We start from the raw sequence: 57,671 nt of genomic DNA, 5'->3' as shown, positions 1-57,671 counted from the left end.
CCTTGAGCCTTTTCGTCGAAAGCTTTTTGCCGGGAATCTTATGAAGCAGCTCCTGCAGCCAACCAAACGGGCACAAAAACCCGCATACAAAGCGTCCCAGCAGCACGCCGAGCAAAATGAGCGTACCGGTGACGTAGTAAGAAAAGTTGAACTTGGATGAACCTACCACCGACTGGAACGACCCGATGGGGCACGCACCCGATGCCGCGGGGCACGAATAGCAATTAAGTCCAGGTACGCAGACTGTTTTTCCCGCGCCCTGATAGATGCCGCCTTTGGCAAAGTTTGGCAGGTGAATGTTGGTGATGAGCGTCGCCGCCGCCTGAATGAATCCGCGAAATCGGGCCAAAACATGCGACGCAGTGTTTTCTCTTTTATCCAATTCCGATACACTCCAAGCACAGCCTAATCGCTTTGGCCAGCACGGCATCCGCCTCGCCACGCATAACGCCAAAGCACACCATGGCAATTCCGACGATCAACAAAGCGACCTGTACCACGGGTTTTACCGCTTTTAACAACACGACCACTCCTTTCGTTACGCGACCATTGGACCATATCGACTATAAAATCCGTGTTAAGCGCGATTTGAAATGTGCAAGGAGACTGTTATGCGTATTTTGATCGTCGAAGACGAGCGAGCACTGTGCGATGCAATCGCACGCAGCTTGCGAAACTTGGCGTACAGCGTCGACTACTGTCACGACGGACAGGAGGCGCTCGACCTACTGGACGTTGAGGCCTTCGACCTCGTAGTACTCGACCTCAACCTTCCCCGTATCGACGGCATGACCGTGCTCAGGGAACTTAGGAAAACCGACTGCGAGACCAAGGTACTGATTCTGTCCGCGCGTGGCGAAGTATCCGATAAAGTCGCCGGACTCGATGCCGGCGCCAACGATTACCTCACCAAGCCGTTTCATCTGGACGAGCTTGCGGCAAGAATTCGCAGCCTTACCCTCAGACGCTTTACACAAAGCGACATAGTTTTAACCTGCGGAAAGCTCCGCTTTGACACCAAGGCGCGCATCGCTTCCGTGAACAGCGAGGCTTTGTCTCTTACGCGCAAGGAAACGGGAATCATGGAATACCTGATGCTTAATCAGGGACGTCCGGTAAGTCAAGAGGAGCTTATCGAGCACGTTTGGGATAGCAGCGTGAACAGCTTTAGCAATGCAACCCGCGTTCATATCTCGTCACTCCGCAAAAAGCTACGCAGCGCTTTGGGATACGACCCGATTCGCAATCGGATTGGAGAGGGCTACGTTATGGAGGATAGCGAATGAAAAGGCTTTCTCTGCAATGGCGCATAACGATTATGACGGCGCTGCTGACGTGTGCGGCGTGCGTGCTGACGAACTGCCTGGTCGGCTATACGGGCATGCGCTACATGGACGCCATCGGCAGTGACATCTCGGCCCTTAACGCAACCGGCGAAGACTCGCCCCAGGCGTTCGACCCAACGAAGGGGAGCCTCGATGACAAGGTCACGATCGTCGTAAACGACGCGCAAGAGTCTTTTGGCACGACAGCCTGGTACATCACGGCTGGAGTCACGCTCCTTGGCGGCGTGCTGACATACTTTGTGAGCGGCCGTGCGCTCAAACCGCTACGGGCTTTTGCAGCCCAGGTTGAACGTGTGCAGCCTGACAACCTAAGCGAAATCAGACTCAGTGAAGATGTGCCCACCGAGCTACAACGATGCAGCGCCTCTTTCAACGACATGATCGCCCGTCTTGGCGAAGGGTTCTCTGCGCAGCGTCAGTTTACCGGCAACGCCGCACACGAGCTGCGCACCCCGCTCGCCCTTATGCAAGCACAGATTGAACTATTCATCTCCGAGCACTCCGGTTTGCAACCCGAAACAGCCGAGCTGCTCGGCCTGCTACAAGAACAAACCGAGCGCATGTCTCGAATGACCAAGGTATTGCTCGAGATGAGTGAGCTCCGCAGCGTTCCTTGCGAGAACGATGTTGAACTTGGTCCCTTGTCCGAAGAGGTCCTCACCGACCTTGCGCCACTTGCCGAGAATAAGGACGTAACCCTCGATTGCACCGGAGACGCTTTGACAATCGGAAGTGATACGCTCCTCTATCGGCTGGTGTTCAATCTGGTCGAAAACGCCATCCGCTATAGCCGCACCGACTCGAGCGTTACCGTCTCCATCAGCGACAGCGACAGCCACGTGCTCCTGCGAGTCAAAGATGAGGGCCCGGGAATACCCAAGCAGTACCGAGAGAGCATCTTCCAGCCGTTCTTTCGTCTAGACAAATCCCGCAGTAGGGCATACGGCGGCGCAGGACTCGGGCTAGCGCTTGTTTGGGAGATTGCAGTGCTTCACGGTGGCACGGTAGAGGTCGAAACAAGTTCCGAGAACGGGACCGTGATGCTCGTGACCCTCTCAAAGGGGGCCACCACGTGATCCGACTGTCCAGGGGTCCCACTCGGCATTGCGAAACGCCTCCCAAAACTTGGACATGAGAAATGGGGGGCAGTTCGCATCTATGCCGAGGACGAAGTCCTGGCGGGGATTCAGGATGCGCAGAGGAAGCTTACGGCAGAAAACCCCGACAGAGTCGTGACCGTCGGCGGCAACCGCATGGTGTCGCTTGCCCTCTTCGATTACCCGCACGGGAAATACGAGAACGTTGGAATCGTCTGGATCTATGCGCATCCGGATGTATCCACGCTGAATGATGGCTACCCCAACGCTCGCGCCATGGTACTTGGCAGCCTTTTGGGACTGGGTGCAACGCAACTCGTTTCGCGGATGCGGCATCCGGTGTTTAAGCCGAACGACGTCCTGCATGTCGGGCTACAGCAGCTCCACGACTATCAGGAGGTTTGCTTAAACAAGCATAGGTGTTGCGGTTTTAGCCGATGTCCTCATGGAGGAAAACGACATGCTGGGTCTGTCTGATTAAAGTCCAACAGTTTCCATGAGGCACCGAGCGCGGTAAAAGCTAAAGACCCGGGAGACCCCAAACTGTCAACCATCTTTACGGGTTTAAGGGGAACGGGCAAGACGGCCCACTCTCGCTCCTATCCGAAACGGCGCTTGAACACGGCTGGATTGCAGCGAATGTCTCCGCCATGCCCGGCATGCTCGAAGATATCATCGAGCACACAAAGGAGGCCGCAGGCCGTTACCTCTCGCAGCCCCATACACGCGTGAGCGGAGTTCAAGTTGGGCAGCGGGGCGGTTTAGCGCGCCAATATAATCAAATCGTGCACTTCCATAGTCTCTCGTCTACGTGGTGTACCGTCGTCTCCCCTTTTATCAGAGTTGGGCGATTTTCAGGCACCCGAGCTGAACTCAAATTGAACTCAACGATGCCTTATCGGTCGAGGGCGTCCTAGCGAGAATATACAGAGGCGCACATTTCGCAGGGAACCTCCCATTCGTTATCATATCGGGATACTGTCAAGGCAGCGTCAATGCGTTCGACCTACACCTTCTCGCTTTTCGAGGCCTCGTCTGCAGGACCATCGGAATCGATACGGAATCGATCGGCATACCATTCATCCGAAGCAATCACCTTATGGAGCATCTGGAGATGCAGGTCGACATAGTGGCAGAACGCCTTGCCGCATTCCACGAGAGGCGCATTGTTTCTCTCGTTGGGCTCGGCTCCAAAATTAAACTCGACCTCATAGCCCTCCCCAGGCACACCCATGCTCGGCAGAATATCAATGGAAAAGTGGACGAATCCAGACGTCACCTTGTATACATCTTTTACCTTTGGATCGAACTTCTCGAGTAAGTCTTGAAGTCTTCCATCGGACATCTTCTCACCCGAGAAATCTTTCAGCTTGTTCACAGGCACACCTTGAAACACCTGCTTGAGAAAGTCATCCTGGTCTTCGGCGGCGAATAATGCGAATGTCCGCAGGCAGACTCCAACCTGTGCGCGGAGAAGCTGGGCGACGCAAACAAGATTCCTCGACTCGAGCATGGAGATGAATCCGTCTATCAGTCTCATCGCATACTCAGAGGAGGATGCCAGATATAGATCCCATTGGGTAAAGTCGCCGTTCATGAAGGGAATCACTGCATTGCGCTCGGCGACTCTCAAGGCACTCAGGCTTTGTTCTATTTTCTCAGCTTCTTGTTTGAACTGTTCGCTATCCAAAATGCCCCCAAATGCCGGCTTCTCAACAAATCAAAAAAGCAAGAGAGACAGAGATTAGGTTCCTGCTCCACTGAACCCGCGCTTCCAGTCGAGACACTCCTCCTCGAAGATCTCCCCAGAGTCCCGTCTCTCGCGCCCCTCACGGAACTGTCCATATCAGTGTAGCCAATCCAAGCACAGCCCCACCGCACGGCCCAGTCGCTTCCGGTCCTGCGTGGCCCCGTGAAGGCGGAAGGGCGTGGTTGTCGTCATCGCGTTCCTTTCTCCTCGTACCTTTTTAGGCATGCGTCACGGGCCCCCGCGCGGCGCTGAGAGCGAATCGGCGCAGGCTTGGGGCCAGTTGCGTAGAGGTTGAGGTTCGGGTTTCGCCGGCTTACGCAGCTTGGCGGGCAGAGCGCCCGGGCTCGCTGCGCCTAGGGCGCGGCGGGATCCGCGACGCCGGAGGTGTCGATCTCGCCCAGATTGGCGAGCTGGCTGATGAACGGGATACTCTCGTGTTCGTCCACCTCGACGCCGCCGAGCACGATGGTGCTGTAGCGCGTGTCGACTTGGGTTGTGAACACGGCCGGGTCGAAACCCGAAGCGATAAAGCCAATGCCCGCGAGGACAACACCCGCGGCAACGAGCCCGCCCGCCACGGCGAGGTAGATCTTCTTCGCACTGGTCATGGTACTCACTCCTTTCTACGCCGCGAGATGCGCGGCAGCGCCGCCCTTCTCGCCCTTACCCTTCCAGAAGGGCGAGGCGGCCTTCCTCGCCCAGAGCGCCGAGAGGCGCGCAATTTGTTTTGAGGCGGCCCAAGCGCCAGCACCAACGAAGAGCGCCACGCCGACGAGGCCGAGCCCCACGCCCGCCGAGGCGAGGGCGTACGGGAAGTGGCCGATGATGACGCCGCTTACGGCAAGCAGGAGCCCAACTACGCCCACGCCCCCGAGTGCCACCGCGACGATCCACACGCAGAGCGCCAGCACCCAGATGCAGATATAGACCGTGACGGCCACGGCGGCGAAGGCGGCGAGCAGCGGCACCCACACCGGGGAGCCCACGATGGCCAGCACCCACAGCAGCGCGGTGCTGCGCCGGCGCGTCCTCGCGATCGCGCGCGGCACGGCGGGCAGGTCGTCGAGCGTGGCCTCCGCCACCTCGCCGGGCGTGCCCATGGCGGCCACGGCCTCCTCCTCGCTCATACCGTCCTCCATGCGGTCGGCGATGGCCTCCGCATAGAACGCCTTGGTCTCCTCCACCTGCTCGGCCGGCAGGCAGGCGAGCAGCTCGCCCAACCGGCCCAGAAACTCATCGCGCGTCATGGTGCGCCTCCTCAACGTATGCGTAAATCTCCCGTACGGACGGCCACTCGGCCAGGAACTCCTCGATGCGCGCTCGCCCGTTGTCCGTGATGCGGTAGTACCGGCGCAGCCGCCCGTTGTGCTCGGCGGAGCGCGCCGTGATGCACCCGGCCTTCTCCAGGCGCTTGAGCAGCGGGTAGAGCGTCGACTCCGTGAGCCCCATGCTCGCCGGTACGTCCTTCACGATCTGGTAGCCGTAGGACTCCTCGCCGGAGACGGCCGCGAGCACGCAGGCCTCCAGGAAGCCGCGCTTCATCTGTGCCTCCATCCGCACACCTCCTCTCGTCATATACTATGCTATACACACTATACGATGCAAGGTATTAGACGTCAACTCTCATCGCGAAGATTCTCCGGCCCCTGTGCGCTGCGAACGTGATATCGCGGGGCGGTTGGCATTATGCATGAAACGTCAAGTAACGCTCTTTTGATCCACTTCCACTCGGCCCCATATGCCTTGTACAACAGCCCCTTCAACCTTGGGTTCAAGGGAGCCGCTTGGCTGGGCGTGCCGGACGGTAAGGTCCTGGACGCGATGGTGGACTTCTCCGATGCCATAGGGGTCATGGGTCTACGCCGATGGAGGCCCACGCACGCGGCAGGGCTCGCCCGTCACCGCTGGTCGCCGGACGGTCCCCACGCCCCGCTCGCCAACGCGCAGGCGACAGCAGCAGTCCAGCGCTAGCTGGAGACGCCGGAATGCCCAGAAGATGCGTTTCCCATCACTGCGACAGAGCTTTTTGCAGGGGTGGCAATTTTTCCTAATATCGAGGTCAGCTTGGCTTCGGTAGCCACCTTGAGAGCATCGCCAATAGACTCTTCCTTTATGCGTTCGGCATAATCGTAGGCAATGCCCAACAATTCCAGTCCCGAGTAACAGGAGTACAATTGCTGCCAGTGTTGCCAGCTGTTGGGAGATGGAAGATGGACTGCGATGGTTACCCACGCGTTCCCATGCCGTTGATGTGCACCGCCTTTGTGCCGGGGCAGATTGACGCTGCGGTTGCAAGCATTTCCGACCCCGATTCGCGCGCCATTGCCACGGCAGAAGCGCTGTACTTTCGCGGACAGGCCGCCCTCGCTGCCAAGACGGCGCGCCCCTATGTTGACGCCACCGATCCCGCACTGCGCTATTCCGCATGCTTTATCTGCGGATACGCCAGTCTATCGCTCAACCGCATCGCCGACGCCCGCCGGTGCCTTGCTGGCATCCTCGATACGCCGGCCGACGAGGAATCGCCCGCCATCCACGCCACGCATATCCTGTTCGCCTCGGCCGCGAGCGTCCTGCTGCACTTGCCTTCCCCGTATTCCGCCGAAGAGTTTTATCCACTTGCGGCGCATCTGCCCGAAGGCCTGCGCCTATTCGCCAGCTACGTGATGGCGCACGCCTTGTATCTGCGCGGCGAATACGGCCGCAGCCTGGGCATGGCGGAAAACGCCCTGATTATGAAACAGGGAAGCTATCCAATCTCGGAACTGTTCCTGCACCTGGCAGCTTCCATGGCATGCATGAGCCTCAAGGACATCGACGCCGCAAAAACGCACTTCGGAGCCGCTTGGAACATTGCGCGCCCCGACGGCCTTATCGAGCTCATTGGCGAGCACCACGGCCTTTTGCAGGGACTCATCGAGGCATGCCTAAAATCGCAATACCCTGACGATTTCGCACGCATCATCGAGATTACGTATCGATTCAGCTACGGCTGGCGGCGCATCCACAACCCCGATTCGGGCGAGGACGTAGCCGACGATTTAACGACCACGGAATTCACCATGGCCATGCTCGCCTGCCGCGGGTGGACCAACGCCGAAATCGCACGCCATATGGGAGTATCGTCGGGCACCGTCAAAAACCGCCTATCCGGCGTATACGCAAAGCTTGGCATCGGCACACGCGCCGAGCTGGTCGCGCATATGTTACGTTAGCGACCGGACTACCAAGCGCATCGAACGCGTTCCGGAACCCGGCGCTTCGCTCGATCAATTTGGACATTTTGACCCTTGAACGGCACTACCGCCACGGGGCGCCTTCTCGCAAAATTGGATTATTTCCACCGATATTTGCGGGATGGGAGCCAAAGATGCTTGATCGCCGTTCGTTACTTGTTGCCGGAGTGTCCTCGCTGGCGAGCATTATGTTGCCGCGCGTGCCGGGAAGCACAAACGCCTTCATATTGCCGTTCGCGCCCACCGAAGCCCATGCCGACGAAAAAGACCCCTTCAGGGTGCTCGTGCTCTCGCGCACCATGTTCGGTGTGGTCGTGGTCGACGTCGCCAACAAGAATACGCCCATCACGGGGGCCCAGGTCACGCTCACATCGCGCTATGCCGCAGGCAAGCACCTCACCGCCACTACCGATGACGAAGGCACGGCCATCTTTGAGGTCGCGCCGCTTTCGGAAGGCTACGTGGACGAGGCGACGCTTCTCGACGCGTACGACTTTAACGGCGGCATCTCCATTAGCATGGCGGGCTACCGCGATGTCGAGATTCCCCTCTCGCGTGTCCAAGGCGGCACCGCCATTACCGCACCCACACGTCCGCTCTCCGATGGCGAACCGTACTTTCGACAGCTCACGTTCGACGAATGGGACATCCAGTACGCCGACGCCACGTTTATGGCAATGCCAGCGGACGAAGCAGCAAACGACCAGCCCAACACGCACGCTTTTACCGTGCAGGCCCATCTGCCGCAGGGCGGGCAGGCAACGCTGCGCATCAACAAAGTGATGCCCGCTGCGGGCAGCTCATCCGAAACCGTCACGCAGATTGGCCAAGTCAAGGCCAGCGCATCGGGCGCGGATAATCTGGCGACGTTCACGCTCGAAGACAAGTTCCTCGACGCGGCATCGAGCCTTCTGGAAGAAGGATGCAAGCTGCGCTTTGTCCTCGACTACCAGGGCAAAACCTACACGCTCTCCTCCCCCATGGCCGTTGTCACCGCGCCGGCGGCAAAGGCGGAATCCGGATCGACCACTATCGTCCCCACCACCATGGACCAAGAGATCACTCCGTTTGATTTCCCCGCGGCGTTTCCCGGCATCGGCGGCAATAAGTTCACGTGTTGGATGCCCACATTTCCGATCCACCTCGATTTCTCGTTTGCCGGATACGTGCTGTTTGGCGGAGGATACAAACCAGCCAGCTATATGAACGATTCGGGCAACCCTGATCCGGAATACTGGAAGAAATCGCCGCGTGAGTCGGGCGCCAAGCAGGCAAACCGCTACCTCGACGAGATGGAGGGGAAGTGGAATCAGTACAAAAGTATGAGTGCCGGTTCGGGCACCGATCCAAGAAACACCAAGCTCCTTCGCCACCATTGCACGCCGCTGTTCACGATGGATATCGCCACACAGCTGTACGGCTCGCTCGCCTACGATTGGGCGGGCAAAACCTGGGGTAACAACAACGACCCCGCATACGGCAATATTAAGGCCCTCTTCCAGGTAAGAACCGACCTCAATTGGACCGAGCGGTTTACCCTAGGACCGGTGCCGTTTTTCCTAAACGTCAACCCCTGGGTGCTGGCGAAGCTGGCGCTCGCCGTGGGTGCCCACACGCACGGCAGCGGCGCGGCGTTTTTTAAAAACATTTCGCTCGACTATTCAAACACCTCAGGCTCATTCACCATCCCAATCGGGCTTGCCGTCACCTTTGGCGCCGGCGTTGCAGGCGTCGCTTCGTCTGCCGTGCGCGGCGCCGCATCCCTCACGCTGTTCATTGGGTACGAGAAGGCAGATGGACACCAGCTTCCGCGACTGCGCGTAGGTGCAGACGTCGATGTCGACGTGATACTCCAATTCATCATGTTCAAGTGGACCACCAAGGCTTGGTCGGGGTCGTGGCCCACACTCCTCGATTCGTGGAATATGTCGGTGAACAACGGCGACCAGTATGTACTCCAGCGCTCTGAGCTCGCATTGGGTGGAGATACGCCCTATACACTAGATGCCTGCTTCGGCTCAGCCGGCAACGCCGAGGCGGGCGGCGTGCCGCAATTTATCGCATCGGCCACCATCGTCACCAACGCCGAGCTGCTCGCACGCGCCGAGGTTAAGGCCACTGCCGTAAACGTCGCTTCTGTCGTACGCGATTGGAATCAAGCGGTCACGCGTATTGAGCTCGAGGCGGATGCAGAGAGCGACGACACGGGACAGGTCGAACATTTCGTCCATGCACTGATGGAAAACGACGAAAACGCCGCGCCGATGTACGAGTACGCCTATATCGGCCAGACGACGAACGCCGTTGCTGACCCGAACGCCAATTCTGCCGGCGTGTCGGAGGACGAGCGTGGCGGCATCAAACCCTCGAGCGACAACGTGCTGTTTGCTGGCGTGCTCAGCGAAGCTCACATGAAGCTGGCAAGGATTGCCGGCGTAGAATGCCTGTTCCGTATCGCCTCGGTGCGCTACGGCGACAATGGTCGCTCGCGCCTGGTGGTGCACACAAAGGCAAACGGCACGTGGTCCGCTCCCACGCCCGTGGACTTTCCCCTTGGGTTTGGCGAGGGCGATGTGGAGCGCAACGGCATATTCGATTACGACTTCGACGTGGTGGAATATACAGACGGAAGAGGAAACCAGGACGCCTACGTGCTGCTGGTCTCGGGCGAGCGCCCCGCCGGCGACAACACCCTTTTCGATACGGCGAGCACATCCGGCATACTGTCCGTTGTGCGCCTGCGCATAAGCAACGACGGAGTTCGCGTGATATCGCACACGTCGTGGCGCAGCATCTCGCGCGGCCGCCTTCAGGAGGATGGCTACCATTGCCTGCAGTGCCCACGCATCACGGTGGGCAAGACACTTGTCGACGGACGTCTGTCGGGCGCCTACCTCCACCGCCACGGAGCCACCGCAGAGAAGGCGCTCGGCAGCGAGGCCGAGGTTGCGCTGGAGTGCTTTGCCCTGTGGTCGGATGATTTGGGCGACAGCCTCACGTTCCGCCAAGTTCTCCGCTTTCCGCAGGCACCGTCGAGCATCGAGCTGGGCGCGCCCGAGAATATCAACGGCAAAATGGTGGTGCCCGTTGCATACGAGACTGCAGGCGGTTGTGGCTGCGCATCGTACGCCGTGATCGGCCAGTCCATTGCGGGCTGGGGCGTTATGTCGCCAGATGCCACAGTACCCCACGCGGTGCCGTGGCCGCAGCACACGGGCTTTTTGGCTACCGTCAACGAGCAACTGCAGCATATTACTTGGACGCGAGGCGCATCGGCATTTGCAACGCAGCCCGTGGGTGCCGCAGGCTGTGGCCCGGCATCGTTTAGCGTAAGCAACAACGGCAGGTGCGCGCTCTATGTAGAGAACACCGATGGCAAGGTGGGGCAAACCTACGACGAAGAAGGCAACCCGGTAGCAGTGATGGGCAAGCACTTCCGCATCTTCGCCAGCACCTTGGCAGGCGATCTGTTTACGGAGCCGTTCGTGATGTGCGAGCTGGACCATCCCGTCGATCAGATAACGACATTTTTGACGTCGGGGAGCATGCTCTCCGCGCTCGCCACGCACATTGTGAGCGCGGAGAAGAGCGAGGCAGAACTACACGGCATCGAAGTGCCCTTGGTGGCGTGTGCCACTCCGACGGGCGCAGTCGCTACCTCGGGCGCGGTGGTGCCCGGAGCAGCAGGCGAATCCTTCATGGTCACGGTGCGAAACGACGGCAACACCTTGCTGACCGCCGGCACAATCGATCTGTACCGAGAGGGCTCCAGCCAGCCGTTCTCCAGCGCATCCATCGGGTTCGGAGCGAACACACGCATGGCATCGATCTACGATCCAGAGCTTGCCGAGGACGCTTCGGTCAACGACATGGCACACGTGAAGTACGCGCTCGAAACGCTGGGCACACCTTTTGCAACGCACCCGCTGGTAGCCGACAGTGGCAACGCCGTGCTGGCACCGGGTTGCACGGCACAGTTCCGCATGAGCTTCGCCATCCCCGAGAGTTGGAGCGATGAAGTGGGCAAACGTGTAACGCTATATGCGAAGGCGCGTAATCTGGTGGCGCTCGATCCCGTAACGCTCGAGGAAATTCGACCGGGCGCAAACTCGGCGCTGGGTGCCGTGCTGCACGAGCTTCATGTGCCCGACGCGGCATGCGAACGCTCGGAAGTTCAGGTCGGCGTATGCGACAGCGCTGATACGACAGGACTTCACGACGCCCCGATGACGGTCGACGGCGATGGCGGCGCGAGTGGCGGCGGCACTGACGAGGGCGGCGGCTCCGGCGGAAGCAGCTCCGGCAGTGGCAAGGACCACGGCACTAACAAGCGCTCCGGAAAAGCGGGCGCGCTTGCGGGCACGGGCGATGTCAACGTTCCCCTTACGGCAGCCGCTGCTGCACTCGCCGCGGCAGGCGCCGGCCTCATCGCCTACAGCGCCCGCCGCACGGCGCTCGAAAAAGACACCGCCGATGAGGTCAATTCTGATAAGCCTCACTAGCTCTCAGTTACCTTTGCGAGAGACGCCGACTCGGCTCATCGACCATCAAAATGGGCTGGTTCTGGATACCCAGAGCCAGCCCATTACGCATTAGATATCGTCAGAGGAGTCGAGTTCTGCCTCGAGCTTGGCACACCGTCTTTTCGCCAACAATCCGCACGACACGTCTTCGACAGCGTATCCAACCGCAAACGCAGCAAGACACATTCGGCCGTCTTCAAACTTACTCGGACAGAGCCGACTCGGTTTTGTCCAAGTAAACGAATCTCCATCGAACTCCGAACGATTGTTCGATGGATTTCGTGTTGGGTGGAATCGTCTGTGGGCTGGGCTATGCTACCTTGACTATCTATATGACTTAAACGCAGCAAAGGAGCACCGAGAGAGCGAGTATGGCAAAAAACACCGCAAACTATGGTAACGACAGTATCCGCCAGCTCAAGGACGAGGAGCGCGTACGCCTGCGCCCCGCCGTCATCTTTGGCTCGGACGGACTCGACGGCTGCGCGCATGCCGCCTTCGAGATCCTGTCCAACGCCGTTGACGAGGCGCGCCAGGGCTACGGCAAGCTCATCACCCTTACCGCCTTTCGCGATGGTTCCATTCAGGTAGAGGACAACGGCCGCGGCTGCCCGCTCGACTGGAACCCCTCCGAGAAGCGCTTTAACTGGGAACTCGTCTTTTGCGAGCTCTACGCCGGCGGCAAATACAACAATAACCAGGGCGGCGACTACGACTTCTCGCTCGGCACCAACGGCCTGGGCTCATGCGCAACCCAGTACGCCTCCGAATACATGGACGTCACGGTTTGGCGCGACGGCAACAAGTACTCCCTGCACTTTAAGAAGGGCAAGGTCGTCGGTGCCAAAAAGAAGGCACTCGAGATTGAGCCCAGCGACGAGGATCGCACCGGCACCACCATTAAGTGGCGTCCCGATCTTGAGGTCTTTACCTCCATCAGCATCCCCCACGATTGGTATCGCGAGACAATGCGCCGCCAGGCCGTGGTCAACGCCAACGTGACCTTCCGCCTGCGTATCGAGGGCGACGATGGCGAGTTTTCCGAAGAGGATTTTTGCTATCCCAAGGGCATCGAGGACTACGTGCTCGAGAAGGTCGGTACCGACTACCTCACCGAGCCCTTCTTTATCGAGGCCGACCGTCGCGGTCGCGATCGCGAGGACCTGCCCGACTACAACGTGAAGATTACCGCGTGCATGTGCTTCTCGCGCACCTTCATGATGCAGGAGTACTACCACAACTCATCGTGGCTCGAGAACGGCGGTTCGCCCGAGAAGGCCGCCCGCAGCGCTCTGACCAGCGCCATCGATGCCTACATCAAGCAACAGGGCAAGTACAACAAAAACGAGAGCGGCATTAAGTGGCAAGACGTCCAGGACTGCCTGGTGCTGGTGACCAACTGCTTCTCCACCCAGACGTCCTATGAAAACCAGACCAAGAAGGCCATCAACAACCGCTTTATCCAGCAGGCTATGACGGCCTTCTTTAAGGAGCGCCTCTCGACTTACCTGATCGAGAACAAAGACGCCGCTAACAAGATCATGGAGCAGGTGCTCATCAACAAGCGCTCGCGCGAGAACGCCGAGAAGACGCGTCAGAGCATCAAGACCAACCTGCAGCAGAAGACCGACATGGCCAACCGCGTGCAGAAGTTCATCGACTGCCGCTCCAAGGACAAGAGCCGCCGCGAGATCTACATCGTAGAGGGCGACTCGGCAGCAGGCGCCATTCGTACCTCGCGCGATGCCGAGTTCCAGGGCGTTATGCCCGTCCGCGGCAAAATCCTCAACTGCCTAAAGGAGGACTATCCACGCATCTTTAAGTCCGACATCATCATGGACCTCATGCGCGTGCTGGGCTGCGGCGTGGAGATCAAGGACAAGCGCATCAAAAACCTCGGTGCCTTTGACCTTGACAACCTCAACTGGAACAAGGTCATCATCTGTACGGACGCCGACGTCGACGGTTATCACATCCGTACGCTCGTGCTCACCATGCTCTACCGCCTGGTGCCCACGCTTATCGACGAGGGCTACGTGTATATCGCCGAATCGCCGCTCTACGAGATCAACTGCAAAGAAAAGACCTACTTTGCCTACACCGAGCTCGAGAAGAACGGCATCCTCAAAGAGATCGGCGACCAGAAGTGTTCCATCAACCGCTCCAAGGGTCTTGGTGAGAACGATCCGGACATGATGTGGCTCACCACCATGAACCCCGAGACGCGTCGTCTGATCAAGGTGGAGCCCGAGGACGTCACCAAGATGGAAACCATGTTCAACCTGTTGCTGGGCAACGACGAGGCGGGCCGCAAGCGCCATATCTCGGAGCACGGCAAGGAATACCTGGACCAGTTGGACCTGCAGTAGCAGCAAATCGATAACGACGGCCCATAAGAAGTTCAAGAGGAAATCGTGGCAAAGAAGAAGACGAAGAACCAGCCAAAGAAAAAGCAGGTTAACGCCGAGAACGTCATCGGCCTGCACTCCGAGGTCACCGACCAGCCGATCACGCAGACGCTCGAGGTCAACTACATGCCCTACGCCATGAGCGTCAACGTCTCGCGTGCATTCCCCGAGATCGACGGCTTTAAGCCCTCGCACCGCAAGCTGCTCTACACCATGTACAAGATGGGTCTGCTCAAGGGCGAGCGCCAGAAGAGCGCCAACATCGTGGGCCAGACCATGAAGCTCAACCCGCACGGCGATGCCGCGATCTACGAGACGATGGTGCGCCTGGCGACGGGCAACGAAGCGCTGCTTGCGCCCTTCGTGGAGTCGAAGGGCAACTTTGGCAAGTACTATTCGGGCGACCTGAGCTACGCCGCCTCGCGTTACACCGAGGCCAAGCTCTCCCCCATCAGCGCCGAGATCTTCAAGGACATCGACAAGGACCCGGTCGACTTCGTCGACAGCTACGACGGCGCCATGAAGGAGCCGCGCCTGCTGCCCACCACGTTCCCCAATATCCTCGTCTCAGCCAACAAGGGCATCGGTGTCGCCATGGCGTCCGACATCTGCGGCTTCAACCTCAACGAGGTCTGCACTGCCACAATGCACTACCTGCAGGACCCCGACTGCGACCTGCTCGAATACATGCCCATGCCCGACTTCTCGACCGGCGGCGAGATCATCTACCGCCGCGAGGAGATGGAAAAGATTATCGAGACCGGCCTTGGCAGCTTCCAGATCCGCTCCCGCTGGCGCTGGATTCCCGAAGAGCGCATCATCGAGGTCTACGAGATTCCCTACACCACCAAGACCGATGTCATCATCGAGCGCATCGTCAAGCTCTCCAAAGAGGGCAAGGTCAAGGAGATCGCTGACATCCGCGACGAAACCGACCTCTCGGGCTTGCGCATCGCCATCGACCTTAAGCGCGGCGTCGACCCCGACAAGCTCATGGCCAAGCTCTATCGCTCGACCACGCTGCAGGATTCGTTCTCGTGCAACTTCAACGTGTTGGTCGATGGTTACCCTCGCGTTATGGGCGTGCGTCAGATCCTGCACGAGTGGGTCAAGTGGCGTATTGAGTCCACGCGTCGCCGCATTAACTTTGACCTGGGAAAAAAGTCCGAGCGCCTGCACCTGCTGCACGGCCTCGAGGCGATCCTGCTCGACATCGACAAGGCGATCGCCATCATCCGTGGCACCAAGCTCGAGGCCGAGGTCGTGCCCAACCTTATGCGCGGTTTCGACATCGACGAGACCCAGGCCGAGTTTGTTGCCGAACTTAAGCTCCGCAACATCAACGAGGAATACATCCTCAACCGCACCAAGGACATCGCTAAGCTTGAGGGTGAGATTGCCGAGCTTGAGGAGATTCTCTCGAGCGAGGACAACATCAAGAAGGTCATCAGCGACGAGCTGGCAGCGGTCAACAAGAAGTATGTGATGCCGCGTCGCACGGGCAGGATCGAACCCCATGAGGTCATCGAGGTAAGCCTGGAGCCCGAGGTCGAGGAGTACCCGGTTACCATCATGCTCTCGCGCGATGGCTATCTTAAGAAGATGACGGACCGCGTGCTCAAGAAGGCGACCACGCTCAAGTACAAGGACGGCGACAAACCCTTTATCGAGTTCCCGTCCTCCAACACCCACGAGCTGCTGGTCTTTACCAACAAGAGCCAGGTGTACAAGTGCAAGGTCGCAGCATTTGAGGACACCAAGTCGGCCCAGCTGGGCTCGTACCTGCCGACCGATCTTGAGATGGAACCCGACGAGAGCGTGATCTGGGTCATCGACCCCGAGGACTACAAGGCCGACGTGCTGTTTGTCTTTGAAAACGGCCGCGCGGTGCGCGTCGCACTTGCCGGATATGTTACCAAGACCAACCGCAAGCGCCTTAAGAACGCCATCTACGGCGGCAGCAAGCTGCTGTATGCCCAGGTGCTCAAGGAAGATCGCGACATCGCACTGGTCTCGAGCGACTACCGCCTGATGAACTTCAACACGTCGCTGCTCAAGACCAAGACGACCACCAACACGCAGGGCGTCCAGGCTTTCACGGCCAAGAAGGGCCGCTCGGTCACCACCGTCGGCACGACCGAGGAAATCCTTGGCGCCGGCGTCTCCGCCGAGAAGTTCACCACGCAGAGCCTCCCCTCCGCCGGCGCCCTCATGAAAGAAAACGACATGCCGAGCCTGTTTGACTAGGTACCACGGCAACGAGACCGTTAGACACTTCGCAAAGCGACGAGGCCCGGAGCGCAACGGCATTGCGCCCGGGACTCGTCGTTTTTCTTCTCAACTATTTCTTAACGCAGATTAATTGATTTCTGCTTATTTTTCTGCGTTAAAAAATGTCAGCGTCACTGCTTCGATGCCCTTTGGTCGGTCGTTAGCAAAACTTGCAAAAATTAGCAAAACTTGCAAAAATTAGCAAAACTTGCAAAGGAGACACCATGGAGTACAGCAAGAACCCCTTTACCCCGACGTTCGGAAGTATCCCTCCCTTTCTAGCGGGTCGCGAGCATATTCTGCGTGACATCAACCGTGGTTTTATCAACGGCCCGGGAGATCCAAACCTGTCGACTATTTTTACGGGCGCAAGGGGAACGGGCAAGACGGCGCTTCTCTCGCTCCTTTCAGAAACGGCGCTTGAACACGGTTGGATCGCAGCAAATGTCTCCGCCATGCCAGGCATGCTCGAAGATATTATCGAGCGAACCAAAGAAGCCGCAGATAGCTACCTCTCACAGCCTCACGCGCGCATAAACGGTGTTCAAATTGGCCCAGTGGGCATCGATTGGACATATGCTCAAGAGGCTCAGGGCAACTGGCGCACGCGCATGAATGGTATCTTTAAGCAACTCGAAAAACATGACATCGGACTTCTCATCACCATCGATGAAGTCACCGTCGATCTCGAAGAAATGCTTCAATTTGCCTCTGTTTACCAGCACTTTGTACGCGAAGGTAAAAAAGTTGCCCTACTCATGGCAGGACTGCCCTACAAAGTATCGGCGTTGTTGCGTAACGATTCCGTCTCGTTCCTCAGGCGTTCCCAATATCATCAGTTGGGACGAATCACTGACGTTGAAATTGCAAACGCATTCCGCAAAACCGTTGAGGCCGGAGGCCGCTCAATCACGCCAGAAGCGCTCGAGGATGCCGTGAAGGCCGTCGACGGATTTCCCTATATGATGCAGCTCGTCGGATATCGCACATGGGATGTTTCGGAGAACTCGCCCAAAATCAGTGCATCTGATGTACAGCAGGGTTCTCTGCTTGCCCGCATGGAGCTGCGCGATCGAATTCTCGAAACGACCTATCGGGAGCTTTCCGATAAAGACATTGAGTTTTTGCTCGCGATGCTGCCCGATTCTGGCCCCAGCAGGGTCTCGGAGATAGCCAAACGCATGGGCGTCGCCAGCAACTACGCAAGCCAATACAAACGCCGCCTCCTGGAGGACGGCGTCATTGGAGAGCGCGGGCGTGGTCTCGTTGGCTTTGACATTCCCGCGTTCAGGGAATTCTTGAACGAGAAGGCGTTTTAGCACGCCGGAATTGTCCGCGGAAGCATCAACGCATGGCAATCAGCATTCCTCTTGATAAGGACAGCAAGCATTTCCACCAACACCGATTGCCATGCGTTCTTCTTGTCCTTAGGCGAGCTTGCGAGCGAGCTCTCGCACCTCTTCCAACTTGGGCGACGATGCCATGCTTTCGCGCTCGGTCATACCGCTGATGGTGATAATGCCCTGGTCCTCCCACTTGCAGTACGCGCAGGTTGACTTGTACATGGCGATCGCCGCGTCATAGACGCCCTCACTGTGACTATCGAGTAAAAGGGCCGTCTTGGTGAACGGGAAGCCCGTAGCACCGAAGGCGTATAGGCGATCGATGGCGGCCTTCTCCTGCGCAGTGATATCAAACCAGTAGATAGGCGAAGCGAAGACAACCATGTCGGCGTCTTTCAGCGACTCGATCACGTTGGCCATGTCATCCTTCTGCACGCAAGTGCCCTCGTGGGCGAAGCAATACTGACACCCCAGACAACCAGCGATTTTCTTACTGGCAACGCGGATGACCTCGACCGTATGGCCACCCTCACGCGCAGTCTCAGCAAACGCCTCGACCATGGTGTCGGTATTGGCGCCCTTGCGCGGGCTACCGCTCAATACAACGATATTCATAAGAATCTCCCTTCTTCATGCCGCAGGCGCGCGGCATACATTTCGTTGTAACCAAAACGGATGGAGCTATTCAGTCGTCTGCAGGCCACATCTCTCGTCAGTGTTCTCTAGACATAATCTCACCGCCTGATAACTCCTCGACTGTCTTGACTCTCTCTCCGAAAATTGAACAGCAAATCGTTGCTCGCAAAGTATCGACTGTGAGAAAATTAGCTTGAGCTTTCTCCCTGCTCGCATAAGCGTTCGCGTGAAAGAGCCTAGCCGCATCGGCCAGGCGCAATATAGATCCGCGGAAACCGGCCTACGAACAAGGAGCGTCTTATGTATGGACAGCATGTTGCACCGCAGACCCATAACAAACGGACTGGCCTGTCTATCCGCGACGTCAAGCGTCATGCAGACGCCAGAATCGCCGCCTTCGGAGTAAGCATTCTTGTGGCAGGACTGCTTTTGCTACCCTGCGCAGCACTGGCGACAGAAATGCCCGAAACCGATGTCGCAGCACCCATTACCTGCGACGAAGCCAACGCAGAAGGCAGCCTCACAGCTACCACCGTTGTCGACCATAACTATGACCTGGAGCTCCCTCCTGCCTTCATGTTGGTCCAGAATGAGGCGTTTGTATACGATTTCCCCGACAAACCCGAGGACTTCATCTACGGGCTTAACGACACCGTCCATCTCTTCAAGATCGACACCGATACCGAAGGCCTTATAAAAACCGAGAACCCCAAAGAGGCCAGCGTCTCTATTGCCCTGACCATGATCGACAATCACGTTAGAGCAACCGCTGTCTTTACAGGCGGCTACGCCGACGACCAAATCCCTTACAGACTGAACCTCACCAGCTCAACCCGCCTTGGCACACACGTTGACCGCGACTTCGACAGCGGGCAGGGGATTATGCACGAGACGCGGCACGATTACTACATCCGCTACGTCTTCGACAGCGACGTGCACTTGATTGCAACCGATACGAGCGGTTCCAAACCCGATCCAAGTGTTAAACCGCGCCCAGAGGTCGAACCCGAACCGGAAACCAAGCCCGAGCCCACACCGCAGCCCAAGGCAGAAAAGCCCGCGGCAAATCCCGTTTCCGCTAAGGCAGTAGCGGCGGTTAAACCAGCCGGGACCACCCTACCCGCGACGGGCGACAACGGTGCGTTGGCTGTCGCCCTGAGTGTTGCCGGTGGCGTAATTGCAGCAGTTGGCATTTCCGCAACAAGGCGTCGCAACCACTAGCCAGCATTTCGTACCCCGCAGACAAAGCTCTATCCCCGCTCCGATGAGCTTTACTCACCGAGAAGTTTCTTCCCCACGGAAATGAGTTTCTTTCCAACGGCCGCCTTCACGCCATCAACGCCCCGCGAAACCGTCGAAACAGACTGTGCCGAACCGCCATCGAGCTCTACCCCATCGCAAACAGTGTCGACGGCGTCTTCTGGCAACATTTTTGGTCGCCATAGCTCCGATTCGGCAGGGCCCAGTCTCCGCTCGATCTCGAGCAAGACTTGTAAGGAGCCCACAGTCAAGATCAACTACGGGAATCGTGACGAGCCGATACCGCCCGCATGCCCCCTTCGGAATAGGCGCTGAGCAGCTCCTGGGCGTAGGCGAACTCGGGCCCTCGCCTCCAACCGAGCAGGCGGTTGACCGCGAGATTTCCCTGGACGTTGTGGACGAAGAGCAGAGAGGCGTCTGCCAGCCCCAGCTCCCGGGTCGCCCGGTGAAGGCGAGGAAAAAGGGCACGAAGGGAGCGAAGAGCGTTCCGTCGGAAAGTCGGAACGCTCTGTTTGCATTTTTGGGATCGTCCCAAATCCTTGCCAGCTCTGTGGCGGATATCGAAAGCTGCAGATCGATTATCTGCGGATAGTATTAATCCATGCCTGAATATCTTTCTCAGAGGTACGGAGCATGGATTCATCGAACTGCACATCGAGGCCCGGCATCACGATTGCGCCTTTGCAGGCTTCCTCAAAGTCCTTCAGCGCGTGTCCCAGCCAGCCGCCATTGGTGGCAAACGGATACACGGTCTTCCCGGTCAGATCAGCCCGCTCCAGGAAACTGCGCATGGCGGGCGCAAAGGTGTACCACCAGACAGGAGAACCCAGGATGATGGCGTCGTAATCTCTCCAGCCAATGTGCAGCGGCTTCAGTTCCGGGCAATAACCCTCGGCAATCTCACGCTGCCCCTGATTGACGACTTCATCATAATCGCCATCGTAAGGAACAACCGTATCCATACGAGCAATATCCCCGCCGATTTCCCTCTGAATCATCTCGGCGATGCGCTTCGTATTGCCTCCGTAGGAGTAGTACAGAATCAAGGTTTTCATTTCACGCATTCTCCTCATGCAAGAGGCTTTCCGCTGAACACGGGAAATGCGCTGAATTCACCATAGTTGGCGATGCGCTCCATGTTCTTGAGAGTTTCCATGTCTTCCTCGGAGATCGCGAAATCCACGTCCGCGTTGCTTTCCATGTGGGCGGGATCTGCCGTCTTGGGAAGCGCGACGGTTCCAAGCTGAAGGACATAGCGGATGCAGAGTTGGGCGGCAGATACGCCGTACTTCACTGCCATCTTAACGATCGCCGGATTCTTCAGCGCCTCGCCGTGGGCGATGGGAGAGTATGCCTCCACCTGAATGCCCTGCGCCTTGCAGAAGTCCACCAATGCCGAATCGGTATTGGTGATATGCAGGAGGATCTGATTGACCATGGGCATCACGCGACAAGAGCCCAGGAGGTTCTCAAGGTCATCTTGCAGGAAGTTGGACACGCCGATTACCTTGACCTTGCCCGCCGCCCGCGCATCCTCCAACGCACGCCAGACCTCTTTGTTCTCCTCGAAATAGCGCTTCTCCACACGGAACTCGCTCCACGGCTGGGGAGAGTGGATGATCATCTGGTCGAGGTAGTCGAGCCCCATCCTCTCCAGCGTCTCATTGATGGACTTCGCCGCATCCTCGTAGGTTTTCATCTCTGCTGCGATCTTGCTGGCAACGAAAAGCTCTTCCCGGCGGACGCCGCAGGTGCGCACACCCTCGCCGACGCCGCGTTCGTTTCCGTAGGCCTGTGCGGTGTCGATCAGGCGATAGCCCCGCTTTACCGCCTCACGAACGGCTTCCGCCGCCTCGGCATCGTCGATGAACCAGGTGCCCAGTCCCAGCTTGGGAACCTGAACTCCGTTTGCCAACGGGTAGGTTTCATTCAAGATCATCGTTCTACTCCTCGCCCCAGATATCCTTTGCCATGCGGAAAACCGCCCACGCCTTGGGCCAGCCGCAGTAGAAGGCTGCATGGGTCACGACCTCCGCGATTTCTTCTTTTGTAATACCGTTCTTCTTTGCCTCCATCAGGTGATAGCGGAAGCTCTCATCGGTAAGCCCCTGAGCCATCAGCGCGACGACGGTCACGAGGGAGCGGTCGCGGAGGCTGAGCTGCCCCTCTCGGCTCCAGACCTCTCCGAAGAGCACGTCATCGTTCAGTTCCGCGAATTTCGGGGCGAATTCGCCCAGGGCATCTCTGCCTGCCGTCTGCTTGACTGCCATGTTTCGTTCCTCCCTACAGCCTTGCGTACTCTTCGTGGGATACCGGCTCGCACCACTCGTTCTCGCAATTCTCGCCGGGAACCTCCACGGCGATATGGCTGAACCAGCTGTCCTTCTTCGCTCCGTGCCAGTGCTTGACGTTGGCGGGGATCATCACGACGCTGCCCTCGTGCAGGCTGACGGCAGCCTTGCCTTCCTCCTGATACCAGCCCTCGCCAGCCGTGCAGAGCAGGAGCTGACCGCCTCCTTTATCCGCGTGGTGGATATGCCAGTTGTTGCGGCATCCCGGCTCGAAGGTCACGTTGGCGGCGAACAGGCCGCCTTCCGGATCGGTCAGCGGATTCAGGAACGAATCGCCGGTGAAATACTGGGCATAGGCGTTGTTCGCCGTTCCCGTGCCGAATGCGTTGACCTTCTCGAACTGCTCTTTTCGTTCATACCTCATAATTGAAACCTCCTGCTAAGTTTGAACTTCATGTGCATCCTAGAACTTAGAGTTAACTTCAAGTCAAGGGTGTTCTGGAATAATTCGGAGGGGTTTCAGATGGTCTATACGGTGGGGGAAATGGCGAAGCTGCTGGGGGTTGCGGCGTCCACCTTGCGCTACTACGACAAGGAGGGGCTGCTACCCTTCGTGGAACGCTCCTCCGGTGGCATTCGCATGTTCCGGGAATCGGATATCGAATGGCTGCAGGTGATCGGCTGCATGAAGAAAGCCGGGATGTCCATCAAGGACATCCGGCAGTACATCGAGATGGCGCTGCAAGGAGGCGACACCATCGATTTGCGCCTTGCCATGTTCCAGCGCCAACAAGAAGTTCTGAAACAGCAGATGGCAGAATTGCAGCACACCATGGAGATGGTGGATTACAAGTGCTGGTATTACGAAACGGCGAAGGAAGCGGGTACGGTCGATGCCCCGCAGAAGATGGAGCTTGCCGAAGTCCCGGAACGCTTTCGGAAGATTAGGCAGGAGCTGCGCACTGCGCCGGGGACTGCGGCAACGATGTGACAAGACCGCTTAGGCAACGGCAGCCAGCCGCCTGATTATCACGGTAACTTTATCGTTCAAAAAGTACTACTAACAAACGACCACCCCGGCTATCCGCTGTTCGCGGAAGAGCAGGGGAGCTCTTGTCGCCGGAGTGGAACCTTTTCAACTCGCAGAATAGCAGAATCGCCTCGCAAGCCAGAATCAGCACGGGACGGCAGCGGGCAGAACCGCCACCCCTAGATTGCCCTCACGCTGCCACTGGCAGCCCTGATTAAATATGCTAGGTATCTCGGGATAATGCTTTCGGTCGCATACGCGCAAGAGTGTCCGCTGATTGCAACTGGCTGTTCCCCTTCCTACGCCAATGGTGTGCAGACATCTTCGATATTCTTGCTCGTTATGGCGAAAATCACGTCTCCAGGGTTTGCCTTTTTCGATTTAGCGTATTGCTCTTCAGATCATCGTGGTGTGCTCGTAGCCGCGCTCCACGAGGAGCCGCTCAGCAACGTCGAGAATCTTCTCGACCGTCTCCTCCAGGTACTTATTGCGTGCCACGGGCACCTCCATCCTTGTTATCGCGTAAACATACCATGAGTGGCGTACGGGTCGAGAAGGGCTGGCGTCAAAAGAGCCCAACGGCCGTTACGGCTTCGTTAGAAACGCGTCCCACCATGGATGGTAAACCCGAAAGGTAAGGCGCGCGGGCACGGCGACTCGGCCCGCGCGCCCGGAAGAGAAAGGACGAACCCATGGGTTACATGCTCGAGACGCGCGGGCTCACCAAGCGCTTCGGCCGCGGCGACCAGGCGCAGGATGCCGTGGCCGACGTGAGCCTTCATATCCGCGAGGGCGAGGTGTACGGGCTGCTCGGCCCCAACGGCGCCGGCAAGTCGACAACGCTCAAGATGATCTGCGGGATGCTGCGGCCGACGGCCGGGGAGATCCTCTTTGCCGGGCACGCCTGGCGCCGCGAGGACCTCTACGCAATCGGCAGTCTCATCGAGGAGGCGCCGCTCTACCCCAACCTCACCGCGCGCGAGAACCTGCGCGTGCGCACCACGCTGCTGGGCCTTCCCGAGAGCCGCATAGATGAGGTGCTCGCCGCCGTGGACCTCGCGGACACCGGGAAGAAGCGCGCCGGGCGCTTCTCGATGGGCATGCGGCAGCGCCTGGGGCTCGCGCTGGCGCTGATCGCCCGGCCACGCCTGCTCGTGCTCGACGAGCCCACCAACGGCCTCGACCCCATCGGCATCGAGGAGCTGCGCGACCGGATCCGCGGCTTCGCGGCGGCGGGCACGACGGTGATCGTCTCGAGCCACATCCTCTCCGAGGTGCAGCAGATGGCGGACACCATCGGCATCATCTACGGGGGGCGCCTCGCCTACGAGGATGCGCTTCGACCCGGGCAGGACCTCGAGGAACTCTTCATGAGCGTCTGCCGGGAGGGGCGACGAGCGCGCGGGGAGGTGGCGGCATGACGGGCGAGAAAGGCGGCCTGCTCGCGGGCCTGCGCGCCGAGGCCCTGAAGTCGCGCCACGCGGCACCGGTTCGCCTGGCCGTGCTCATGGCGCTGCCGATGCCGCTGCTCGGCGCGATGCCCTACCGGGGCGTGCAGATCTTCAGCGCGTGGAACTACTGGTACGCGCTCTTTCTGCCCGTGTCTCTCTCGCTCGTGGTGGCGTGCGTCGCGCGGGCGGACACGCGCACGCGGATGCGGGGGCTTCTAGGCTTGGGCTTCCCGCTCGGGCGCGCCTGGTGGGCCAAGGCGCTCTGGTGCCTCGCGCTCTGCACGCTCTCGAACCTCGTGGTCTTCGGCATCTACCTCGCGGGCTCGGCGTTCTCCTCGCAGGGCCTCACGGCCGCGGGCACGCTCACGATGCTCCTCTGCGCGCTCGCCAACACGGTGACCGCGGCGTGGATGATCCCCGCAGGGCTCTTCCTCACGGCGCGACTCGGCATGCTCGCGGGCATCTTCTGCCCGCTCGCCGCGCAGCTCATGGGTGGGTTCGCCTGGTCGCTGGTGCCGCTGCCGCAGCTCTTTCCGCCGTCGGCGAGCATGGTCATCCCTACGAGCTTCATCCCCGTGCTGCCGAGCGGCGAGCCACTCGCGGCGGACATGGCGCTCGGCGGGGCGCTCACGGCGGACGGCATGCTCACACTGGCGGGCCTTGCGGTCTGCGCGCTCGCGTTCGTCGCGCTCACGGCGGCGGGCGCGGCCTGGTTCGCGCGCTCCGAGGAGAGGTGATGGCCGTGACACGACTCTCCGACCCGACGCCACGCATGACTCTCTCGCGGGCCCTGCTCTCCGAGGCCCTGCGCCTGGCGCGCTCCCCGCTCACGGCGGTGCACCTCGTCTGCGGCCTGGCAGCCGGTCTTGCCTGCGGCGAGTACTTCTCCATAACCCGATGGGACCCGGCACTGGGCGCGGACGCCTACGCCCAGTTCCTCGGCGCCCTCATGCCGCTCATGTCCGCCATCGTCTGCGGGCTCGCCGTGGACGAGGAGCGCGCTGCCGGGCGCCTCGCCAACCTCACGGCGGTCCCCTCGCGCGGGCGCGCCGTCGCGGCGAAGCTACTCGCCCTTGCGGCGCTCGGCGCGGGCGCGCTGGCCGTGGCGCTCGGCGTGTTCGGGGCCGTGCTCGCCCTCGCCGGGCGCCTGCCGCTCGGGCCCGCTCCGCTTGCGGCCGCCTGGGCGGGCATCGTGCTGGGCAGCCTGCCCCTCTACGCGCTGGGGCTCGGCGTGGCCCTGCGCCTCGGCCGCAACGCCGCCATCTGCGCCGGCGCGGCGGGGATGCTCCTCGCGTTCTTCTCAGTGGGCGGACTTGCGCACGGCCTCATGACCGGCGAGCTCACCGGTGCCCTGGCGACGCCCCTGAGCTGGGTGCCGCTCGCCTGGCCCGCGCGCCTGGGGTCGCTCGGGGTGGAGGCCTTCATCGACGCCGCACGCGCGGCGGGCCCTCTCCTCACGACTGCGCTCGCTGGCCTCGTGCTCACCCTGGCAGCCGCCGCCGTCCTTATCGCCTGGTTCTGTCGCTTCGAGGACGGGAGGGCAGATGCGTAGGAAGCCGCTCGCCGCCGTGCTCGTCCTCCTCTCCGCAGCGCTCCTCCTGGGCGGGAATGCCCTGCTCGACGCCGGCTGGGGGTTGGGCAGCGCTCGATCGCCGACCGCGTGCTGCCCAACCCTGAGATCGCCATGTGGGCGCCCGCGCCCGCGGCTGCGCGCGGGGCTCTGGACCGCCGAGCGCGGCGCAAGTACAATGCCGACGGGAGTTTCAGGAGGTCGAACATGGCGAGGATACTGGCAGTGGATGATGAGCGGGCGATCCTCGACGCGCTCGCGCGCGTCCTCGGCCGCGACGGCCATGAGGTCGTCAAGGCAGCGGACCCGACGGCGGTCCCGGGGATGGACCTCTCGCGCTTCGACCTCGTGCTCTGCGACGTCATGATGCCGGGGCTCGACGGCTTCGAGCTCGTGCGGCAGATCCGCCCGGACTTCGACGGGCCCATCATCTTCCTGACCGCGCGCGTGGCCGAGGAGGACGCCGTGGCCGGCTACGGCCTGGGCGCCGACGACTACGTCCGCAAGCCCTTCGGGGCTGCGGAGCTGCGCGCCAAGGTCGCGGCCCATCTACGCCGTGAGCGCCGGCCACGCTCGCACGCCCTCTCCTTCGGGGAGGTGCGGATCGACCTCGGGGCGCGCGACCTCGCCGTGGGCGGCGAGGCCGTGCCGCTCACGCCCACCGAGTACGCCATCTGCGAGTACCTCGCCCGCCACCCCGGGCAGGTCATGAGCCGCGCGCAGATCCGCGAGGCAGTGCTCGGCTGGGAGAGCGACGCCGACGACGCGGCCATATCCATGCAGGTCAGCCGCGCCCGGAGGAAACTCTCCGAGGCCGGCGCCGACCCGATCGCGACCGTCTGGGGGATGGGGTACAAGTGGCAACTCTGAGGACCGGGGCGCGAGGTCACGGGGGCATGCCGCTCTCCTTCGTCATCGCGCGCTACTTCGCCTACGCGTTCGCGGCGGTCGCCACGGCGTGGCTCGCCTCGTTCATGGCGCTCTCCGCGGCGATCAACGCGGGCTTCGTCTACGAGGCAAGCTGGGGGCCGGCCAATGCGCGCGAGGTCGCGGAGGGCCTGGCACGCGACGGCGTCTGCGGGCAGCAGGACGTGCCGACGGCGTACCGCTACCTCATCCTGAACAAGGACGGATACGTGCTGATGACAGACCTCGAGGGCACGCGGCTCGAGGGCGCGGCGGAAATGGCCCGTGCGGCACTCACCGCGGATCCGGGCACAGTGGAGATCGAGGGCGGGGGCTCGGGCCTCACCTACGCCGCGTTCCCGGTCAAGGGCGGCGGGGCCTGCGCACTCGTCAGCGAGTACCTGCCGCAGTGGGTCTCGCGCGACCTCGCCGGCCTGCTTCCCAACCCGCAGAACCTCATGCTCGTCGGCGCCGCGGCGGGAAGCGCGCTCGCGCTCGCGCTCGTGGCGCGCCGCGCGAGCCGCGTGATCTCGCGCAAGATGGCGCCGCTCGCGGAGGCGGCGGGGCGCGTCGGCGCGGGGGAGCTCGACTTCGCGGTCGGCAGCACCAACGTGCGCGAGGTGAACGACGTCCTCGCCGCGATGGACGCCATGCGGGCCTCCCTCGCCGAGTCGCTCGAGGCCCGCTGGGCCGCGGAGCGGGGGCAGCGCGAGCAGGTGGCGTCGCTCGCCCACGACCTCAAGACGCCGCTCACCGTGCTGCGCGCCAACGCCGACTTCGTGGCGGAGGAGCTGGAAGACGAGAAAGACGCCGACCTCGCGGCCGCCGCGCGCGACATAGCCGGTAGTGTCGAAAGGCTCGACGGCTACGTGCGCCTGCTCATCGAGGCCTCGCGCGGGTCCGGCGGGGCGGAGAGGGCCCCCATGCGGCCGGCCGAGCTCTGCGAACAGGTCCTCGCCGAGGCCGCCCAGATCGCCCGGGCGCGAGGCGTGACGCTCGACGCGGCCACGGGCCCCGCTGTCGCGGGCGCGCCCGAGGCCCCACTCGACCGAACCACCCTGGCGCGAGCCGCCGCGAACCTCGTGACCAACGCCGCCGAGCACGCGCGCTCGCGCGTGGCGGTTTCCTGCGACGTCGCGGGCGGACACCTCGTCATCGAGGTGTCCGACGACGGACCGGGCTTCTCTCCCGCCGCCCTCGAACGCGGCTGCGAGCGCCTCTTCACAGACGACTCATCCCGCTCCTCGCGCGACGGAGGCCGCCACTACGGGCTCGGCCTCCACGCCGCCTCCGAGGCCGCGAGCGCCCACGGGGGCTCCGTCTCGCTCGCCAACAGCCCCTCGGGCGGCGCGGTGGCCACCATCGCGGTCCCCCTGTGAGGGCCTGACGACTCAGGCCCTCACACCGGAGTGCCTCGCAATCAAACGCTTCCCGGATAATAATACCCGTTGCAGGGATCGCCCTGGCTAGTCGCCGCCCATGCGCATGAGCATGTCGGCGATGCGAGTCGCCATCTCGTCCGCCGCTGCACGGATGTTGGCGACCCAGGACGCAAGGCCGGCCTGATCGGATGCCTCCGCCTCAAGCACGTCGCAGTTCGCGGTCACCGTCATGAGCGGGATAACGAGGCCGTGCGAGGCGGTGCAAACGAACGCGCGCTCCCGCGCCTCGGCCTCCGCCACCGGTCGCAGGGCGCGTCCCGTTGCCGACCACGCCACGGCGAGCGCCGCGAGGAAAATCGCGATGCAGGAGGCGAGGCACCCCAGCCCAAGGCCACATAATCATCGCCATATCGAACGGCGTAAGTGTTGAGCACTGACTCAATGGCTTCATTTTGATCCTCACGGGTAAAGGCCGAAAGGTCGACCATTGAGGTAAAGTTGACGGAAGGAAAGACAACGTCATAAGCAGCAATATAGCGGGATAGCGGGTATTTGTAATAATCCCCTATCGCCTCAAATTCCGAAGAATCAAACAAGTCAACCGAGCTTAGAAGTGAGCATGATCCAATATGGATTCTTTCGAGCTGTCCGGTGTCGACTGTGTCCGACGCAAGCCAATCCGATAGGTAGATGGCTACAGAGTCCTCATCCGTCGCCTGGAGGAAAGAGAGCAGAACGGATTCTTCACTTCGGAAAAACAATACTTGGGTTATCGTTGAATTTCGAAAAAACTGCATGAATATTGTAGGCGGCCTCGCTACGCAAGGGACCAGCGTCTTTTAGATCAACAGCGTAGATATCAACGTTAGCAGATGGCTCTTCGTAATCGACGCAATAAAAACGGCAAGTTTCGCGCACTTATCAATCAGGCTCAATGCGAGCCTGTCCTCGTCGGTGAGAAGCTTATCCTCGGATAGAAGTGAATACACGAGCCTGTTGGGCGAACAGGTGGTTATATCAGCTTCTATATCCTCGTCTAGATACCCCACTAGCGAAGGCGCGTGCGTCGTGCCGTTCGTCTGTCCCCTCGTCGCGCAACCGACTCTTTCAGTAGGCTGCGTCCCAACGGATGGGTACCATTTACCCGGGTGCACCTGGGGCAACGGGCCGGCAGGCCCGCGCAAGGTCGCTCGCAGAACACGCAACATCAAACACGACAGAAGAGGCGAACGACAGATGCCGGACCCCAGACGACAGCACCGCGGAAGACGAGCATTCCGACCACAACCGGACGAATCTCGTTCCCGGACAGCCCACTCAACAACCCCGAACTATCCCCGCAGGGCACCGTTCAAACAGTAACGAAACAATCTTGTTGACAAACCGACCCCTCGACGGCCACCGCAGACGGCGAGCAAAGCGAGCGATCCCGCTCCCCCACCCAAGGGCGACTTCAACGAGCTCGCGCCGTTGATAGAATGGGCCATGACGAAGCCCGCGTAGGACCATGCGCATACGCGGAAGGTGTTCGAGAGGCGGGATCGCGATGCGCGAATTGGACAACAGCGTGTTCAGCTTTAGCATTGTCGGGCTATTTCGGGGTTACTCCTCCCTTGAGATCCGCAGGGACGGAGACGCCTACTCCTACCATCACGACAAGTCGCTTCACGCGAATTCGAAAGAGCGCCGGGGGGCGCTTGACAAGGCGCAGGTAGACAAGCTCATGGCATTCCTTCGCGACCTTGGCATCCACAATTGGTTTAGCTCCTACTATTCGCCAGCGCTCGACGGCGAACAATGGCGGCTCTTCGATGGGCACCGCTCGCACGATGGGTCTAGCGCATATCCCAAAGGCTTCGAGAAGCTGCCGAAATACCTGGCGGACGAATTCGGCTGCGAGGAGATGCGACCGCAGCCCGGCGACACCTGCGATGGCCCGACCGAATCGGAACGCCTCGCGATGCTGGCCTTTTACGACCTGTCGGGCGGCGAATCCGCCTGTGATTGCCACGAGGATTGGCGGCAGACCACAACGTCCATGTTCTCAATACCGGTCTATTGAACATTAATCCCGAGCTAAAAAGAAACGTTATCAGCGTATTTGACGGAGTAGTAAGAAATGGGCGCAATATCGACGAAGCGTTGGATTGCATTGATGCAGAGATACTCGTTGGTATACTTAGATTCGATGAAGATACCCGTCGCGCATGTAGACGCATATGGAAAGACATTGAAAGCAAGGCGCCTCAGCAGAGGCACAAGATAGGCAGTGACTATAATGACCAGCACAAAATTTACTTGGATTAGCTTTTATAAAGAGTTATCTGACAAGCTGCTGGCCTATCGAGACAGGCGCGACGATCTGATAAACAAGCTAGCAACTGTCTATGAATCGATCGGGATGAGTCTCCCTAAGCTTGAGGCAGATGAGCTCCAAGACATCGATCCGTTCACCGTCTTCGGCCTCTTCAACAAAGGCATCACAGACGCAAACCGGCAAAAGATCATCGCCGGCATCGCCGAGGTGTTCGACATTGGGGCAGATCAGCCCACGGACTTCGAGGGCATCCCCGTGCTCAACAACCTCAACGCGACCTTCTATGCCTTCGCCAACGACGAACGTCGCGGCGAGCACGACATCGATAACCTCTGGCACGTGTTCGAGGCCGAACTTGCACTGGCCGTCGATGACAACGAGGAAACCCGGAAGGCCTTCGTCGAGGCATTCGATACCACCGTCATCCAGTTCACACTTGGCTGGAAGCTCACCATGGGCCTCTACTGGGCGAGGCCCTACAACTTCATCAGCCTGGATTCGCGCAACCGCTGGTTCATGGCCGACGTCGCAAAGGCTGGCACCGCCATCGCCGGCATAGTGCCGAAGGAGAAGGACTCGCCAGTTCATGACGGAGATCGCTACCTCGCCATTTGCGACACCATCAAGTCGGAGCTCGGAAGCGAAGAGTGCTCGTATGCAGACTTTCCCTCGCTGACGGCTGCCGCCTTCGTGGAGTCTGAGCGCGTCAACCGCGAGAGGAAGATCGCCGAGAAGGCTGCAGCCGAGAAGGCGGAAGAAAATTCCCTTGGAGACGAGGGGGTCAAGACCACACATTACTGGACCTACTCCCCGGGAGACGGTGCCGCGAGGTGGGATGACTTCTACGCACGTGGCGTAATGGGTGTCGGCTGGAGCAAGCTCGGCGACGTCGAGAAATACGCCAGCAAGGAAGACATCCGCAAGAACCTGCGCACCCTGTACAGTAGCAAGTACTCGCAGAAGAACTCCGCGCTCGCGCTCTGGCAGTTCTCGCACGAAATCAAGCCGGGCGACGTTGTCTTTGCTAAGCGGGGCCGCAGCGTAATTATTGGTCGCGGCATCGTTGAGGGAGATTACCAATTCGACGAAAATGGCGACTCCTATCCGAACATCCGCAGGGTACGCTGGACGAACAGAGGAGAGTGGCACACGGAAGACTTCCTCGCCGTGAAGACCCTGACTGACATCACCGCCTATCCCGACCTCGTTGAGAAGCTCAACTCGTTCTTCGAGGACGAGGGCGGCGAAGTCGAGGAAGACACAGAGGAGGTTGAATACCCGGCGTACACGCCCGAGGACTTCCTCTCGGAGGTCTACATGGACGGCGAGCACTACAGGACCCTCGTCAACGTCCTGCGCGCGAAGAAGAACATCATCCTGCAAGGTGCCCCAGGCATAGGCAAGACCTTCGCCGCAAAGCGCCTGGCCTACTCCATGATGGGCGTGAAGGACGCCGAGCGTGTGATGATGGTGCAGTTCCACCAGAGCTACAGCTACGAGGACTTCATAGAGGGGTTCCGCCCGAACGCGCAGGGCTTCGACCTCGAGAAGGGCGCGTTCTACAACTTCTGCAAGAATGCGAAGGACGATTCTGACAACGACTACTTCTTCATCATCGACGAAATCAACCGTGGCAACCTCTCGAAGATCTTCGGCGAGCTGTTCATGCTCATCGAGAACGACAAGCGCGGGCCCAGGAACACGCTGCAGCTCCTCTACTCGCACGAGCTGTTCTACGTCCCGAGCAACGTATACCTCATTGGAATGATGAACACAGCGGACCGCTCGCTCGCCATGCTCGACTACGCCCTGCGCCGCCGCTTCGCGTTCTTCGACCTCCGTCCCGCCTTCGACACGGAGAGCTTCATCGCCTATCAGGAGGGACTTGCCAGCGAGAAGTTCGATAGGCTCATCTCCTGCGTCGTGAAGCTGAACGAGGCGATCGCGTCCGACGAGTCGCTGGGAGACGGCTTCTGCATCGGCCATAGCTACTTCTGCCGCATGTCCCTGGACGACGTAACGGACGATAAACTCTCGGCAATCGTCAACTACGAGCTCGTGCCGATGTTGCGCGAGTACTGGTTCGACGAGCCCACCAAGGTCGACGAGTGGGCCGGCAAGTTGCGCAGGTCAATCCGGTGATCCGGATACAGAACATCTACCACATGCTCGCCTATGCGTTCCAGACGCTGCAAGGGCAGGGCTACCGCGACATCGCAGCCGAGGAGTTCGACAACACCGCCGACCTCCTCGCCGAGATACTGTCACGGGGCGTGAGCCTGCAGCTTAAGCGCGGCCTTGGCCGAGAGTACGTCGACCGCAAGGATATGCTCTCCTCACCGAGGGGCAAGATCGAACTTTCCGAGTCCTTGAAGACGCGCTCGATTCTGCGCAGGCAGCTGGTTTGCAGCTACGACGAGTTCAGCACGGACACGCGCATGAACCGCATCCTCAAGGCGACGATTATGCTCTTGACTCGCTCGGGCATCGACAAGGCGCGCAAGAAGGCACTTAGACGGCTGCTTCCGTACTTCGTGGACGTGGAAGACGTGAACCTTTCGGGCGAAGACTGGCACATGCGCTTCGACCGGAACAACCAGACTTATCGCATGCTCATGAACGTGTGCTGGCTGGTCGTGAAGGGCCTTCTCCAGACGCGGGAGAGCGGGAGTCTCCGCATGATGGACTTCCTCGACGAGCAGCGAATGAGCCACCTGTACGAGAAGTTCATCCTCGAGTACTACAGACGTGAGCACCCAGAGCTTTCCGCGGGGGCGCCGTACATCAGCTGGGCGCTCGACAACGGCTTCAGCGATATGCTCCCCGCCATGCACACCGACATAACGCTCACACGGGGCAGGACCGTCCTCATCATCGACGCGAAGTACTACAGTCACACGACGCAACAGCAGTTCGACAAGCAAAGCGTCCACTCCGGCAACCTGTACCAGATCTTCACCTACGTGAAGAACAAGGAAGCGGAGCTCGCCAGCACTCACGAGCAGCATAGCGTGTCAGGCATGCTGCTCTACGCCAAGACCGACGAAGACGTGCAGCCTGATGGTGTGTATCAGATGAGCGGTAACCAGATAAGCGTGAGGACATTGGACCTGAACCAGCCCTTCGAGACAATACGTTCGCAGCTCGACGGTATTGCTGAAGCTCATTTCTCAAAAGAGGCGGCTTATGTTTGAGAGCCTGACAAAACATCTGCCTGCGATTGAGAATACCGAGGGATTTGGCAACTGGGTTGTAGACCGAGAGAGCAAGGGCACCATGAACGACCCAATCAAGATGCCCTACGTGAATTACGGAACGACGGTTGCTGACGTTGAACAGGCAATCTACGACTTCGTCGACGAGCATCCCGAGTACGAGCTCACGCATTACCGCGACATACTTGAACGCAACGGACTCGAGTGGGACAGCCAAGCAATGTCTGGGACAGATGTATCGGAACTCGACGGCCGGGCGGTGATGGCGCTTCTGCTCGGAGCCGTGAGAGCAGAACGCTTCTGCGACGGAGCTCTGCTCGGCTTCTTTGGGGACGGGAGCATGAGACGCTGGCTGTTGAGGTTGAAAAGAGATTGACGGGCGAGACAGGAATGAAGTGCGACATGAATAAAGATAACGCCATCGCGAAGCTTGAGTTGTTGATCAAAGAGGGCGAGACAGTTCTTGCTACTTCGCACTATATCGAAGGCGTAATCGGAGCATCTTATGTTAAGTCTGAGCTATTTATCCCCTGGAGAGCGAAGGCATCCATTGCGCTCCATGAGCCACTTCCTGAGTCTCAGCAGGACGCGATGAAAGACCTTGAGAAAAAGGCTAACGGCCACACCGGGATTGCAAGACAATGGCAAGGACTTCTCCAGGGAACTTTGGAGGGAATACAGCAAGGCTTCATCGTCCTTGAAGACTCGAATGATAGCGACGGTGACATTGTCATTGAGCAGATATTGGACAGGTTCCCCGACATCGTTGCTTCCATCAATCGTAGACATGCTGGTAGAGACGGATTTGCGATCAATGATGAATACGACGTCCAAGACCTTCTCAAATCAATCTGCCTGGCCTACTTTGATGACGTACGCGCTGAGGAGGCGGTGCCCGGCTTTGCTGGAAAGAACTCGCGCACGGATTTCTATCTCAAAGACGAAGCGCGCTTCATTGAGGTGAAGATGACACGTGATGGCCTACGTGACAAGGAGCTTGGCAAGGAGTTAAGCATCGACATTCCTCAGTACAGAGAGCATCCAGGATGCGAGCGGCTTTTCTGCTGCATCTACGACCCAGGTAGACTTGTCCGAAACCCAACCGGTCTCAAGCGTGACCTCGAGAAGATAATCCCGGGATTCGTTACCGTCATCATTGCGCGGTAGACAGAACAAGCAGCCTTTAGAGCTAGCGCCCCCGGGAGCCGAAGCTCCCGGGGGCGCCCTGCGCTTAGGGCGTCCGAGCGCGTTGAGATGGTGGCGGAAAAGCGCCCGGCTCTCACCGACGATGAGCATGCTCACGACGTCGAATCTGATCCGGATGTCCTCGGATTCCAGGTGCTCAGCGAGGTAGGCCGCCGCCAGCCGTTCGAGCGCCGCGCGGTCCGCGTCCTCCTCGGGGAATCCCTCGCCGCCGTTCTGCGTGATCTGGCAGTGAACGAAGAGCAGGTCGTCCTCGTCGCGGGCGATGAAGTCGGCTACGTCACCGCCGCGCGCCCAGTCTTCCTCCAGAATCTCGAAGCCCCTGCGCTCGAGGTAGACCCTAATGCCCTTCTTGGCCTTGGTGTCGATGTCCTCCTTAGCTCCCGGCCCGCCCTGGTGGCGCGCCTTGTGGCTCGCATGCCGACGGGGTTCGCGTGGGTGCAAGGGGGAAAGCAAAACCCGGAGGGCTCGAGTTTTCGCAAGGGCGCTCCGTACCCGGCGAAAAGTTTTTGCGGCCCTTGCGGCCGCAAGCGGTTCCCGGCGAGCCTACAAGAGTCCAAGGAGAGCCCCTGGAGGTGGGCAAGGTGCAAGGGGGCATTGTCCCTCACTTGACCTAGTGGTTTCGCGATGAATCGCATGGCCCTAGAGGAAAAAGTCCCTCGCGCTCAAGATGCGAATGCCGTCGATGTCCGTGTCGTAGGAACCCTGCCTCACGACCACGATCTTCTCGTGGTTGTCTCGTATCGACTTCAGAGAGGCGATCTCGCGTTCCCTGGTCTCGCTTGCGAACATCTCGTCAGTCGCCTGCACGTAGAGCACGCGCCCGTCCTTCGTCGCGACGAAGTCGACCTCCTTGCCATAGAGCTTGCCCACATGCACGCTCCACCCCTCGTAGAGCAGCTGGAGATACACGGCGTTCTCGAACAGGCGCCCAGTATCCGTGACCCTATAGCCGGCCATCCAGGTCCTGAAGCCGGTGTCGACGATATACTCCTTCGGGTTCGTCTTGAGGAGCGCCTTGCCGTGCAAATCGTAACGCGTGACACGATAGAACAGGAAGGCCTCCTCGAGCGCGTCTACGTACGAGGAGACAGTCTTGTTCGTGGTCTTCGACCCCGCAGAAGTTAACGCGCCGGCGATTCGATTCGACGAGCACTCGTTACCGATGTTGTCCGCCAGGAATACGGCCACATGGCGCAGCAGGTAAGGGTCGGTCACCGCGCTTTTGCCCTTCCCGCGCTCGCGGTTGACGATATCGCGCACGGCGATGGCTTCGTAGACGCCGGACATGTACGCCGAGTGCTGCGCCTGGGTCGTCGAGAGGGACGCAATGGCTGGCATGCCCCCGTACTCAAGGTAACGAGTAAGCATGTCGTCGAAGAGAACGGGATCCCCCTCGGAAGTGAGAGCCACCGAACTTCCCGATACGAACTCGATTCCGCAGAAGTCAGCGAACTCGGAGAAGGACAGGGCAGCATCTTTACCTCTACGTAGCGCCCGGACAGATAGGTGGCCAGCTCGCTCGAGAGAAGATACGCGTTCGAGCCCGTGAGGTAGATGTCGCAATCGAAGTCGACCCTCATCGCGTTGACCGCATCCTGCCAGCCCTCGATTCTCTGGGGCTCGTCTATGAAAACGTAGGTGCGTCCCTTGTCCGACAGGCACCCGCGAACGTAATCATAAAGCTGGTCCTCCGTCTTGATGCCCGTACCCTTGCTTTCCAGGTTGACGCTCACAAAGCCGCGGCCAGCGACTCCCTCGGACTCGATGGTCATCCTGATTAGGTCGAGAAGGCTCGACTTGCCGCACCTGCGCACGCCTGTGATCACCTTGATGAGGTCGGTGTCACGGAAGACCATCGCCTCCTCGAGGTACCTGTCGCGGTTCCTGAGCCTGCTGCACTTCAAGGACTGCTCCTAAAACTCGAATCTGGTTACACTTTTAGGAGTATCGTAACTCCACGCCACAAGATGAGCAAAGAGCGCACCTCGAGACGGATCGACTAAAGGAATTGCGCGCCTGCCGGGAGGCAGGGCAGCTTGCTCGATCGACGCGGACCGACAATTGCTAAACCCCAATAGCCGAAGCGATCGGCGTCACTCGCTTCGCTAAATCAACTTTATGGGATGACGGATCACGGTCTTGAGCTTCTCTGGCGCGCACTTGCGCGGGTCGGAGAGGTAAATCTCGTGATGCAGACGGGCTTCGGAGAAGTCGGGGGCGTAGCCCCGTTCCGCCGCAAATGCGCGCATGGCGCTTACGGTCGCCGGTTCGTCGTCGTAAGGCCCGGCGTGCATGCATTGAACGCATAAGCCCTCGTCGACCCTCAGCAGCTCAACTGCCGAGAAGTCCAGCTTCTTCTTGGCGGCAGCTTCCGAAACTGCCCAGTCGAAGTCCTCGCGAGTGACGAAATCGGGCAGACGGATGCACGAGATGAAGTTGAAGTCGTCCTTTCGCGCATAATCGATCTCGCCATCGGCGCGGTCTTGCCACCAGAAGCCCTCAAGCGGAGGCACGACGAAGTCGAAATAGCCTTCAATCTCTCGCGGGCCCTTCTTCGACATCTTGATGGCATAAGCGACGCCGTAGAGCAGCGGCAACGCGTTCTGGTACTCGCCGCCTTCGGCATTGGGATCGCCCTTGCCCCGCACGGCGACGTAGCTCATAGGCGGAACGGTTACGACGCCCGGCTTGCCCGACGGCCTGTAGAGCTCCCTGAACTCCTTCTTGAAATCGTATGCCATCGCAACAAACCTCCCTGAGCTTGGGTTTCCGTCGATATCCGACCAAATATAGCAATGGGCGCGGCTTCGGTAGACGCCGCGCCCATTGCCTGATATTATAACACAGAATCGAACGTCTGTTCTATTCCCACTCGATGGCGTCGGTTCTGCCGTCCCGTCATTCCAGTTGCACCCAGTTTTCGGCATCGACACGGAACGCCTGCCGCCGAATGACGCGATGTCGCGTTTCGTCGGCTTCGGGGACAAAAGTTGGGACAACCTAAAAAACTTTTTTCAAACTCAGGGCTTTGAGTTTTTGTTTTTGTCCCAAAGTGCGCGGCGGGTCGCCTTTGGAGGCTCGATGGCGCCGAAAACGCCCGTTTTGAAACTCAAGCGCCCTTTTGCCTGCAAGCCGCCAGCCGCAATCGCAAGTGAATTAACGCGGGTGGCTTGCGCGCCATTTGCAAAACCCCAGGTCGCAGGTCTTCGCCATTCGTGAACAAAGTGAGTAGTCTCAGGTGGCTTGCTTATGAGTTGGCGAACGGGCCTTCAGGATTCAGGGCAAACATGCTGGTAGAATAGGATTCTCAAATCAATGACAGGAGACCGAGCATGGCCGAACCCCACGATAGGAAGCCGATCCTCACGATCGAGCAGCAGATAGAGCACCTCAAGCAGAAGGGCGTAGCCTTCGAGCTGTGTTCCGAGGAAGAGGCCGCGGACTACCTGCGCGACAAGTGCAACTTCTTCAAGCTCGCATCCTACCGCAAACTCTTCTCGAAATACGAGGGAGGCCCGCGCGACGGCCGCTACGTAGACCTCGACTTCGGCCAGCTGCGCCTGCTCGCGGCGCTCGACCAGGAGCTGCGCCACGCCCTGCTCGGCATGACGCTCGACATCGAGCATTTCCAGAAGGTGACACTGCTTCGCGAGATGGAGGACCGTGGAGAGGACGGCTACGCCATCGTGGCCGACTACATGGCATCGCTTACCACTGCAAACAGGGAGTACCGCCTGCGCGAGCTCAAGATGAGCGGCCGCAGCCCCTACAGCTCGAGCCTCTACGCGAAGTACTCCGGCGACATGCCTGCCTGGGCCTTCCTTGAGCTCACCTCGTTCGGCACCCTCATCGACTTCGTGCGCTTCTGCGCCAGGCGATGGGGCGACAGGCGCCTCGAGGCCTCCCACTACGACCTCAAGCGCGTGAAGTCCGTCCGCAACTGCGCCGCGCACGGCTCGTGCCTGATCAACTGCTTCGCCGAGAGGGGCGCCGCCCGGGGCTCGGCGTCCAGCGGCGTCTCCCGAAGGGTCGCCGCCGTGGGGATTCCCAAGGCGACCAGGAGGAAGTGGATGGGGAATACGGCCATGCAGGAGGTCGCGACCGTGCTCGTGGCGCACTCCGGCTTGGTACCCGAGGGCTCCTCGCGCTCGCGCGCCGCATCCGAGCTCGCCGAGATGTTCGCCAGGGCCGACGGCGAAACCGAGGCGCTGCCCGACAAGGGGCCCGACGCCGCAGCTCGCTCCGCGCTCGAGTTCCTTCGCAGGTTGACAGAATCGCTCGGGTTGGTAGAATAGCCTGCAGATAGCAAAACCTTCACGGTTTTAGGGGCGGACTTGCGCAAGCGACTCTGCCCTATTTTTATATTCACTCGCTATAGGAGACGGGTGATACCTGGGTCAATGACAGAACTGAGAAGCCCGGAATAATGGAGCCAGTTAGAAACCCTCGGGTTTGCGGGGCGGGATCGTGAGAGCGATTCTGCCCTATTTTTTTCTCCGTCTGCCCCAAACCAAGTAGTTCGAAGATAGCCTGTAGGTGTCCTTGTGGGCGCCTTTCATCTTCAGGGAATCGGCCGCTTCATGAACGAGCGACCGGCTTGACCTAGATCGAACCGCCTTCATCTTCGTCTAGACGCCGGCAATCAACATCGTGAATCCGCGCGTGCTACAATGCGGGCATCAGAGATGAAAACACAGTCCCCGTCGGGTAGTCGTGGGCGTGCGGGAGTCCGCATCAGTAACCTGCCTCCTTGGTTGTCCCTTCTCTGCATGGTCATCTACATAAAGGAGGAACCAGCCATGCAGATCAGCGTGTCGTCCACCCTGACCGTATATCACGACGGTCAATTTTGGGTCGGGCTGGCGGAGCGCGTCGAGGGCGGCAGATACGGCGCCGCCCGCATCGTCTTCGGCGCGGAGCCGTCCGATGAGGAGATCCTGCGATTCGTTGTCAACAAATGGACGAAGCTCGCGTTCTTCGGCGACGAGGCCACTGAAACAAGCAAGCCCGCGAAGAACCCCAAGCGGCGCGCCCGCGAGGCGTCGAAGGCCCTTAAGCGGCCCGCAGTGAGCACCAAGGCACAGCAGGCTCTCGCGGCACAGCGGGAAGCGATGAAGCGGGAGTCGGCTCAAGCAAGAAGCCAGCGTCGCGCGGATGAGGCGGAGGCGCGCTTCGAGCAGCGAAAGCTGAAGCGCAAGCGGAAGCATCGCGGTCATTGATACCGCTATCGACCAGTATATATAGCAGCAGGCGTAGCTTCGATTGAAACTACGCCTGCCACCTGGTGCTATAACGTTATACAGAACGTATGTTCTATTCCCACTCGGTGGTTATAGTTTTGCCGTCTCGTCACTCCAGTTGCACCCAGTTTTCGGCGGCATCTCGAAGTGAGTGCCGCTGAATGACGCGACGTCGCGTTTCATCGGCTTCGGGGACAAAAGCTGGGACAACTTCAAAAACCATTTTCAAACTCAGAGTATTGAGCCTTTATTTTTGTCCCAAGGGGCACGGAGAGCCGCCTTTGGAGGCTCGATATCGCCGAAAACGCCCGTTTTGAAACTCAACCGCCTTTGAGCCTGCAAGCCACCAGCTTCAACAGTAAGTGAGTCGACGCGGGTGGCTTACGAGCCGTTCACAAAACCGCAGGCCACAGGTCTTTGTCAACGATAAGCAAAGTGAATAGTCTCAGGTGGCTTGCCCATGAGTTGGCGTAAGCCTGTTTAGCAAAAGGCTAATCGGACACGACAGGCCGCCCGCATGGCGACGGCGTTTCCCGTGCGGGCACAAACAGCCCTGCGTGCCCTGTCGCGCGATATCCCAATGCGACGTCCAGAACCCTACCCGCCAAGCAGCCACCTCGCGAAATTCAGCACGAGCACGCCCTCCCGGGTATGGGGCTCATGCCTCGTGCGAGTGATGAGAATCTTCGGGAATGCATCCCCGATGGATAGAATCGGCGCAATCTCCCTCTCGAGCGTCGAATCGGCGCCGATATCGTCGCTCACATACACTCTCCTTCCCGGTTTCGAAACCTGGAAGGCAGTATGCGCAAGGATGCGTCGAGGTGCGATCCCAGTCGTACCATGCCAGCAGAGATGTCGAGGCACATTCGTTCATGCTGCAATGCGGGCATCGGAGATGAAAAACAGCCCGTCGGGTAGTCGTGGGCGTGCGGGAGTCCGCATCAGTAACCTGCCTCCTTGGTTGTCCCTTCTTTGCATGGTCGTCTACATAAAGGAGGAACCAGCCATGCAGATCAGCATGCTTGCCCTTCTTGGGTCACGGACCGGGGAGGCGAGGGCCTCCGTCGGGACCGCCCCGAGCAACCGGCATATCCAAGGAATGACAAGGCTCGATCGCTGTGCTGGTCAGGATGCCGAAGCGGGCCGTCCGCCAATCGGAATGCGGGTCAGGATGCTGCAACGTGATTCCAGCTGCAGGATACGGCTCCTTTGCGGTTGCCGCAAAACCTGCTGGCAACATTCTTACTATCCGAATGATGTACGCATCCCTTGGAATCGTTTCGCCTGACCAGGGCCATCTTCAGCGCCTCATCGGCCAGCTCGGCAGGCGCCTCTTCCACGCGTAATAGCCCTGGCGGGTCACCTATGCAACCAAAGATACAAAAGGGATCGAATGGCCAGAAAGGATTGTCCTTGCCGACAGGCAATCCTTGACAAACGAGCTTCAGCCTCCTAAAATTGCGTGGTTTGCCGAACTGAGTCAGCGAAGGAGGGGTGTCGTGGTTGGTCTTTTCCGCACGTGGGTGAGCGCCTAAAAAGCGGCGCTGTTATGGCGTCGCGCTGTTTTGCACGCCATTCCACGATTGGACATAACCATGATGTTTGAAACCTCTCGGCGCAGGTCTGTTTCGCTGTGCCATTCATGGCAATTTAAGATTTGTTTCGTATGGGGCGGGGAGCTCGTGTCGACATTGACGAGCTCGATTCTCCAAATGGGTCTCATTTGGCATATCGCCCTCACGACAGGATCATCTTCCCTCCTCTCCCTGGCATCGTTAGCAGGCTTTCTGCCGATTGCTTTGTTCGGAGTCCTTGCGGGCGCCGTTGTCGACAGACTGCCTTTGAAACGTGTTCTCATCGGCGCCGACCTCTTCGTTGCCGCGGTGGGCGCCGCCTTGGCGATTGCCTCGTTGGCCGGCAGCTTACCTGCGTGGTCAATACTCATCGCCCTGTTTCTCCGCGCAGCTGGCACTTCGTTCTACACGCCGGCCTCCCAATCCCTCACGCCCCATCTCGCCCCGCCAGAGCATCTCGTTCGCCTATCGGGAGTGATGCAAGCGATTCAGTCCGCCGGATACATTCTTGGCGCCGCGCTCGCGGCAGTGATTTATCCTGTGGCGGACATTACCGCCATGATTGCCCTCGACGTGCTGGGGGCGCTTTTCGCTTCTCTAGCTGTCCTCGCCGCTCAGATAGACGCAGGAGGACTCGACGAAGCCGACCGCAGCTCGTCCTTTTCCAATAAAGTTCGAGAACTTTTCTCTGAGATTTCGGACGGCTACAAGCTGATCAGGGGATACAGGGGGCTGTTCGCCCTTCTTTGGTGCGGGTTCGTCTTCGCTTTCGCGTTCTCCCCACTCGCGGCATTGTTCCCAATAATGACCTTGGGACATTTTGGCGGTAGCATGGGGGATGCTGCTTTGGTGGAGGTCCTTTTCTCCGCAGGCATGCTGGCTGGGTCCGGCATTTTGGCGGCCACGGGAGGGTTCCGCAATAGGTCGCTCACCATGGTCGCCGCGATCGCCGGCTTCGGCGTCGTCGCAATCGCATCCGGATTGCTCGGCCCGTCGCTGTTCGCCGCTTTCCTACCGGCGAGCTTTCTTATGGGCGCATGCTCCCCGCTGTACGCGGGAACCCAGACTGCCCTTATGCAGGAGCAGATACCTCCTGAGTACCTAGGCCGCGTTTTTGGTCTCTATGGAACCATTATGGCGTGGGCCATGCCCATGGGCCTCGCAGCCCCCTCCGTTTTTGCGGACCTGCTCGGAGCTCCGTTGTGGTCCGTCGGTTCTGGAGCGACCATGACACTGCTTGCGTTGGCGATGCTTCTCGCTCCAAGCGTCCGAAACGTGGGGAAAAAAGATTCCGGGCAGATTCAATAGCCCAAGCATTCGAAAAAAGAGGCGGCAGCCATCGGTTCGCGCGTCAGCCTTCAAGCCCTTGCGACGACGAGGTATTGCGCCGACATCCCACATCGCGCTCCTTATTCCCCGCCAACTATCATTTTCGGATTTGCCGGCTTGCGCAAGGCCAAAACGCTCACGCCGGCAATCGGGCAAAGGCGAAAAATCGACGTGAACGATTCTTTATTGGCATGGCTGCGCTTCCAGAAAACGACAATACACAAAAGGTGGTTCAACTTATGGAACTCATAGTCAAAGCTAAAGACATCTTTTTGGAATATGCCGGCCGCGATATTCTGGACATCGAAGAATTGGAAATCTACCCCTACGATCGCATCGGCTTGGTAGGAGACAACGGTGCAGGCAAAACCAGCCTGCTAAAAATCCTGAGCGGCAATCTAACCATTGCGGACGCCGACGTCAGGCGCTTCGGCAGCATTGCCCTCATCGGCCAGCTCGACGAACTCGACCTTGATGCGGCTCAGGACAACGGCGAGATGCTCTCCCGTCTCAACGTCGCCGAAGTGGCGCAGGAGACGATGAGCGGCGGGGAGGAAACACGCGCCAAGATTGCCTCTGCGCTCTCCCAGCATGCAAGCGCGATCTTCGCCGACGAGCCTACGAGCCACCTCGACCAAGACGGCATCCGCCTTCTCGTCGGACAACTCAAGGCATTTGATGGGGCCCTGCTCATCGTGAGCCATGACCGTCATTTTCTCGACCAGGTGGTAGACAAGATCTGGGAGCTCAAAGACGGCGGTATTTCCGAATTCTGGGGTGACTACTCCGACTATCTGCGACAGAAAGAAGAAGAGCGCAAAGCTCAGGCGACTCGATACGAAGAGGCGATGCGCGAGCGCGATCGCCTCGAAGCCGCCATCGAAAAACAGCGGAAAAAAGCACGGCAGGTCGACGCCAAGCGGAAGGGTGCGAAAAAAAGCAACGAGTATGCAGGTCGCTTGGGGCATCAGAAAACAACCGGCACCAAGCAGAAGAAAATGCATCAGGCAGCTAAGAACATGGAGAAGCGCCTCGAAGCGCTCGAAGGGATCGAGGCCCCAGATAGCATTCGCGCCGTGCGCTTCCGCCAGAGCAAGGCCCTGGAACTGCACAGCAAATTTCCCATCTCGGCAGATGATTTCAGCTTGAGCTTCGGCAACTGCGTGCTCTATGACCACGCGAAATTCGAGATACCGCTCGGTGCCAAAGTGGCCATCACCGGTGGCAACGGCACAGGAAAGACCAGCCTGCTGAAGGCAATCGTTCGACGCGCCGACGGTATCAGCATCTCTCCCAAAGCAGAGATCGGCTACTTCGAACAGACAGGTTACAAGTTCGACGCCCGCCAGTCTGTGATCTCGTTCATGCAGAATGGTTGCGAGTACAGCATGACCGAAATTCGAGGCATCCTCGCCTCTATGGGAATCGGACCGCGCGACCTGACAAAGGACGTTGGCGTTCTCTCGGGAGGCGAAGTCATCAAGCTGCTACTCGCGAAGATGCTGCTGGGCAGATACAACATCTTGCTCATGGACGAGCCTGGAAATTACCTGGACATCAAGAGCGCCGAAGCCCTCGAGCAGATGATGAGCGCCTATGCCGGAACGATAGTGTTCGTCTCCCACGATAAGAGGCTGGTCGAGAACGTCGCAGACATTGTCTACGAAATAAAGGACACCAAGCTAGTCAAAATCTTTCAGCGCGAATAGCCCTAAATGAGCAGGAAATAATCCCCGAACGGAGACAAGGGAGTAAAACGGCAAAGAAAGAGCCTCCGTCCCAACGCAGGGAACGGAGGCTCTTTAATCGCTTTTACTCATCTCCGTCGCTGGTGGCTTTGTCATGACTCTCGTACGAAACGAAACTCAGCGGCATAGTGCGGCACTCAAAATCGCAGGTCAGAACCCTGTCGTCCTACTCCCACTCGATGGTCGCGGGCGGCTTGGACGTGATGTCGTAGCACACGCGGTTTGCGCCGGGAACCTCGGCCACGATGCGGCCGGAGATGCGGGCCAGCACGTCGTAGGGCAGCTTGGCCCAGTCGGCGGTCATGGCATCGCTGGACTCGACGGCGCGCAGGATGATCGGGCGCTGGTAGGTGCGCTCGTCGCCCATAACGCCAACGGACTTAATGTCGGGCAGGACCGCAAAGTACTGCCAGCAGCTGTGCTCGGAGTTGCGCTCGCCGGTCTGCTCAAACAGGCGCTGGTTGTAGGCGTCGAGCTCCTCGCGCACGATAGCGTCGGCGTTCTTGAGGATCTCGAGTTTCTCCTTGTCGACCGCACCGATGATGCGGATGGCCAGACCCGGGCCCGGGAAAGGCTGACGGAACACGATGTGACCCGGCAGGCCCAGCGCCAGACCAAGCGCGCGGACCTCGTCCTTAAAGAAGTGATCGAGCGGCTCGATGAGGTCGAAGTGCACGCCCTCGGGGAACGGGATCAGGTTGTGATGGCTCTTGATGGTGGCCGTCTTGCCGCCCGTCTTGCGAGCGCCGGACTCGATGATGTCGGGGTAGATGGTGCCCTGAGCCAGGTACTTGACCGGCTTGCCATCGGTCTCGAGCTGCTGCGCCACGGCGAAGAACTCTTTCCAGAACTGCGTACCGATGATGCGGCGCTTCTCCTCGGGCTCGGTCACGCCGGCCAGAAGCTCGGCATAACGGTCCTCGGCGTGGACGTGGATAAAGTCGACGTCAAACTGCTTGGTGAAGACCTCCTCCACCTGCTCGGGCTCGCCCTTGCGCAGCAGGCCGTGGTTGATGAACACGCAGGTCATCTGCTTGCCCACGGCGCGAGCGCCCAGCGCAGCCACGACGGAGGAGTCGACGCCGCCGGACAGGGCCAGAATCACGCGGTCGTCACCGACCTTCTCGCGGAACTCGGCCGTCATGGTCTCGACCAGGTTGTCCATGCTCCAGTTGGGCTCCAGGCCGCAGATCTCAAACAGGAAGTTGCTCAGCAGCTGCTGACCGTACTCGGAATGCTTGACCTCGGGGTGGAACTGCGTGGTGAAGATCTTGCGCTCAACGCACTCCATGGCGGCAACCGGGCACACGTCAGTGCTGGCGGTAACGGTAAAGCCCTCGGGCACCTCGGAGACGGCATCGCGATGGCTCATCCACACGGTCTGCTCCATGGGCGTGGAGTTAAAGAGCTTGGCGCCAGCCGTGCGTGTGATGGTGGCGCGGCCGTACTCGCCCACCTCGGAGTGGCCGACCTTGCCGCCGAGCGTCACGGCCGTGATCTGATGGCCGTAGCAGAAGCCCAGGACGGGAAGACCCAGGTCAAAGATGGCAGGATCGATGGACGGAGCGTCCTCGGCGTACACGGAGGCCGGGCCGCCAGAAAGGATGAGCGCAGAGGCGTTCATCTCGCGAATCTCGTCGGCCGAGATGTCGCAGGGGACAATCTCGGAATACACGTTGAGGTCGCGGACGCGACGGGCAATGAGCTGACCGTACTGCGCACCAAAGTCGAGTACGAGGACCTTTGCGGAAGCCTTTTGATCCATGGTTTCCCCCTCTTGTTGGCGGGGAGCCGGTGCCCACCCGCGTGAATGAACGAAAATAACCTCCATAGTGTACACGTTATATGGGGTTTCTCGTCCCTCGCAGCCATCAGCGCACGGCAAACGCACGACCCGGGCCCCTATTTGCCAGCAATTGAAGTGTTACCAAACGTTACAGATGATGTAATACGTTTGAACATTGGACGCCCTGTGCCACAATACTGCCGAACGACTCCGCCTCTGCGGCGGCAAATACGATAGGAATACCAGCATGAAGCGCATCCTTCTCATCGCCACGGGCGGCACCATCGCATCGACCGAGGACGGCAACGGCCTCTCCCCCGCCCTGACCGGTGAGGAGCTCGCCCAGAGCGTCCCCGAGATCTCGGGCCTCTGCGAGCTCGACGTCGTGCAGCCCATGAACATCGACAGCACCAATATGCGCCCCAGTGACTGGATGCGTATCCGCGACGTCATCGTCAAGGGCTATGCCGACCACGACGGCTTCGTGATTCTGCACGGCACCGACACCATGAGCTACACCGCGGCGGCGCTTTCCTATCTGATTCAGGACAGCCCCAAGCCTATCGTGCTCACCGGCTCGCAAAAGCCCATGGGCAATCCCTTTACCGACGCCAAGCTCAACCTGTACCAGAGCCTGCTCTATGCGCTCGACGAGCATTCGCACGATGTGTCGATTGTGTTTGGTGGCGTCGCCATTGCCGGCACGCGCGCCCGCAAGCAACGCACCATGAGCTTTAACGCGTTCATTAGCGTCAATTATCCGCCCATCGCCTATATCCGCAACGACCGCATCGTGCGCAACGGACTCCACGGCACGCATCAGGGCGAAAACCCGGTGCGTTTCTACGACAGCATCGACCCGCGCGTATTTGTACTCAAGCTTACGCCCGGTGTGAACCCGGGTATCCTGGACGCCCTAGCCGATAGCTACGACGCCGTGATTCTGGAGACCTTTGGCATTGGCGGTATCCCCGAGTTTGGCGAGTCCGGCGAGTCATTCCAGGAGGCGATTTTCCGCTGGGTCGATTCGGGCCGCACCGTCGTTATGACCACGCAGGTCCCCGAAGAGGGCCTCGATCTGGGCGTTTATGAGGTCGGCCGCGCTTACGCCGATCATCCGGGCATTCTGCGCGGCGATGACATGACCACCGAGACGCTTGTGGCCAAGACCATGTGGGCACTCGGCCAGTCACGCGATGCCACCGAAATCCAGCGCCTGTTCTACAGCCAAGTCAACCACGACCGCGTCCCGATGGCGTAATCCCTAAGGCAGCTCCACTTATCGCAGCCTTAAACGACAGGTGGTCCCCCTCGGGCCGTGCAAAAATCGGAGTATTCTGCAATTTCTCCTCCGGAGGCATAGAATCGGCCGATTATTAGACGAACTTTTAGGACGAAGGGTCCGTCTAATAAATATTTATTCCTCATTTTTATTTTGCGTGTGGATTATCTACTGTCAAAAAGGCAAAGCCAGCCGCTCGAGCTACCATCTACGGCCGAACTGGTGCTGAATACTCGCGATTTTGCACATCGCAACCAGGGGGACCCGCCCAAAGAGCGTCAAATAGCAGCGGGGAACGCCCTATTCGATACCCTCGAGAAGCTCTGACACCGTCATGCCAAGGGCGGGCGCGATCTTAAATAGAACCTTGAGCGTGAAATTTGCCGTCCCATCTTCGATTCGGTCGAGGTAGGGTCGGCTGATTCCTGTCGCCACACAAAAATCAACCTTGGAGATACCAAGGTCCCTGCGTGTCTCTTCGACCCGCCTGCCAAGAATCTGTTTCGCACGTTCGTCCATGCAGCCGAGTTTGAAATGGAGCCGAACATAAACGTAAACTATAGTTTACGTTTTGCCGAATACACAGGAGTTTTCTATGTCGGGTTCTTCGGTCCGCACGTACCGAGCCACGCTTCGCACAAACAGCGCACCGCCCAAGCTCGTCGTCGTTGAAGCAGAATGTCTCTCGCCCGATGAGCGCACAGCATTTGCATTGCTATCAAGTCGCGTCGCCGCCGTTCTGGTCCCTTGCCCGGCGCAAGGTGAACTTGCCATCCAATGCCAAGCGCACAGCTGCTCGCTCAATCAGGCTGCCGTAATCGCAACCAGCCAGCGTGGCCTGCCCCTTCTCCTGGAAGCCGGTATCGCACTCGCCCTTCGCGGCGCCGGATACGAAAACGAGGCCGCCGCCGATGTAGTCTTTCAACCACGATCGAGCGGCGGCCTCGCAGCAGCCATCGAATATGCTTGCAGGCTCGTTGCCTAAAGGCGCAAGCTAAAAGCCCAGGCCAAAGCCCATACCGGTAATCGCCGAATACATAAAGTAGACGTTGATTACGTTGAGAAACACACCCGTGATGCAGCCGTTTCGCAGGTAGCGCTCGCACACGATGCGCGCCATGGCGGCGGAGTCATCATTGTTTTTAGCCTGGCGTCCCGCCGTAAAGTACGTCGCCACGCTCAGCAGCAGATTGAGCACCGGCAACGCCAGCAGCTCGTAACTCTTGCCCCAGCGCGTCGCCTCGCCGGCGGCATTAAACTTCGTTGCCACCTCGGGACCAATGTTGGGGATAACACACGCTGCGACCACCAGCGGAATCACCGCAAGTACGAGCAGCGCAATACCCATGTAGCCAGCTTTTTTGCCATATTTGAACATGCGCGTCGCCCTTACACGTTAAAGCGGAAGTGCACGACGTCGCCATCGGCCATGACATAGTCCTTGCCCTCAATACGCAGCTTGCCGGCGGCCTTGGCGCCCTGCTCGCCGCCGAGCTCGATGTAGTCGTCGTAGCCAATGACCTCGGCCTTAATAAAGCCGCGCTCAAAGTCGGTGTGGATGACGCCGGCGGCCTGCGGGGCGGTCGCGCCCTGACGAACCGTCCAGGCCTTGACCTCCATCTCGCCAGCCGTAAAGAACGACTGCAGGCCGAGCAGCTTGTAGGCTGCCTGCGCGAGCACGTCCAGACCGGGCTGCTCCAGGCCCAGGCTCTCCAGGTAGTCGGCGGCGTCCTCGGGATCGAGCTCGGAAAGCTCGGCCTCAATCTTGGCGCAGATGGGCAGCGGCTTGACGCCATCGATGGGCGCCAGGTCGTCGTTGAGCATATCCTCGTCTACGTTGGCCACATACAGGATGGGCTTCATGGTGAGCAGGAACAGGCCCTTGGCAGCGGCGCGCTCCTCGTCGGTCATCTCCATGGACGCGGCGCGCTTACCCTCGTTGAGCCAGGCAAGCAGGCGCTTGGCGACCTCAAACTTGGGCATGAGCTCCTTATCGCGCTTGGCCTCCTTCTCGAGCTTAGGCAGCTGCTTCTCGAGCGTGCCCATGTCGGCCAGGATGAGCTCGGTCATGATGGTGTCGGCATCGCCGGCGGGGTCGACGAACTCGCCTGTGCGACCCACCTCACGCATGACGTTGGGGTCCTTGAAGTAGCGCACGACCTCACAGATGGCATCGGTCTCGCGGATGTTTGCCAAGAACTGGTTGCCCAGGCCCTCGCCCTCGTTGGCACCCTTCACCAGGCCAGCGATGTCGACAAACTCGACCGTAGCCGGCACAATGCGGCCGGGGTTGACGATGTCGGCGAGCTTTTGCAGGCGGCTATCGGGCACATCGACGATGCCCACGTTGGGGTCGATCGTGGCAAACGGGTAGTTGGCGGCAAGGCCGGTCTTTTTGGTAAGCGCGGTGAACAGCGTCGACTTGCCCACGTTGGGCAAGCCCACGATACCGATGGAAAGGGACACGACAGCTCCTTTTGGTACAGGTACTTCAAACCGTATAAGTATAGCGCCGCCGCAGCATCCGGGCGAATCCGGACACCGCGGCGGCGCAAATGAAGCAGAGATGCGTGAGGGTTCGAGACAGTAGTCCTTACTTAAGCTCGGGCCAGAAATCCTTGTTGGCCTCGATGAGCTCGTCCAGGATCTGCTTGGCAACGCTCGCCGAAGGAATGGTCTTGGAGAGCGTGAGCGCCTGCCAGAGCTTCTGGTAGCTGCCCTCGACCCAAGCCTGGACAACGAGCTTCTCGACGGAAACCTGCTGCTCCATCAGGCCCTTCTGGAACTGCGGGATCGGGCCCTGGCAGATCTTCTCAAAGCCGTTGGAACCGACGATGCAAGGCACCTCGACCATGGCCGTCGGGTCGAAGTTGGGCACAGCGCCATCGTTGGGGACGATCAGCAGGAAGCGCTCGAGCGTGTTCTCGGCCAGTGCGCAGGCAAGGTCGACGATGTAGTTGGCATGTACATCTGGCTCAAAGCCGCCGTCCTTGGCAGTACCCTTGGCGATGATGTCGCGGCAAGCGCCAAAGACCTTCTTCTCGCGGCCGTCCATAACCTCATTGGCGCGAGTGTAGTTGGGGTCAGACGTCTCGACGACATAGTCCGGGTACAGGTAATACTTGAGGTAGGTATTGGGAATCGTCTCGGGATCGACAGCATAGACATCCTTGGCCTTGCCGAAGGTGTGAATCCAGCTCTCCTCGACATGCTGCTCCTTACCGGCCTCGTGCTCGATGCCGTCCAGGTAGCCGTTCTTAGCCATGTGCTCCTTAATCTGCGGCATGAGGTCGTTACCGTCCTTGTCGTAGATCTTGCTCCACCAACCAAAGTGGTTAAGGCCGTAGTAGCTATACTGCAGCTCGCGACGATCCTTGATGCCGCACATACGGCTCATCTTATCCATGAGGTCGATCGGCATGTCGCAGATGTTGATGATGCGGCTGTTGGGGCGCAGCACGCGGCAGGCCTCGGCGACGATGGCCGCGGGGTTGGAGTAGTTGAGCATCCAGGCGTTGGGGCTGTACTTCTCCATGTAGTCGAGGATCTCGATGACACCACCGATGGAGCGCATGCCGTAGGCGATACCGCCGGCACCGCAGGTCTCTTGGCCAACGCAGCCGTACTTGAGAGGAATCTTCTCGTCGAGCTCACGCATGGCGTACAGGCCGACGCGGATGTGAGCAAGGACGAAATCGGTCCCGGTGAATGCGGTCTCGGGGTCGGTGGTGTAGCTAAACTCAACCTCGGGGGCGTTCTCGTGGAAGTAGATCTCGCAGGCCTTGGCCACGGTCTCCTGGCGCTCGGCGTTGTTGTCGTAGAAAGTCACCTTGTTGACCGGGAAGCGGTCGCGCTCCTCAAGCAGCATCAGAGCGATGCCCGGGGTGAAGGTAGAGCCACCGCCGGCAATGGTCACGGCATAGTTTTTCTTGGACATGATGTCCTCCTCATTCTGGCCGCTTGCTCAATCCATCCCCGTACGCGGCCTGCACGGTTTGGAATTGTTACCTAGAAGTGGAGTTTTTTATCTCTAGAATCGGCCTTGCGGTGCATACCGGCTCTGCAAGGCCGATTGTTTCGATGGACGATGGTTTACAGAAGAGTCTCGAACTTCAGAAGACTCTCGAACTTCTCGCGAACCTGCGGGACGCTAAGGCCGACAATGACCTGGATTGACTGACCTTGGACCACCAAGCCATGCGTACCGATCGCCTTGAAGGAAGCCTCGGGTGCAACGACGCTCTTGTCCTTGACGTTAACGCGCAGACGGGTAGCGCAGTTCGTTACATCGATGATGTTATCCGTGCCACCGAGCAGATCGAGGATGTTCTCGGCAAGCACCAAGCGCTCATCATCTTTACTCTGGGCGGCCGATTTGCCAGCAGCAGCACCGCCCTGCTTTTGCTTGTAGTCGGCCTTGGACTTGAGCTCGACCTCAACATCGTCATCCTCGCGACCGGGGGTCTTAAAGTCGAACTTGACGATCAGGAAACGGAAGACCACAACCCAAAGAGCGGTAAAGCACAGACCGACAAGGATGGAGATGGCGTACTGCAGACCGTGTGCGGCCCAAAGGGGCAGCCAGTCCCACGAGAGCATCGAGATGATGCCGCCGTCGAAGATACCCACGACGCCAAGGAGGTTTTGAGCCATGCAGCCAAGCGCTCCGAGCACGCAGTGGACGACGAACAGGCCGGGCGCGATGAACAGGAAGGTGAAGTCAAGCGGCTCGGTAATACCGCAAAGCATAGCGGTAAGGGTGACCGGGATCAGCAGAGCCTTGACGCGCTGCTTGCGCTCGGGTTTGGCGGTCATATAAAACGCAATGGCGACGCCAAGCGAGCCGAAGACCTTAGTCCAACCAGGGCAGGTATAGGCAGCCCAGGGTGCGGCATCCTTAAGAGCAATGCTCGGATCGGCAGCCAGTTGGGGCAGGATGTTGGCCCAAGCAGCAAAGATGCCGCCGTTGACCGCCGCGTTGTCGTAATAGAACGGCGTATAGATAAAGTGGTGCAGGCCTGTAGGGATCAGCACGCGCTCGAAGAAAGCAAAGACACCCACGCCAAACGTACCGGCGGAAAGGATGAATCCCTGGAAGGCAGAGATAGCAGCCTGAACATGCGGCCACACCAGGCAGGCGATAAGAGCGACCGGAACCATAACGAAGAAACCGATCATATAGATGAACACGGAACCCGAGAACACGCCCAACCACTCGGGGAGCTCGGTGTCGAAGAACTTATTATGCAGCATCGTGGCGATACCAGAGATAATGAGCGCGCCCATGATGCCCATATCAAGCGTTTTGATGCTTGCGATAGTGGCAAGACCAGTACCGCTGCCCGCCTCGACAGAGTAGTCGACCCCAAAGACAGGGCCCCACTGCCCCAAGATTGTGCTAACAAAGTAGTTGAAGGTAAGGTAGATGGCCAAAGCCTCCATGCAGCAGCGAGCGTTCTGCTTGTTCGCGAGCGAGATTGGCAACGCTACGCAAAACAGCAACGGCATCTGGTTAAAGAGCGTCCAACCACCCTGGAGCAGCACATTCCAGCAATCAAACCAAAGATGGCCCGCAGTGGCCATCTCGCCAAAGATCGCCTCGGTGGTAAACAACGTACCCAGGCCGACGACGATTCCGGAAAATGCGAAAAGAATTGCAGGCGTGTACATTGCACCGCCGAAACGTTGTATCTTTTGCATCATGACGGGGAATCCCCCTCTCTTCATTCGGAGCGGCTGCGGTTTTGGCTTCACTCGAGACCGCAGACGCGCCGTTTGCGTGTACCTCGTGCAATAGGACGGGTGGGCCCGCTTCCCTGACTTCTTGCGCTTCCATTTTTATCATATCACTTATCTAGACAAGTTAATACGGTTTCCATGTTCGGTCAGCGGTCGATATTTGACGGTGAACGGTTTATTTCAAAGGTTTTGCCTGTTATTGCCTGTTTGTCTAAAACTTCTAAAACAAAATATTTATCGACTTGTCTAGATAGGCTTGTATAAGGATGTTTGCATACCTATACTTCATTACAACATTCACCGCCACGTTAAGGAGTCACCATGAAAAGCGCGGTCTTCTATGGAAAGCACGACCTCAGAGTCGAGGAATCGGCAAAGCCGGCCGTGGGCAGGCGCGACGTTCTGATCAACGTCAAAGCTTGCGGCGTCTGCGGTACCGACGTTCATATCTATGAAGGCGACAAGGGTGCAGCCGACGTTACCCCGCCTACGATCCTTGGTCATGAGTTTGCGGGCGTTGTCGAGGCCGTAGGCAGCGACGTCACCGACTTTAAACCGGGCGATCGCGTGTGCATTGACCCAAACCATCCCTGCGGCTGCTGCGAACCCTGCCGTGACGGAATCAACCACTACTGCGAGCATATGACCGGCTACGGCACCACCGTTAACGGCGGCTTTGCGGAGTACTGCTCCGTCGATATGCAGCAAGTCTACAAGTTGGGCGATCACACCAGCTTTGAGCAGGGTGCTATGACCGAGCCCGTCGCCTGCTGCCTGCACGGCATCGATATGTGCAGCATCAAGCCCGGCAGCACAGTTGTCGTTATCGGCGGCGGCATGATCGGCCTGCTCATGATGCAGCTTGCCAAAAACGCCGGCGCCACCAAAGTCGTCTTGCTCGAGCCTGTCGAGGGCAAACGCGAGGTTGCACTCAAGCTCGGCGCCGATCTGACGATCGACTCCATCCACGAGGACGTCCCGGCCCGCCTGAAGCAGGAGGGCGTCGGCAACGTCGATGTCGTTATCGAGTGTGTTGGCAAGCCCGTCACCATCGAGCAGGCCATCCAGATCGCCGGCCACAAGGCTACGGTCATGATGTTCGGCCTCACCAAGCCCGATGAGACAATCACCGTCAAGCCCTTCGAGGTCTTCCAGAAGGAGCTTGTGCTTACCTCGTCCTACATCAACCCTTATACGCAGCGTCGCGCGCTCGAGCTCATCGACTCTGGCAGGCTCGACGTATCCTCGATGGTCGCCAAGGTGGCTTCCCTCGACGAACTCGGCGCCATCCTGTCAGACCCAGCTCTGCGTGCCATGGGTAAATATATAATCGACCCCAGCAAGTAAATCGATCGGCACCTGCGCGAGCGGTCCTCATCCACCGCTCGCGCACTCAGCTCTAGGAGACCGTCATGGCGCGAGCCATCTTCCAAACTATTTACGACAACGTGAAGCAGTCGATTGACGACGGCACATACGCCTATCAGAGTTATCTGCCTTCGGAGACTGAGCTCACGCAGCTGTTTGACTGTTCGCGCATGACGGTCCGTCGCGCCATCTCGATGCTTGCGGCAGATGGTTACGTGCTCCCCCAGCAAGGCAAAGGCATGCGCGTCATTCGCAACATCAGTGACGAGAAGAGTCGTGGTGGCGGCGGACTCGAGACCTTTAAGGAAATCGCGGTCAACCGAGGCTTTGAGCTCAAGACTGTCACCACCGTCTTTGAGCTCCTCATCTGCAGCAAGGCGCTCTCCAAGATTACTGGGTTTCCCGAAGGCTGTGAGCTCACACGCGCCAAACGCATCCGTTATGCAGACGGACAAGCCGTGTGCTCCGACGACTCCTATTACCTAAGCTCACAGGTACCGGGGCTGACACCCGAGATTGTCAACGACTCGATCTATCGTTACCTCGAAGAAGATCTTGGCATTAAGATTGCCACGGGCAAACGCGATGTAACGATTGAGCATCCCACGCCCGAGGATGCACGCGTGCTCGATCTCGACGACTTTAACGCACTCGCCGTTGTACGCGGGCAGACCTACAACGCCGACGGTATCCTTATGGAATACACCGAGACAAAGCAGGTTCCCAGCTTCTTTTTACTCCACGAAACGGTCACCCGCCGCAATAACGGCAGCGAGACCCATCAGAGCAGTATGAGCTAACCATCTATTAGTTGCGGTGGAATAGTTCCTAGAATGGCCAGCTTAAGGGCAAAACAGGAACTATTCCACCGCAACTTTTTTGGCCGGCGGGGCAGTACCTGTCCCACCGGCCATCATTTACGCTCTTTTAACTAGTCCGCGAGCTTTTCCACCTGGTCGAGCATCTTGTCCAGCTTGGCCTTTGCCTCGGCCTTGACCTTCTCAGCTTCTTCGTGAGCCTTCGCCTTCTGGGCGGCCTTTTCCTCGGCTTCGGGATCGACGACGACCAGATTGGACGCGTCGTGTTCAACAAGCTTGAGCGCATGCTCGGGACAAACCTTGACACAGGCGCCGCAGCCTAAACAATACGTAGACTCCAACGCAAAGCGGCCGCTTCCCACCAAATCGCAGGCGAACGTGGGGCACACGTTGACGCACTCGCCGCACGACGTGCACTTGTCAAAATCGCACTCCGGCGTGCTCACCTGTATGTTCTGGGCAAGCTCGGGATGGTTTTGCAGCGTCGAGAGTACCAGTTGGCGCCCGTGCGTGAGCGAACGGCGACGCTTGGTCGTCGTAGTGCCGCACATGGTGTTGAGCGTGCGCTCCAGCTGGGTAATCTGATGGCGATGGGCCTTGAGCTTTTGCGTCACCGAGGCCAGCGCCGCCGTCGCCGGGTTGAGCTTGGTCACCGTCAGGCCCGTGGTGCGGGCAATCTTTTCCATGTACTCCTTGCGCTCGTACTCGCGGCGCTTATGGCACTTGAGGCTCTTGGGGTCGACCTCCAGGCCCATGCCCGTGCCAGTCCACTCTTCGGCCTTCGCAATCGCCTCGCCCAGAATGTCCTCACCGCCGGTGTTGCGGCATTTATCGCACACACCCAACGGCAGGTACACACTCACGTTGGGATAGTCGGCCAGTACCGAGAACCAGGTCTCGGCAGTAATATCGCCCACGCAGGCAACGACGACCTCGTTCTCACGCGGCATGCGCTTGAGGGCGCGCGTGCAGGTGACGTAGGCGGTCTCGTGGCTCGTAGCAGCAGAGACGATATCGTCATACAGGTTTTTGGGCGCCAGGCGCGGCGAGATGATCGCCTCGGTCGGACAGGCAGCGGCGCACAGGCCGCACTTGCGACAGGAGTCGAGGATCTCGATGGAGTCTTCCTCGACCTCGATAGCGTTGACCGGGCACACGTCCATGCACGCGGTGCAGCCGCTCTTTTCGTTTTTGCAGGTCAGGCATGGAATGGTGTTGCCGCGCGGACGCTCCTTGTAGTCGGCAGGATTCCACTGCGGCGCCGACGGATCGAGTGCATTGGTCACGCCGCCAAGCGGATTTTTAAGAAAGTCGAAACCCTTGCTGATCTCGATAATGTCATCAAACAGATCGTGTTCCTGCGCCATGCGCGGCCCCTCCCTGAGCAGTGCAAACAAGCAAGAGATAATGATACGCCATCGGTCCACGCCTCGGGCAAATTACACGCGGCGCATCTTTGCGGCAAATAGCCCCTTGATTATCAACTTTATCCGAACACCTCCCACATTCATCCGCACATGTGCGGATGAATGTGGGAACCCGATAC

Annotated in this window: 52 protein-coding genes and 2 pseudogenes (1 of these 54 running past the window's edge); 28 read left to right on the top strand and 26 right to left on the bottom strand. The window is 59.3% G+C overall.

Annotated elements, in window-relative coordinates; genetic code table 11:
• On the bottom strand, positions 1-382 hold the 5' portion of the coding sequence (locus ABG996_RS01525) for a 4Fe-4S binding protein (protein ID WP_347478180.1). The gene continues 521 nt to the left of window position 1, outside the view; the window shows 382 of its 903 coding nt (coding positions 1-382); the start codon lies at positions 380-382; the stop codon falls past the left edge of the window.
• Positions 375-446, bottom strand: coding sequence for a CD1871A family CXXC motif-containing protein (locus tag ABG996_RS10800; protein ID WP_254179316.1), 72 nt, complete (start codon positions 444-446; stop codon positions 375-377). Before ABG996_RS10800 ends, ABG996_RS01525 begins: the two co-directional genes overlap by 8 nt.
• Positions 447-593: 147 nt before the next feature.
• Between ABG996_RS10800 and ABG996_RS01515 the strand changes: the two genes are divergently transcribed.
• The 3 genes from ABG996_RS01515 to ABG996_RS10795 are packed head-to-tail and all read left to right on the top strand — an operon-like array spanning position 594 to position 2,920.
• Positions 594-1,286: a response regulator transcription factor gene (locus ABG996_RS01515; protein WP_430733162.1), complete on the top strand. Its 693-nt coding sequence runs from the start codon at positions 594-596 to the stop codon at positions 1,284-1,286.
• Positions 1,283-2,422 (top strand): HAMP domain-containing sensor histidine kinase, encoded by a 1,140-nt coding sequence (locus ABG996_RS01510; protein ID WP_347478178.1) that lies wholly within the window; start codon positions 1,283-1,285, stop codon positions 2,420-2,422. Before ABG996_RS01515 ends, ABG996_RS01510 begins: the two co-directional genes overlap by 4 nt.
• Before the next feature lie 27 nt (positions 2,423-2,449).
• Positions 2,450-2,920, top strand: coding sequence for an arginase family protein (locus ABG996_RS10795; RefSeq protein WP_430733163.1), 471 nt, complete (start codon positions 2,450-2,452; stop codon positions 2,918-2,920).
• A gap of 529 nt (positions 2,921-3,449) precedes the next feature.
• Here ABG996_RS10795 and ABG996_RS01505 read toward each other — a convergent pair.
• From ABG996_RS01505 to ABG996_RS01485, 5 genes are all read right to left on the bottom strand, one after another.
• Complete coding sequence (locus ABG996_RS01505; RefSeq protein WP_117848186.1) at positions 3,450-4,133, bottom strand: hypothetical protein; 684 nt, start codon at positions 4,131-4,133, stop codon at positions 3,450-3,452.
• A gap of 413 nt (positions 4,134-4,546) precedes the next feature.
• On the bottom strand, positions 4,547-4,801 hold the full coding sequence (locus ABG996_RS01500) for a hypothetical protein (protein ID WP_347478177.1): 255 nt from the start codon (positions 4,799-4,801) through the stop codon (positions 4,547-4,549).
• Positions 4,802-4,816: 15 nt separating this feature from the next.
• Positions 4,817-5,440, bottom strand: a complete 624-nt coding sequence (locus tag ABG996_RS01495) for a DUF1700 domain-containing protein (protein WP_117848183.1) — start codon at positions 5,438-5,440, stop codon at positions 4,817-4,819.
• Positions 5,427-5,747, bottom strand: coding sequence for a PadR family transcriptional regulator (locus tag ABG996_RS01490; RefSeq protein ID WP_347478270.1), 321 nt, complete (start codon positions 5,745-5,747; stop codon positions 5,427-5,429). The genes ABG996_RS01495 and ABG996_RS01490 overlap by 14 nt, the downstream gene beginning before the upstream one ends.
• Before the next feature lie 413 nt (positions 5,748-6,160).
• Complete coding sequence (locus tag ABG996_RS01485) at positions 6,161-6,337, bottom strand: hypothetical protein (RefSeq protein WP_195625189.1); 177 nt, start codon at positions 6,335-6,337, stop codon at positions 6,161-6,163.
• A 66-nt stretch (positions 6,338-6,403) separates the two neighbouring features.
• Between ABG996_RS01485 and ABG996_RS01480 the strand changes: the two genes are divergently transcribed.
• The 5 genes from ABG996_RS01480 (at position 6,404) to ABG996_RS01460 (ending at position 17,950) form a co-directional block, all read left to right on the top strand.
• On the top strand, positions 6,404-7,408 hold the full coding sequence (locus ABG996_RS01480; RefSeq protein WP_347478176.1) for a helix-turn-helix domain-containing protein: 1,005 nt from the start codon (positions 6,404-6,406) through the stop codon (positions 7,406-7,408).
• A 155-nt stretch (positions 7,409-7,563) separates the two neighbouring features.
• Positions 7,564-11,931, top strand: coding sequence for a hypothetical protein (locus ABG996_RS01475; protein WP_347500961.1), 4,368 nt, complete (start codon positions 7,564-7,566; stop codon positions 11,929-11,931).
• Between the two features lie 392 nt (positions 11,932-12,323).
• Positions 12,324-14,321: a DNA gyrase/topoisomerase IV subunit B gene (locus ABG996_RS01470; RefSeq protein ID WP_117820832.1), complete on the top strand. Its 1,998-nt coding sequence runs from the start codon at positions 12,324-12,326 to the stop codon at positions 14,319-14,321.
• A gap of 45 nt (positions 14,322-14,366) precedes the next feature.
• Positions 14,367-16,607 (top strand): DNA gyrase subunit A, encoded by a 2,241-nt coding sequence (locus ABG996_RS01465; protein ID WP_347478174.1) that lies wholly within the window; start codon positions 14,367-14,369, stop codon positions 16,605-16,607.
• Between the two features lie 248 nt (positions 16,608-16,855).
• Positions 16,856-17,950 carry a P-loop NTPase family protein gene (locus ABG996_RS01460; RefSeq protein WP_347478173.1) on the top strand — a complete coding sequence of 365 codons (1,095 nt, stop codon included), beginning with the start codon at positions 16,856-16,858 and terminating at the stop codon, positions 17,948-17,950.
• 108 nt (positions 17,951-18,058) lie between these two features.
• On the opposite strand, the gene ABG996_RS01455 is transcribed toward ABG996_RS01460, so the two are convergent.
• The gene (locus ABG996_RS01455; RefSeq protein ID WP_035136952.1) at positions 18,059-18,589 is read right to left on the bottom strand and encodes a flavodoxin family protein; all 531 of its coding nucleotides are present in this window, start codon (positions 18,587-18,589) and stop codon (positions 18,059-18,061) included.
• A 321-nt stretch (positions 18,590-18,910) separates the two neighbouring features.
• On the opposite strand from ABG996_RS01455, the gene ABG996_RS01450 reads away from it, so the two are divergent.
• Positions 18,911-19,831 (top strand): LPXTG cell wall anchor domain-containing protein, encoded by a 921-nt coding sequence (locus tag ABG996_RS01450; RefSeq protein WP_347478172.1) that lies wholly within the window; start codon positions 18,911-18,913, stop codon positions 19,829-19,831.
• Positions 19,832-20,448: 617 nt separating this feature from the next.
• Here the strand turns inward: ABG996_RS01450 and ABG996_RS01445 are convergent.
• From ABG996_RS01445 to ABG996_RS01430, 4 genes are read right to left on the bottom strand one after another with little or no spacing between them, the layout of a single operon-like run.
• Entirely contained in the window at positions 20,449-20,925 is a 477-nt protein-coding gene (locus ABG996_RS01445; protein WP_347478171.1) for a flavodoxin, read from the bottom strand.
• A gap of 14 nt (positions 20,926-20,939) precedes the next feature.
• Positions 20,940-21,809: an aldo/keto reductase gene (locus ABG996_RS01440; RefSeq protein ID WP_347478170.1), complete on the bottom strand. Its 870-nt coding sequence runs from the start codon at positions 21,807-21,809 to the stop codon at positions 20,940-20,942.
• Between the two features lie 4 nt (positions 21,810-21,813).
• Positions 21,814-22,140, bottom strand: a complete 327-nt coding sequence (locus ABG996_RS01435) for a carboxymuconolactone decarboxylase family protein (protein ID WP_161145524.1) — start codon at positions 22,138-22,140, stop codon at positions 21,814-21,816.
• A 13-nt stretch (positions 22,141-22,153) separates the two neighbouring features.
• Positions 22,154-22,585: a cupin domain-containing protein gene (locus tag ABG996_RS01430; RefSeq protein WP_347478169.1), complete on the bottom strand. Its 432-nt coding sequence runs from the start codon at positions 22,583-22,585 to the stop codon at positions 22,154-22,156.
• 99 nt (positions 22,586-22,684) lie between these two features.
• Here ABG996_RS01430 and ABG996_RS01425 point away from each other — a divergent pair, with 99 nt between their 5' ends.
• Positions 22,685-23,152 (top strand): MerR family transcriptional regulator, encoded by a 468-nt coding sequence (locus ABG996_RS01425; RefSeq protein WP_347478168.1) that lies wholly within the window; start codon positions 22,685-22,687, stop codon positions 23,150-23,152.
• Positions 23,153-23,587: 435 nt separating this feature from the next.
• Here the strand turns inward: ABG996_RS01425 and ABG996_RS01420 are convergent, their stop codons facing one another.
• Positions 23,588-23,689, bottom strand: coding sequence for a TetR/AcrR family transcriptional regulator (locus ABG996_RS01420; protein ID WP_216596234.1), 102 nt, complete (start codon positions 23,687-23,689; stop codon positions 23,588-23,590).
• Between the two features lie 194 nt (positions 23,690-23,883).
• Here ABG996_RS01420 and ABG996_RS01415 point away from each other — a divergent pair, with 194 nt between their 5' ends.
• From ABG996_RS01415 to ABG996_RS01395, 5 genes are all read left to right on the top strand, one after another.
• Positions 23,884-24,612 (top strand): lantibiotic protection ABC transporter ATP-binding protein, encoded by a 729-nt coding sequence (locus tag ABG996_RS01415; RefSeq protein ID WP_347478167.1) that lies wholly within the window; start codon positions 23,884-23,886, stop codon positions 24,610-24,612.
• Entirely contained in the window at positions 24,609-25,379 is a 771-nt protein-coding gene (locus ABG996_RS01410) for an ABC-2 family transporter permease (RefSeq protein WP_347478166.1), read from the top strand. Before ABG996_RS01415 ends, ABG996_RS01410 begins: the two co-directional genes overlap by 4 nt.
• The gene (locus ABG996_RS01405) at positions 25,379-26,194 is read left to right on the top strand and encodes an ABC-2 family transporter permease (RefSeq protein WP_347478165.1); all 816 of its coding nucleotides are present in this window, start codon (positions 25,379-25,381) and stop codon (positions 26,192-26,194) included. Before ABG996_RS01410 ends, ABG996_RS01405 begins: the two co-directional genes overlap by 1 nt.
• A 225-nt stretch (positions 26,195-26,419) precedes the next feature.
• On the top strand, positions 26,420-27,082 hold the full coding sequence (locus tag ABG996_RS01400; protein ID WP_347478164.1) for a response regulator transcription factor: 663 nt from the start codon (positions 26,420-26,422) through the stop codon (positions 27,080-27,082).
• A gap of 26 nt (positions 27,083-27,108) precedes the next feature.
• Positions 27,109-28,497: a sensor histidine kinase gene (locus ABG996_RS01395; protein WP_347478163.1), complete on the top strand. Its 1,389-nt coding sequence runs from the start codon at positions 27,109-27,111 to the stop codon at positions 28,495-28,497.
• A gap of 87 nt (positions 28,498-28,584) precedes the next feature.
• Here ABG996_RS01395 and ABG996_RS01390 read toward each other — a convergent pair whose 3' ends face one another.
• Positions 28,585-28,836 carry a hypothetical protein gene (locus ABG996_RS01390; protein WP_347478162.1) on the bottom strand — a complete coding sequence of 84 codons (252 nt, stop codon included), beginning with the start codon at positions 28,834-28,836 and terminating at the stop codon, positions 28,585-28,587.
• A gap of 1,210 nt (positions 28,837-30,046) precedes the next feature.
• On the opposite strand from ABG996_RS01390, the gene ABG996_RS01385 reads away from it, so the two are divergent.
• From ABG996_RS01385 to ABG996_RS01365, 5 genes are all read left to right on the top strand, one after another.
• Entirely contained in the window at positions 30,047-30,562 is a 516-nt protein-coding gene (locus tag ABG996_RS01385; RefSeq protein WP_347478161.1) for a hypothetical protein, read from the top strand.
• Between the two features lie 216 nt (positions 30,563-30,778).
• Positions 30,779-32,959: an AAA family ATPase gene (locus ABG996_RS01380; protein WP_488350165.1), complete on the top strand. Its 2,181-nt coding sequence runs from the start codon at positions 30,779-30,781 to the stop codon at positions 32,957-32,959.
• Positions 32,956-34,011, top strand: a complete 1,056-nt coding sequence (gene mcrC / locus ABG996_RS01375) for a 5-methylcytosine-specific restriction endonuclease system specificity protein McrC (protein ID WP_347478159.1) — start codon at positions 32,956-32,958, stop codon at positions 34,009-34,011. Before ABG996_RS01380 ends, mcrC begins: the two co-directional genes overlap by 4 nt.
• Entirely contained in the window at positions 34,004-34,408 is a 405-nt protein-coding gene (locus ABG996_RS01370; RefSeq protein ID WP_347478158.1) for a DUF6508 domain-containing protein, read from the top strand. Before mcrC ends, ABG996_RS01370 begins: the two co-directional genes overlap by 8 nt.
• Before the next feature lie 26 nt (positions 34,409-34,434).
• Positions 34,435-35,199 carry a PD-(D/E)XK nuclease domain-containing protein gene (locus ABG996_RS01365; RefSeq protein WP_347478157.1) on the top strand — a complete coding sequence of 255 codons (765 nt, stop codon included), beginning with the start codon at positions 34,435-34,437 and terminating at the stop codon, positions 35,197-35,199.
• 189 nt (positions 35,200-35,388) lie between these two features.
• Here the strand turns inward: ABG996_RS01365 and ABG996_RS01360 are convergent.
• From ABG996_RS01360 to ABG996_RS01350, 4 genes and pseudogenes are all read right to left on the bottom strand, one after another.
• Positions 35,389-35,679, bottom strand: a pseudogene (locus ABG996_RS01360) (YraN family protein); the annotation flags it as partial.
• A 198-nt stretch (positions 35,680-35,877) separates the two neighbouring features.
• Positions 35,878-36,648 (bottom strand): ATP-binding protein, encoded by a 771-nt coding sequence (locus ABG996_RS01355; RefSeq protein WP_347478156.1) that lies wholly within the window; start codon positions 36,646-36,648, stop codon positions 35,878-35,880.
• Between the two features lie 113 nt (positions 36,649-36,761).
• Positions 36,762-37,010: pseudogene (locus ABG996_RS10790) on the bottom strand (AAA family ATPase); the annotation flags it as partial.
• Positions 37,011-37,343: 333 nt separating this feature from the next.
• Positions 37,344-37,979: a GyrI-like domain-containing protein gene (locus ABG996_RS01350; protein WP_347478155.1), complete on the bottom strand. Its 636-nt coding sequence runs from the start codon at positions 37,977-37,979 to the stop codon at positions 37,344-37,346.
• 591 nt (positions 37,980-38,570) lie between these two features.
• Here ABG996_RS01350 and ABG996_RS01345 point away from each other — a divergent pair.
• Both ABG996_RS01345 and ABG996_RS01340 read left to right on the top strand, forming a co-directional pair.
• A complete protein-coding gene (locus tag ABG996_RS01345) occupies positions 38,571-39,533 on the top strand; it encodes an Abi family protein (protein WP_075844146.1) in 963 nt (320 codons plus the stop codon).
• Positions 39,534-40,037: 504 nt separating this feature from the next.
• Positions 40,038-40,457, top strand: coding sequence for a YjdF family protein (locus tag ABG996_RS01340; protein WP_347478154.1), 420 nt, complete (start codon positions 40,038-40,040; stop codon positions 40,455-40,457).
• A gap of 618 nt (positions 40,458-41,075) precedes the next feature.
• On the opposite strand, the gene ABG996_RS01335 is transcribed toward ABG996_RS01340, so the two are convergent.
• Positions 41,076-41,243: a hypothetical protein gene (locus ABG996_RS01335; RefSeq protein WP_157966984.1), complete on the bottom strand. Its 168-nt coding sequence runs from the start codon at positions 41,241-41,243 to the stop codon at positions 41,076-41,078.
• An 833-nt stretch (positions 41,244-42,076) separates the two neighbouring features.
• On the opposite strand from ABG996_RS01335, the gene ABG996_RS01330 reads away from it, so the two are divergent.
• Together ABG996_RS01330 and abc-f are read left to right on the top strand one after the other, a co-directional pair.
• Positions 42,077-43,363, top strand: a complete 1,287-nt coding sequence (locus tag ABG996_RS01330) for an MFS transporter (RefSeq protein ID WP_347478153.1) — start codon at positions 42,077-42,079, stop codon at positions 43,361-43,363.
• 260 nt (positions 43,364-43,623) lie between these two features.
• On the top strand, positions 43,624-45,093 hold the full coding sequence (gene abc-f / locus ABG996_RS01325) for a ribosomal protection-like ABC-F family protein (RefSeq protein WP_347478152.1): 1,470 nt from the start codon (positions 43,624-43,626) through the stop codon (positions 45,091-45,093).
• 205 nt (positions 45,094-45,298) lie between these two features.
• On the opposite strand, the gene guaA is transcribed toward abc-f, so the two are convergent.
• Positions 45,299-46,897, bottom strand: coding sequence for a glutamine-hydrolyzing GMP synthase (guaA, locus tag ABG996_RS01320; RefSeq protein ID WP_035136929.1), 1,599 nt, complete (start codon positions 46,895-46,897; stop codon positions 45,299-45,301).
• 268 nt (positions 46,898-47,165) lie between these two features.
• Between guaA and ABG996_RS01315 the strand changes: the two genes are divergently transcribed.
• Positions 47,166-48,179 carry an asparaginase gene (locus tag ABG996_RS01315; protein ID WP_347478151.1) on the top strand — a complete coding sequence of 338 codons (1,014 nt, stop codon included), beginning with the start codon at positions 47,166-47,168 and terminating at the stop codon, positions 48,177-48,179.
• A gap of 321 nt (positions 48,180-48,500) precedes the next feature.
• Here the strand turns inward: ABG996_RS01315 and ABG996_RS10785 are convergent, their stop codons facing one another.
• The gene (locus ABG996_RS10785; protein ID WP_035136926.1) at positions 48,501-48,719 is read right to left on the bottom strand and encodes a helix-turn-helix domain-containing protein; all 219 of its coding nucleotides are present in this window, start codon (positions 48,717-48,719) and stop codon (positions 48,501-48,503) included.
• A 76-nt stretch (positions 48,720-48,795) separates the two neighbouring features.
• On the opposite strand from ABG996_RS10785, the gene ABG996_RS01310 reads away from it, so the two are divergent.
• A complete protein-coding gene (locus ABG996_RS01310; RefSeq protein ID WP_347478150.1) occupies positions 48,796-49,185 on the top strand; it encodes a hypothetical protein in 390 nt (129 codons plus the stop codon).
• Positions 49,186-49,194: 9 nt separating this feature from the next.
• On the opposite strand, the gene ABG996_RS01305 is transcribed toward ABG996_RS01310, so the two are convergent.
• From ABG996_RS01305 to ABG996_RS01290, 4 genes are all read right to left on the bottom strand, one after another.
• On the bottom strand, positions 49,195-49,578 hold the full coding sequence (locus ABG996_RS01305; protein ID WP_117765273.1) for a DUF1648 domain-containing protein: 384 nt from the start codon (positions 49,576-49,578) through the stop codon (positions 49,195-49,197).
• Positions 49,579-49,589: 11 nt separating this feature from the next.
• On the bottom strand, positions 49,590-50,666 hold the full coding sequence (ychF, locus tag ABG996_RS01300) for a redox-regulated ATPase YchF (RefSeq protein ID WP_035136922.1): 1,077 nt from the start codon (positions 50,664-50,666) through the stop codon (positions 49,590-49,592).
• Between the two features lie 127 nt (positions 50,667-50,793).
• The gene (locus ABG996_RS01295) at positions 50,794-52,137 is read right to left on the bottom strand and encodes a 6-phospho-alpha-glucosidase (RefSeq protein WP_117848085.1); all 1,344 of its coding nucleotides are present in this window, start codon (positions 52,135-52,137) and stop codon (positions 50,794-50,796) included.
• 155 nt (positions 52,138-52,292) lie between these two features.
• The gene (locus ABG996_RS01290; RefSeq protein WP_347478149.1) at positions 52,293-53,900 is read right to left on the bottom strand and encodes an alpha-glucoside-specific PTS transporter subunit IIBC; all 1,608 of its coding nucleotides are present in this window, start codon (positions 53,898-53,900) and stop codon (positions 52,293-52,295) included.
• 360 nt (positions 53,901-54,260) lie between these two features.
• On the opposite strand from ABG996_RS01290, the gene ABG996_RS01285 reads away from it, so the two are divergent.
• Together ABG996_RS01285 and ABG996_RS01280 are read left to right on the top strand one after the other, a co-directional pair.
• Positions 54,261-55,286, top strand: a complete 1,026-nt coding sequence (locus ABG996_RS01285) for a zinc-dependent alcohol dehydrogenase family protein (RefSeq protein WP_117770019.1) — start codon at positions 54,261-54,263, stop codon at positions 55,284-55,286.
• Between the two features lie 65 nt (positions 55,287-55,351).
• The gene (locus tag ABG996_RS01280) at positions 55,352-56,107 is read left to right on the top strand and encodes a GntR family transcriptional regulator (protein ID WP_347478148.1); all 756 of its coding nucleotides are present in this window, start codon (positions 55,352-55,354) and stop codon (positions 56,105-56,107) included.
• Positions 56,108-56,238: 131 nt separating this feature from the next.
• On the opposite strand, the gene ABG996_RS01275 is transcribed toward ABG996_RS01280, so the two are convergent.
• Positions 56,239-57,492, bottom strand: a complete 1,254-nt coding sequence (locus tag ABG996_RS01275) for a 4Fe-4S binding protein (RefSeq protein WP_347478147.1) — start codon at positions 57,490-57,492, stop codon at positions 56,239-56,241.
• Positions 57,493-57,671 lie beyond the last annotated feature (179 nt).

Source organism: Collinsella aerofaciens (genome assembly GCF_039836695.1).
Classification (GTDB): domain Bacteria; phylum Actinomycetota; class Coriobacteriia; order Coriobacteriales; family Coriobacteriaceae; genus Collinsella; species Collinsella aerofaciens_BD.
This window is presented reverse-complemented; position numbering and strand designations above follow the sequence as displayed.

Bases quoted from the DNA above. Each gene is read 5' to 3' on its own strand.
- ABG996_RS01470 (WP_117820832.1), top strand. From the start codon at position 12,324: ATGGCAAAAAACACCGCAAACTATGGTAACGACAGTATCCGCCAGCTC.
- ABG996_RS01480 (WP_347478176.1), top strand. From the start codon at position 6,404: ATGGACTGCGATGGTTACCCACGCGTTCCCATGCCGTTGATGTGCACC.
- ABG996_RS01275 (WP_347478147.1), bottom strand. From the start codon at position 57,492: ATGGCGCAGGAACACGATCTGTTTGATGACATTATCGAGATCAGCAAG.
- ABG996_RS01415 (WP_347478167.1), top strand. From the start codon at position 23,884: ATGGGTTACATGCTCGAGACGCGCGGGCTCACCAAGCGCTTCGGCCGC.
- ABG996_RS01315 (WP_347478151.1), top strand. From the start codon at position 47,166: ATGAAGCGCATCCTTCTCATCGCCACGGGCGGCACCATCGCATCGACC.
- ABG996_RS01430 (WP_347478169.1), bottom strand. From the start codon at position 22,585: ATGAGGTATGAACGAAAAGAGCAGTTCGAGAAGGTCAACGCATTCGGC.
- ABG996_RS01510 (WP_347478178.1), top strand. From the start codon at position 1,283: ATGAAAAGGCTTTCTCTGCAATGGCGCATAACGATTATGACGGCGCTG.
- ABG996_RS01365 (WP_347478157.1), top strand. From the start codon at position 34,435: ATGAATAAAGATAACGCCATCGCGAAGCTTGAGTTGTTGATCAAAGAG.
- ABG996_RS01490 (WP_347478270.1), bottom strand. From the start codon at position 5,747: ATGGAGGCACAGATGAAGCGCGGCTTCCTGGAGGCCTGCGTGCTCGCG.
- ABG996_RS01330 (WP_347478153.1), top strand. From the start codon at position 42,077: ATGATGTTTGAAACCTCTCGGCGCAGGTCTGTTTCGCTGTGCCATTCA.
- ABG996_RS01445 (WP_347478171.1), bottom strand. From the start codon at position 20,925: ATGAAAACCTTGATTCTGTACTACTCCTACGGAGGCAATACGAAGCGC.
- ABG996_RS01405 (WP_347478165.1), top strand. From the start codon at position 25,379: ATGGCCGTGACACGACTCTCCGACCCGACGCCACGCATGACTCTCTCG.
- ABG996_RS01515 (WP_430733162.1), top strand. From the start codon at position 594: ATGTGCAAGGAGACTGTTATGCGTATTTTGATCGTCGAAGACGAGCGA.
- ABG996_RS01425 (WP_347478168.1), top strand. From the start codon at position 22,685: ATGGTCTATACGGTGGGGGAAATGGCGAAGCTGCTGGGGGTTGCGGCG.
- ABG996_RS01310 (WP_347478150.1), top strand. From the start codon at position 48,796: ATGTCGGGTTCTTCGGTCCGCACGTACCGAGCCACGCTTCGCACAAAC.
- ABG996_RS01385 (WP_347478161.1), top strand. From the start codon at position 30,047: ATGCGCGAATTGGACAACAGCGTGTTCAGCTTTAGCATTGTCGGGCTA.
- ABG996_RS01400 (WP_347478164.1), top strand. From the start codon at position 26,420: ATGGCGAGGATACTGGCAGTGGATGATGAGCGGGCGATCCTCGACGCG.
- ABG996_RS01305 (WP_117765273.1), bottom strand. From the start codon at position 49,578: ATGTTCAAATATGGCAAAAAAGCTGGCTACATGGGTATTGCGCTGCTC.
- ABG996_RS01395 (WP_347478163.1), top strand. From the start codon at position 27,109: ATGCCGCTCTCCTTCGTCATCGCGCGCTACTTCGCCTACGCGTTCGCG.
- ABG996_RS01435 (WP_161145524.1), bottom strand. From the start codon at position 22,140: ATGGCAGTCAAGCAGACGGCAGGCAGAGATGCCCTGGGCGAATTCGCC.
- ABG996_RS01455 (WP_035136952.1), bottom strand. From the start codon at position 18,589: ATGAATATCGTTGTATTGAGCGGTAGCCCGCGCAAGGGCGCCAATACC.
- ABG996_RS01345 (WP_075844146.1), top strand. From the start codon at position 38,571: ATGGCCGAACCCCACGATAGGAAGCCGATCCTCACGATCGAGCAGCAG.
- ABG996_RS01475 (WP_347500961.1), top strand. From the start codon at position 7,564: ATGCTTGATCGCCGTTCGTTACTTGTTGCCGGAGTGTCCTCGCTGGCG.
- ABG996_RS01285 (WP_117770019.1), top strand. From the start codon at position 54,261: ATGAAAAGCGCGGTCTTCTATGGAAAGCACGACCTCAGAGTCGAGGAA.
- ABG996_RS01280 (WP_347478148.1), top strand. From the start codon at position 55,352: ATGGCGCGAGCCATCTTCCAAACTATTTACGACAACGTGAAGCAGTCG.
- ABG996_RS01370 (WP_347478158.1), top strand. From the start codon at position 34,004: ATGTTTGAGAGCCTGACAAAACATCTGCCTGCGATTGAGAATACCGAG.
- ABG996_RS01440 (WP_347478170.1), bottom strand. From the start codon at position 21,809: ATGATCTTGAATGAAACCTACCCGTTGGCAAACGGAGTTCAGGTTCCC.
- abc-f (WP_347478152.1), top strand. From the start codon at position 43,624: ATGGAACTCATAGTCAAAGCTAAAGACATCTTTTTGGAATATGCCGGC.
- ABG996_RS01495 (WP_117848183.1), bottom strand. From the start codon at position 5,440: ATGACGCGCGATGAGTTTCTGGGCCGGTTGGGCGAGCTGCTCGCCTGC.
- ABG996_RS01295 (WP_117848085.1), bottom strand. From the start codon at position 52,137: ATGTCCAAGAAAAACTATGCCGTGACCATTGCCGGCGGTGGCTCTACC.
- ABG996_RS01450 (WP_347478172.1), top strand. From the start codon at position 18,911: ATGTATGGACAGCATGTTGCACCGCAGACCCATAACAAACGGACTGGC.
- ABG996_RS01340 (WP_347478154.1), top strand. From the start codon at position 40,038: ATGCAGATCAGCGTGTCGTCCACCCTGACCGTATATCACGACGGTCAA.
- ABG996_RS01460 (WP_347478173.1), top strand. From the start codon at position 16,856: ATGGAGTACAGCAAGAACCCCTTTACCCCGACGTTCGGAAGTATCCCT.
- ABG996_RS01350 (WP_347478155.1), bottom strand. From the start codon at position 37,979: ATGGCATACGATTTCAAGAAGGAGTTCAGGGAGCTCTACAGGCCGTCG.
- ABG996_RS01410 (WP_347478166.1), top strand. From the start codon at position 24,609: ATGACGGGCGAGAAAGGCGGCCTGCTCGCGGGCCTGCGCGCCGAGGCC.
- ABG996_RS01290 (WP_347478149.1), bottom strand. From the start codon at position 53,900: ATGCAAAAGATACAACGTTTCGGCGGTGCAATGTACACGCCTGCAATT.
- guaA (WP_035136929.1), bottom strand. From the start codon at position 46,897: ATGGATCAAAAGGCTTCCGCAAAGGTCCTCGTACTCGACTTTGGTGCG.
- ABG996_RS10785 (WP_035136926.1), bottom strand. From the start codon at position 48,719: ATGGACGAACGTGCGAAACAGATTCTTGGCAGGCGGGTCGAAGAGACA.
- ABG996_RS01500 (WP_347478177.1), bottom strand. From the start codon at position 4,801: ATGACCAGTGCGAAGAAGATCTACCTCGCCGTGGCGGGCGGGCTCGTT.
- ABG996_RS01380 (WP_488350165.1), top strand. From the start codon at position 30,779: ATGACCAGCACAAAATTTACTTGGATTAGCTTTTATAAAGAGTTATCT.